General features: G+C 48.0%; 50 protein-coding genes (1 of these 50 running past the window's edge). 23 read left to right on the top strand and 27 right to left on the bottom strand.

What is annotated here, in order from left to right:
- From NDA03_RS23495 to NDA03_RS23485, 3 genes are all read right to left on the bottom strand, one after another.
- Positions 1-598, bottom strand: partial view of a glycosyltransferase family 2 protein gene (locus NDA03_RS23495; RefSeq protein ID WP_190414666.1) — the 5' portion only. It extends 302 nt beyond the left edge of the window; 598 of the gene's 900 nt are visible here — the first part of the coding sequence; its start codon is at positions 596-598; the stop codon falls past the left edge of the window.
- A 272-nt stretch (positions 599-870) separates the two neighbouring features.
- Positions 871-1,677 carry an HpsJ family protein gene (locus tag NDA03_RS23490; RefSeq protein WP_206753522.1) on the bottom strand — a complete coding sequence of 269 codons (807 nt, stop codon included), beginning with the start codon at positions 1,675-1,677 and terminating at the stop codon, positions 871-873.
- Positions 1,678-2,264: 587 nt separating this feature from the next.
- On the bottom strand, positions 2,265-3,371 hold the full coding sequence (locus NDA03_RS23485) for an adenylate/guanylate cyclase domain-containing protein (RefSeq protein WP_348239300.1): 1,107 nt from the start codon (positions 3,369-3,371) through the stop codon (positions 2,265-2,267).
- 227 nt (positions 3,372-3,598) lie between these two features.
- On the opposite strand from NDA03_RS23485, the gene dnaG reads away from it, so the two are divergent.
- Positions 3,599-5,608 carry a DNA primase gene (gene dnaG, locus NDA03_RS23480; protein ID WP_348239299.1) on the top strand — a complete coding sequence of 670 codons (2,010 nt, stop codon included), beginning with the start codon at positions 3,599-3,601 and terminating at the stop codon, positions 5,606-5,608.
- 68 nt (positions 5,609-5,676) lie between these two features.
- On the opposite strand, the gene NDA03_RS23475 is transcribed toward dnaG, so the two are convergent.
- A complete protein-coding gene (locus tag NDA03_RS23475; RefSeq protein ID WP_348239298.1) occupies positions 5,677-6,918 on the bottom strand; it encodes an FtsX-like permease family protein in 1,242 nt (413 codons plus the stop codon).
- Between the two features lie 147 nt (positions 6,919-7,065).
- On the opposite strand from NDA03_RS23475, the gene NDA03_RS23470 reads away from it, so the two are divergent.
- On the top strand, positions 7,066-7,740 hold the full coding sequence (locus tag NDA03_RS23470) for an ABC transporter ATP-binding protein (RefSeq protein WP_348239303.1): 675 nt from the start codon (positions 7,066-7,068) through the stop codon (positions 7,738-7,740).
- Between the two features lie 17 nt (positions 7,741-7,757).
- On the opposite strand, the gene NDA03_RS23465 is transcribed toward NDA03_RS23470, so the two are convergent.
- The 5 genes from NDA03_RS23465 to NDA03_RS23445 all read right to left on the bottom strand — a co-directional run bounded on the left by NDA03_RS23465 (position 7,758) and on the right by NDA03_RS23445 (position 14,243).
- Complete coding sequence (locus NDA03_RS23465) at positions 7,758-8,729, bottom strand: NAD-dependent epimerase/dehydratase family protein (RefSeq protein ID WP_348231684.1); 972 nt, start codon at positions 8,727-8,729, stop codon at positions 7,758-7,760.
- Positions 8,726-9,877: a hypothetical protein gene (locus tag NDA03_RS23460; protein WP_348239297.1), complete on the bottom strand. Its 1,152-nt coding sequence runs from the start codon at positions 9,875-9,877 to the stop codon at positions 8,726-8,728. The genes NDA03_RS23465 and NDA03_RS23460 overlap by 4 nt, the downstream gene beginning before the upstream one ends.
- 82 nt (positions 9,878-9,959) lie before the next feature.
- A complete protein-coding gene (locus tag NDA03_RS23455; protein ID WP_348239296.1) occupies positions 9,960-11,537 on the bottom strand; it encodes a B12-binding domain-containing radical SAM protein in 1,578 nt (525 codons plus the stop codon).
- A gap of 69 nt (positions 11,538-11,606) precedes the next feature.
- The gene (locus NDA03_RS23450; protein ID WP_190414659.1) at positions 11,607-12,887 is read right to left on the bottom strand and encodes an aminotransferase class I/II-fold pyridoxal phosphate-dependent enzyme; all 1,281 of its coding nucleotides are present in this window, start codon (positions 12,885-12,887) and stop codon (positions 11,607-11,609) included.
- A gap of 255 nt (positions 12,888-13,142) precedes the next feature.
- On the bottom strand, positions 13,143-14,243 hold the full coding sequence (locus NDA03_RS23445; RefSeq protein WP_190414692.1) for an aromatic ring-hydroxylating dioxygenase subunit alpha: 1,101 nt from the start codon (positions 14,241-14,243) through the stop codon (positions 13,143-13,145).
- Positions 14,244-14,431: 188 nt separating this feature from the next.
- Between NDA03_RS23445 and NDA03_RS23440 the strand changes: the two genes are divergently transcribed.
- Entirely contained in the window at positions 14,432-15,613 is a 1,182-nt protein-coding gene (locus NDA03_RS23440; protein ID WP_190414658.1) for an MFS transporter, read from the top strand.
- Here NDA03_RS23440 and NDA03_RS23435 read toward each other — a convergent pair.
- Entirely contained in the window at positions 15,588-17,273 is a 1,686-nt protein-coding gene (locus NDA03_RS23435; RefSeq protein WP_348239295.1) for a GH3 auxin-responsive promoter family protein, read from the bottom strand. The two genes, NDA03_RS23440 and NDA03_RS23435, sit on opposite strands and share 26 nt — an antisense overlap.
- A 356-nt stretch (positions 17,274-17,629) precedes the next feature.
- On the opposite strand from NDA03_RS23435, the gene NDA03_RS23430 reads away from it, so the two are divergent.
- The 4 genes from NDA03_RS23430 to NDA03_RS23415 all read left to right on the top strand — a co-directional run bounded on the left by NDA03_RS23430 (position 17,630) and on the right by NDA03_RS23415 (position 21,352).
- Positions 17,630-18,604 carry a cupin-like domain-containing protein gene (locus tag NDA03_RS23430; protein ID WP_190414656.1) on the top strand — a complete coding sequence of 325 codons (975 nt, stop codon included), beginning with the start codon at positions 17,630-17,632 and terminating at the stop codon, positions 18,602-18,604.
- Between the two features lie 78 nt (positions 18,605-18,682).
- Complete coding sequence (locus NDA03_RS23425) at positions 18,683-19,183, top strand: sterol desaturase family protein (protein ID WP_190414655.1); 501 nt, start codon at positions 18,683-18,685, stop codon at positions 19,181-19,183.
- A gap of 316 nt (positions 19,184-19,499) precedes the next feature.
- Positions 19,500-19,823 (top strand): Mpo1-like protein, encoded by a 324-nt coding sequence (locus NDA03_RS23420; RefSeq protein WP_190414654.1) that lies wholly within the window; start codon positions 19,500-19,502, stop codon positions 19,821-19,823.
- 128 nt (positions 19,824-19,951) lie between these two features.
- The gene (locus NDA03_RS23415; RefSeq protein WP_190414653.1) at positions 19,952-21,352 is read left to right on the top strand and encodes an amidohydrolase family protein; all 1,401 of its coding nucleotides are present in this window, start codon (positions 19,952-19,954) and stop codon (positions 21,350-21,352) included.
- Positions 21,353-21,572: 220 nt separating this feature from the next.
- Here NDA03_RS23415 and NDA03_RS23410 read toward each other — a convergent pair whose 3' ends face one another.
- Entirely contained in the window at positions 21,573-22,079 is a 507-nt protein-coding gene (locus tag NDA03_RS23410; RefSeq protein ID WP_190414652.1) for a pentapeptide repeat-containing protein, read from the bottom strand.
- A 14-nt stretch (positions 22,080-22,093) separates the two neighbouring features.
- On the opposite strand from NDA03_RS23410, the gene NDA03_RS23405 reads away from it, so the two are divergent.
- Positions 22,094-22,684 carry a YraN family protein gene (locus NDA03_RS23405; RefSeq protein WP_190414651.1) on the top strand — a complete coding sequence of 197 codons (591 nt, stop codon included), beginning with the start codon at positions 22,094-22,096 and terminating at the stop codon, positions 22,682-22,684.
- On the opposite strand, the gene NDA03_RS23400 is transcribed toward NDA03_RS23405, so the two are convergent.
- The gene (locus tag NDA03_RS23400; protein ID WP_190414650.1) at positions 22,685-23,074 is read right to left on the bottom strand and encodes a hypothetical protein; all 390 of its coding nucleotides are present in this window, start codon (positions 23,072-23,074) and stop codon (positions 22,685-22,687) included.
- A 157-nt stretch (positions 23,075-23,231) separates the two neighbouring features.
- Between NDA03_RS23400 and queA the strand changes: the two genes are divergently transcribed.
- Together queA and NDA03_RS23390 are read left to right on the top strand one after the other, a co-directional pair.
- The gene (gene queA, locus NDA03_RS23395) at positions 23,232-24,467 is read left to right on the top strand and encodes a tRNA preQ1(34) S-adenosylmethionine ribosyltransferase-isomerase QueA (RefSeq protein ID WP_348239294.1); all 1,236 of its coding nucleotides are present in this window, start codon (positions 23,232-23,234) and stop codon (positions 24,465-24,467) included.
- Between the two features lie 125 nt (positions 24,468-24,592).
- Positions 24,593-25,852 (top strand): tetratricopeptide repeat protein, encoded by a 1,260-nt coding sequence (locus NDA03_RS23390; protein ID WP_190414648.1) that lies wholly within the window; start codon positions 24,593-24,595, stop codon positions 25,850-25,852.
- 44 nt (positions 25,853-25,896) lie between these two features.
- Here NDA03_RS23390 and NDA03_RS23385 read toward each other — a convergent pair whose 3' ends face one another.
- Positions 25,897-26,595 carry an NAD-binding protein gene (locus tag NDA03_RS23385; RefSeq protein ID WP_190414647.1) on the bottom strand — a complete coding sequence of 233 codons (699 nt, stop codon included), beginning with the start codon at positions 26,593-26,595 and terminating at the stop codon, positions 25,897-25,899.
- 180 nt (positions 26,596-26,775) lie between these two features.
- Positions 26,776-28,110, bottom strand: coding sequence for a TrkH family potassium uptake protein (locus tag NDA03_RS23380; RefSeq protein WP_190414646.1), 1,335 nt, complete (start codon positions 28,108-28,110; stop codon positions 26,776-26,778).
- A gap of 92 nt (positions 28,111-28,202) precedes the next feature.
- Here NDA03_RS23380 and NDA03_RS23375 point away from each other — a divergent pair, with 92 nt between their 5' ends.
- The 5 genes from NDA03_RS23375 to NDA03_RS23355 all read left to right on the top strand — a co-directional run bounded on the left by NDA03_RS23375 (position 28,203) and on the right by NDA03_RS23355 (position 33,546).
- Positions 28,203-29,075, top strand: coding sequence for a methyltransferase domain-containing protein (locus NDA03_RS23375; RefSeq protein ID WP_190536554.1), 873 nt, complete (start codon positions 28,203-28,205; stop codon positions 29,073-29,075).
- A gap of 54 nt (positions 29,076-29,129) precedes the next feature.
- Complete coding sequence (locus tag NDA03_RS23370; RefSeq protein WP_348239293.1) at positions 29,130-30,101, top strand: homogentisate phytyltransferase; 972 nt, start codon at positions 29,130-29,132, stop codon at positions 30,099-30,101.
- A gap of 70 nt (positions 30,102-30,171) precedes the next feature.
- Positions 30,172-30,633, top strand: coding sequence for a tetratricopeptide repeat protein (locus NDA03_RS23365; protein ID WP_190676936.1), 462 nt, complete (start codon positions 30,172-30,174; stop codon positions 30,631-30,633).
- A 30-nt stretch (positions 30,634-30,663) separates the two neighbouring features.
- A complete protein-coding gene (cobA, locus tag NDA03_RS23360; protein WP_348239292.1) occupies positions 30,664-32,358 on the top strand; it encodes a uroporphyrinogen-III C-methyltransferase in 1,695 nt (564 codons plus the stop codon).
- Positions 32,359-33,006: 648 nt separating this feature from the next.
- Entirely contained in the window at positions 33,007-33,546 is a 540-nt protein-coding gene (locus tag NDA03_RS23355; protein WP_190427680.1) for a phycobiliprotein lyase, read from the top strand.
- Positions 33,547-33,548: 2 nt separating this feature from the next.
- Here the strand turns inward: NDA03_RS23355 and NDA03_RS23350 are convergent, their stop codons facing one another.
- The 5 genes from NDA03_RS23350 to NDA03_RS23330 all read right to left on the bottom strand — a co-directional run bounded on the left by NDA03_RS23350 (position 33,549) and on the right by NDA03_RS23330 (position 42,113).
- A complete protein-coding gene (locus tag NDA03_RS23350) occupies positions 33,549-35,726 on the bottom strand; it encodes a response regulator (RefSeq protein WP_348239291.1) in 2,178 nt (725 codons plus the stop codon).
- 71 nt (positions 35,727-35,797) lie between these two features.
- Complete coding sequence (locus NDA03_RS23345; protein WP_190414639.1) at positions 35,798-36,253, bottom strand: response regulator; 456 nt, start codon at positions 36,251-36,253, stop codon at positions 35,798-35,800.
- A complete protein-coding gene (locus NDA03_RS23340) occupies positions 36,247-38,283 on the bottom strand; it encodes a CHASE3 domain-containing protein (protein WP_348239290.1) in 2,037 nt (678 codons plus the stop codon). The genes NDA03_RS23345 and NDA03_RS23340 overlap by 7 nt, the downstream gene beginning before the upstream one ends.
- A gap of 232 nt (positions 38,284-38,515) precedes the next feature.
- The gene (locus NDA03_RS23335) at positions 38,516-40,285 is read right to left on the bottom strand and encodes a diflavin flavoprotein (protein WP_348239302.1); all 1,770 of its coding nucleotides are present in this window, start codon (positions 40,283-40,285) and stop codon (positions 38,516-38,518) included.
- Positions 40,286-40,394: 109 nt separating this feature from the next.
- Positions 40,395-42,113 (bottom strand): diflavin flavoprotein, encoded by a 1,719-nt coding sequence (locus NDA03_RS23330; RefSeq protein WP_348239289.1) that lies wholly within the window; start codon positions 42,111-42,113, stop codon positions 40,395-40,397.
- Between the two features lie 141 nt (positions 42,114-42,254).
- Here NDA03_RS23330 and NDA03_RS23325 point away from each other — a divergent pair, with 141 nt between their 5' ends.
- Positions 42,255-43,049 (top strand): pantothenate kinase, encoded by a 795-nt coding sequence (locus tag NDA03_RS23325; RefSeq protein ID WP_348239288.1) that lies wholly within the window; start codon positions 42,255-42,257, stop codon positions 43,047-43,049.
- Positions 43,050-43,211: 162 nt separating this feature from the next.
- On the opposite strand, the gene NDA03_RS23320 is transcribed toward NDA03_RS23325, so the two are convergent.
- On the bottom strand, positions 43,212-44,051 hold the full coding sequence (locus tag NDA03_RS23320; protein ID WP_348239287.1) for an alpha/beta hydrolase: 840 nt from the start codon (positions 44,049-44,051) through the stop codon (positions 43,212-43,214).
- Positions 44,052-44,124: 73 nt separating this feature from the next.
- Positions 44,125-44,580 (bottom strand): NUDIX hydrolase, encoded by a 456-nt coding sequence (locus NDA03_RS23315; protein WP_190426228.1) that lies wholly within the window; start codon positions 44,578-44,580, stop codon positions 44,125-44,127.
- Positions 44,581-44,726: 146 nt separating this feature from the next.
- Here NDA03_RS23315 and NDA03_RS23310 point away from each other — a divergent pair, with 146 nt between their 5' ends.
- The 3 genes from NDA03_RS23310 (at position 44,727) to NDA03_RS23300 (ending at position 45,895) form a co-directional block, all read left to right on the top strand.
- A complete protein-coding gene (locus tag NDA03_RS23310; protein ID WP_190414633.1) occupies positions 44,727-45,020 on the top strand; it encodes a hypothetical protein in 294 nt (97 codons plus the stop codon).
- Positions 45,021-45,302: 282 nt separating this feature from the next.
- On the top strand, positions 45,303-45,698 hold the full coding sequence (locus NDA03_RS23305) for a hypothetical protein (RefSeq protein ID WP_348239286.1): 396 nt from the start codon (positions 45,303-45,305) through the stop codon (positions 45,696-45,698).
- Positions 45,699-45,700: 2 nt separating this feature from the next.
- Positions 45,701-45,895: a hypothetical protein gene (locus NDA03_RS23300; RefSeq protein WP_190414631.1), complete on the top strand. Its 195-nt coding sequence runs from the start codon at positions 45,701-45,703 to the stop codon at positions 45,893-45,895.
- Between the two features lie 180 nt (positions 45,896-46,075).
- Here the strand turns inward: NDA03_RS23300 and argH are convergent, their stop codons facing one another.
- From argH to NDA03_RS23270, 6 genes are all read right to left on the bottom strand, one after another.
- On the bottom strand, positions 46,076-47,461 hold the full coding sequence (gene argH / locus NDA03_RS23295) for an argininosuccinate lyase (protein WP_190676925.1): 1,386 nt from the start codon (positions 47,459-47,461) through the stop codon (positions 46,076-46,078).
- Positions 47,462-47,667: 206 nt separating this feature from the next.
- Positions 47,668-47,898 (bottom strand): hypothetical protein, encoded by a 231-nt coding sequence (locus NDA03_RS23290; RefSeq protein ID WP_347276913.1) that lies wholly within the window; start codon positions 47,896-47,898, stop codon positions 47,668-47,670.
- A 172-nt stretch (positions 47,899-48,070) separates the two neighbouring features.
- Positions 48,071-49,489, bottom strand: a complete 1,419-nt coding sequence (locus tag NDA03_RS23285; RefSeq protein ID WP_190414629.1) for a PP2C family protein-serine/threonine phosphatase — start codon at positions 49,487-49,489, stop codon at positions 48,071-48,073.
- 464 nt (positions 49,490-49,953) lie between these two features.
- Positions 49,954-50,085: a hypothetical protein gene (locus tag NDA03_RS23280; protein WP_277877644.1), complete on the bottom strand. Its 132-nt coding sequence runs from the start codon at positions 50,083-50,085 to the stop codon at positions 49,954-49,956.
- 258 nt (positions 50,086-50,343) lie between these two features.
- Entirely contained in the window at positions 50,344-51,327 is a 984-nt protein-coding gene (locus NDA03_RS23275) for a GntR family transcriptional regulator (protein ID WP_190414628.1), read from the bottom strand.
- 233 nt (positions 51,328-51,560) lie between these two features.
- The gene (locus NDA03_RS23270; protein WP_348239301.1) at positions 51,561-52,496 is read right to left on the bottom strand and encodes a polysaccharide deacetylase family protein; all 936 of its coding nucleotides are present in this window, start codon (positions 52,494-52,496) and stop codon (positions 51,561-51,563) included.
- A 586-nt stretch (positions 52,497-53,082) separates the two neighbouring features.
- On the opposite strand from NDA03_RS23270, the gene NDA03_RS23265 reads away from it, so the two are divergent.
- From NDA03_RS23265 to NDA03_RS23250, 4 genes are all read left to right on the top strand, one after another.
- Positions 53,083-53,829 carry a dienelactone hydrolase family protein gene (locus NDA03_RS23265; protein WP_190683345.1) on the top strand — a complete coding sequence of 249 codons (747 nt, stop codon included), beginning with the start codon at positions 53,083-53,085 and terminating at the stop codon, positions 53,827-53,829.
- A 62-nt stretch (positions 53,830-53,891) separates the two neighbouring features.
- Positions 53,892-54,794 (top strand): S1 RNA-binding domain-containing protein, encoded by a 903-nt coding sequence (locus tag NDA03_RS23260; RefSeq protein ID WP_348239285.1) that lies wholly within the window; start codon positions 53,892-53,894, stop codon positions 54,792-54,794.
- Between the two features lie 414 nt (positions 54,795-55,208).
- Positions 55,209-55,814, top strand: coding sequence for a glutathione S-transferase family protein (locus tag NDA03_RS23255; RefSeq protein ID WP_348239284.1), 606 nt, complete (start codon positions 55,209-55,211; stop codon positions 55,812-55,814).
- 277 nt (positions 55,815-56,091) lie between these two features.
- Positions 56,092-57,375, top strand: a complete 1,284-nt coding sequence (locus tag NDA03_RS23250; RefSeq protein WP_348239282.1) for a S41 family peptidase — start codon at positions 56,092-56,094, stop codon at positions 57,373-57,375.
- The last annotated feature ends 296 nt before the right edge of the window (positions 57,376-57,671 follow it).

The raw sequence follows: 57,671 nt of genomic DNA, 5'->3' as shown, positions 1-57,671 counted from the left end.
GCCAGTTGACACTTCCTTTGTCTAACTGGCGCAGGGTTTCAACGGCTTCGTCTGTAGAGTAGCGGTTGTGCTTGTCGATCCAGCGACTCAATCCCTTACTACAGGTGTAGTGGGGATAGGTTTCTTTCAAGAAGCTGGTAGCTCCTTCGCAAACTTCCCGTTCGGTATGACCGTAGTCGCTAAACCAGACTTTGCCCGGTTTTAACAGACGCATCTGGTAGCGGGGATATTGGGTGCTGCGGCGAATCCAACTGCCCATGAACATGACGCGCTCTGCTGCATAGTAGCCGACATATTCAGTCGTTTTAATTGCTTCCAGGCATTCCTGAAACAGCTCTTTTGTCATCCGCTCATCAGCTTCGAGGATATAAATCCATTCGTGTTTGGCGGGGACTTCTTGAAGCATCCAGGTTCTTTGTCGTCCGTGACTTTCAAACCGATGCTTCACAATGCGCACATCGTAGCGACTGGCGATTTCGAGGGTGCGATCGCTACTGTACGAATCCACCACAATCACATCATCCGATAACATTGCCGACTCAATACAAGCGGCAATATCAATTTCTTCGTTATAGGTCAGGATGTAAATTGAAAACATGCGATGCCGTTCGTGAGAGGAAATAACCAATCCCTGCTTTAGGATGCACTTCAGAAAGGGAAATCCCAATCGCGTTGGGTTCCTTGGGGCGTTGTGACTTCAAAGAGTAGAAGTCTGTTCGTGGATGCTTTCTTCGCCGGATGAAGGATGAGAAATTGCAGCCTTCATCCTAGCCTACTCAACAGGCAGCAGCTTCGCCACCACTTCGCCGAGGGGAAAGCCTACAGCTTTTTCGGCAACTGAACCCCTAACCCCTCACAACTCGCGATTTCTTACCGCGCCTGAGCTTTCCGACGGCTTCCTCCCGAACCTGTCAACCCCAGTGCCGCAATGCTAAGGTAGCCAATCGCTAAGAGTAAACTGCTCAGACCATTCCGGATACTCGTCTTCAATAACTCGCCTTGAGCTTGTTTTTGGGCTTCTAGTTTGCCGCCTCGAACTTGGGTTTTAGCTGCATCGACTTGTGCGTTCAAAGCTTTTGGGTCTTGCTTTAACTTTTGTAGTTGATCTTTGAGTGCTTGCAATCTCGCCTGTTGCTCCCCTTGAACTTGACCGCTCTTGAGCGCCTGATCTAGTTCCGCAAGCTTCTTACTATCTTCAAGCAAGGCGGTAACTTGGGCTGACTGGCTGGCGATTTGAGTTTCAACTTGAGTGGCTCTTTGGTTAATTCGGGCGAGCGCTTCCTGGTTCAGCAGACGCAGGCTATTGATGTTCAGTAAGGGAACTGGCAGCAGGAAGCTCAAACCTAAAATAACAGAGAGTATCAACGCTCCGATTCTTACTATATCTTCCCACCCTTTTCGAGCTACTCCAGAGTTATTGTCAATCCAATATCCAGCGAACAGCAGCGCCAGACCTACCATTGGAATCACCCCTCTGTCAATTAGCTGCCCTGTAACGCCCTGTTGCCACTGTAGGAAGTTCAGCCGCCACTGTGGATCGTCCACGCCACTAGGTCTATTTGGCGGAATTAGAAAAACCGCATAGTCAACCAGTGAGGACACAATTAGGATCACTCCGACCAACTTGAGGATTTTGGAGGCAACGGAGGAAGGTTGACGGCTATTAGCTGCTTTCATGGTTTTCGTCGTGAGTTATGAATTTTTTACTTCAAACTTAACTGAATAACATACTGAGTGACCTATCTGCCCACCGGATAATTACGCATTTATCAAGGTTTAGAAGACTCAGTAAAGGAAGGGAAGTTTTCTTAGATTCACCCGTTGGCTTCAGGGAAGTTAACCCAGAGGACTTCTACTCAGTTGTCGGTACGCCGTGATTATCTTCAGTTTAAAGCTGCTGATTTTCCAGAGACTTTCTTAGCAAGTTCCACATCTTACATCAACTGGGTCTATCAGTGTTAAATAATCACAATTTGCAACTAAAAGTATAAAACTTTGTAAGCATCGCAATCTTTATGTTCATCGTCCAAAAAATTCGCGTCCAGAGCGTGAGGAACTGTTAAAAATCAGTTGTTTTGCTTTTGCTCTAATAAATCTTAGCCGTTTTTTTTAAAGATGGCTATCGAAGAATGCAAGGCTAAAAAAAATAATAATATTTCCGGAAAGCGAGTTAACAGAAAAATAAAATTTATAAGAAAAATACATTGACATCGTCAATGTAAAAATTGCTCCCGCTACTCCTTTGAGTTCGGAGAGAGAAAAGTTCAGACATCACTTGCTTTGCTGCAAATTGCCTTCATTAACTCAATCCGATAAACCAGAATCGGTGCATCCAATCCTTTAAGATTCATTGCGTTACCCCGCCGGGGGCAATCCTTGACAGCACTGGCAGCGTCAGTGTCCATGAGTACAGTTTCGGTACAAGCAATGTCGTTTCCTTGGCTTGTCGCCTGCACCCGTGCTGCTGTATTCACCGTCGTGCCGAAGTAGTCAAGCCGCTCGTTTAGGGTGACACTAATACAAGGGCCGACATCAATGCCAATTTTGAGGATGAGCCGATCTTCTGCTGTTAGTTGCAACTGTTGATTCAAAGCTTCCATCTGCTGGTGCATGGCGATCGCGCTTCTCGTCGCATCAGCAGGCGCAGTGAATGCTGCCATCACCGCATCCCCAATCGTCTTGACAACCACACCATTGTGGGAATCTACTACCTGAAACAGCAGATCGAAGTGTCGGCGTACCAGATGATAAGCCCGTGAATCTCCTCGCCTTGCGTAGAGTGCCGTCGAACCAGCCAGATCCGAAAATAAAATTGCTACCCGCCGAATCGTTAAACTCTCATTAGGCGGAATCGTCTCGCGGGGAAAAAAGTCGCGGAAAGTTTGCAGCGTCAGCATCTGGTGTCCGGAAACTACCCCATATTGAGCATCGACTTTAGCGCGGAAATTCGGATCGTCCGCGTCCCTTCCCAAGCGGCGCAATCGTTCATCAATACTAAACGTAATCCGCACCTGCTCATCAGCATCAGTGGCGTGGACAGTGTGACACTGTGGGCAGGTATGGTTTGTTCGCAGATCGTACAGACTTTTCGGATTGAAGTCGATGCCCCGACACATGGGACATTGAATGTCCCAGTTGAGAGATAGGATGCCTTCTTTCAGAGCAGTGACTAAAACTCGCAGCGCCTCCCGTTCGCTTAAGTGCAATCGTTCGGCAATTCGGCGGGGGTTAGCATGGTAGAGTTCTCGGCTGTCGCTTTCCTGCAAAAATGCTGTCAGATGCTGCCGTACTGCTGGTTTAACCCCATAAGCTTCCAATGTAGCGACAGCTTTGGCGATCGCGCTTTGGCGTCTAGGAAAAAAGTTAAGCACTGCCCGGTTTATCCTCTATATCGCTAGGTTGATTGAGAATTTTGGTAGCGTGCAACCCTGAGTGTAATCCCAATACAATGATGATTAGCGATTCAGTTTTAGCAAGATGAATGGGTGCCAAGAGTTATCTTAGTACCAGCTTAGAACATTACTAGGAAGACCCCTTTGTCTTTGTTTAGAAAAAAACACCAATCACAATTGGTTCTCTCAATACAAAAAACTAAGCTGTGCAAATTCCCCGGCTGCATCCAGACACGATTGAGGAAGTAAAGCAACGGGCTGACATTGTAGATGTCATCTCGGAATACGTCCTATTGCGGAAGCAGGGCAAAGATTTTGTGGGTTTGTGCCCTTTTCATGAGGAAAAAAGCCCTAGTTTTAGTGTCAGTTCCAGCAAGCAGATGTATTACTGCTTTGGCTGTCAAGCTGGGGGAAATGTAATTACCTTCCTGAAGGAACATTCTAAGCGTTCTCTGGGCGAAGTCGTGCTGGATTTGGCGCGGCGCTATCAAGTTCCGGTGCAGATGCTGGAACCAGAACAGCGACAGGAATTGCAGCGCCAAATTACGCTGCGAGAGCAGCTGCATGAGATTTTGGCAGTGACTGCAAGCTTTTATCAGCACGCCCTCCGGCAAGCTCAAGGAGAGGTGGCTTTAGAGTATTTACGCTCGAAGCGGCAACTCTCGGAAGAAACCATCCAACAATTTCATCTAGGCTATGCACCAGCGGGTTGGGAAACCCTCTATCGCTACTTGGTGGAACAGAAACACCACCCGGTGCAGTTGGTAGAACAAGCGGGGTTGATTGTTCCTCGGAAGACGGGCGGCGGTTATGTAGATCGATTCCGCGATCGCTTGATGATTCCGATCCACGACAGTCAAGGGCGCGTCATTGCCTTTGGCGGTAGAACCTTGGGGGATGAGCAACCCAAGTATCTTAATTCCCCCGAAACTGAGTTATTTCATAAAGGCAAAACTTTATTTGCTTTGGATAAAGCTCGTGACGCGATTGGCAAGCAGGATCAAGCCGTCGTGGTAGAGGGATATTTTGATGCGATCGCACTCCATGCAGCAGGCATTTCTAACGTCGTCGCTTCTCTTGGCACCGCCCTCAGCTTAGAACAAGTGCGGCTGCTGCTGCGATACACCGAATCTAAGCAGATTATCTTCAACTTCGACGCCGACGCCGCAGGGACAAAAGCAACTCAACGAGCGATTGGAGAAATTGCCAATCTCGCTTACCAAGGGCAAGTTAATCTCCGAATTCTCAACCTTCCAGATGGGAAAGATGCCGACGAATTTATCCGCAAAGGTGGCACTCAAACCTATCGGGAACTGCTGCTCAATGCCCCGCTGTGGCTTGATTGGCAGATTCAGCAAATCTTAGTCGGAAAAAGCCTCAAACAAGCAGATCAATTTCAGCAAGTTACAGGAGAATTGGTGAAGTTACTCAACAACCTCACCAACGACGATCAAATTACTTACTACATCAATCACTGTGCGGAAATCCTGAGTCAGGGCGATTCTCGGCGGGTGGGGTTGTTATCAGATAATCTTCTCAATAAAGTTGTTCGTCACTGGGAAGAACTCCTCAATCAAGATAATTCCCTACAAGTGCCGCTGCTAATTAACAATCTTCTTAAGCAGAGTCAGCCCAAACAGAATAAACGTTCCCAGTCGCGCCGTACTGGTAGCAATAATAAACGCCAACAAGCATCTGTACCGGGTTCTTCTGAACGCAGTCTTTTAGAACGATCAGAAGCTTTACTCCTGCGCTTTTACGTCCATTGCCCCGAATATCGGCAGGCAGTTATTGATGTGTTAGAAGAACGAGATTTGTTCTTTAGCCTTCCCCACTACCGATTTTTATGGCTAAAAATTTTAGATATACAAAGGCATTCTGAGGCATCTAGAATAGAAGCGCCAGAACTGATATCTTCCCTACAAAACTTGTTGATTGAGTTTCCTGACGATTTGGCTCAGGTATCTCCACTGTTTCATCTCGACGAGAATACACAGCAAGATATTCTTTCTCCTGAATTGATTAAATCAGCTGCCGCTTGTATGGAACGGGTAATGTGTGAAAACATCGCCCGCCGCTTTTTGGATTTATGGAAAAACCCCGACACCTCTATCGACCCTAAAAAAAGAGAATATTACTGCCAAGAATTTTATAAGGCTAAACAGCGGATCAAAGAGTTAGATGGGCAACTGCAATTTTCGTATTTTTATCGTTAATTAAGCGTGCGAAGCGAGGACGGCAACAGACGGCGTAGCTGCTATGGTCAGGTTAACGGTTCTAGGAATTACGCCTTGAAAACGATCGCGGGATCGACACGAGTGACTTTTTGAATGGCAAAGATGGCAGAACCGACGCACATGACAACCGTGATTCCCAAGGCAGCGATCGCAGTTGCCGGAGTGATTAAAATGATGATTCCCTGACTGGAAAATGTCCAGGCTACCACTCCTAAGCAAAGAACCATGCTGGGAATATAGCCTAGAATTGCCATCCACAGTGCCTGTTCGATGATTGCACAGTAGATAACCCAATCGGATGCGCCCATCGCTTTGAGGGTGCCAAATTCTTTGATGTGATCGGATACTGAAGAGTAGAGGATCTGACCAACAACGATCGCCCCGACAATTATCCCCACCGCTGCACCAAGACCCAGAAGGAACCCAATTCCAGTTCGCTTTTGCCAGTAAGTCTGAGTCATTTCAATCATTTCGGCGTGAGTGTACGCACGGGTATCGGGTAAGGTGGCTTCTAGTCTTTGTTTAAGTACCTCTAAATCCTGACCCGGCTTGGCTTGAATCAAGACATAAGTGATGGGGTCTGATGCGGCTAACGGTTTGGGTACAGAAGTAGCAGTGGGATCGAGCTTCTCATAAGTGTTGGTACATTGGATTCCCCTCGATCCCGATTGCAATCGGCAAGACAAATTAGAAGTCTGACCAGAATTTAAGTAAGCATTGGCACTCTCCAATGAGGTAAACATATAAGCATTCGATGCAATTGAACGATTTCTTTGGGTGAAGCCAACTAACCGAGCTGGTAAAGTACCTACTTCAGCGACATCACCTATCTTTCGTACCTTTAGGGAGTCCAAGTTAGTTACATCCACCATTACGGTGTAAGGTTCTTTTAGGGCACTCACACTTCCTTGTGTGATATTTGTTGGTACAAACAATTGTCCGTTTGGGTTAAATCCGATGACTCTCACTGGAGCAATCTCACCTGAGGGATGACGCCATACGGAACCCCTAGCAATGAGTGCTTCGGCTCGCTCTACGCCTGCCACCTCTTGAGCCAGAACGACGTGCGCCTGGGGGATTGGCAGCGTCAGATCAAGGTACACCATACTCTTTGATGCCACCCAAATATCGGCTTGGGAATTGTCAATTAATTTAGCAGCGGAGCGACTAAAGCCATTGAAAATCCCCGTTTGAATTGTTACCAGGCTAACGGCAAACATAATCCCTGCCTGAGCCACAAGTAAACGAGGAATGTCTTCGAGCAAGTGCTTCCGAGCTAGTGAAACCATAAGAAAAGATTTACGATTACTTGCAAGTTTGACCAAAAGTTAGGCTAAAGACTTAAACGGATAAGTGCTTCTCAAATTAACTCTACTGTGTTTAAAAAGAGCCGAATCCAGGATGATTCTACCGCAAGAGAATTTAATAATCGTCAAATGGGAGCGATTGTTGCCAAAGGGGTAGAGATGGCATTCCCTTCAGGGCGACAGTCTTATCAAGTTCTTAAAGGGATTGACTTAGAAATCTGTAGGGGCGATATCCAGCTCTTGATGGGGCCGTCTGGATCGGGAAAAACCACTCTGCTGTCAATCTTAGCTGGGCTGCTGACACCCTCTGCTGGAAAGGTGTACTTACTCGGAGACGAGATTACAGGAATGTCTAGGGCAAAGCTAGCACGGTTCCGACTACACAATATCGGCTTTATTTTTCAGGGTTTCAACCTGTTCGGGGCACTGACAGCATCTGAAAATATTGAAATCGTGCTGAATGTTAAAGGCATTTGGGATAGGGTCGCCCGACAGCAAGCAAAAGTTTTGTTGGAACAGGTGGGATTAGGGGATAAAGCGAACCAGAAGCCGGGTGATTTGTCTGGCGGACAAAAACAGCGGGTAGCGATCGCTCGTGCTTTAGCAGGCAATCCCCAATTGATTATGGCAGATGAGCCAACCGCTGCCTTAGACTCCCATAGCGGGCATACCGTAATTGAGTTACTGCGCCAGCTAGCGAAGGAAGGCGGCTGTACGGTGCTGATGGTGACGCACGATCCTCGGATTGTCGATGTCGCCGACCGAGTCGCTTATCTGGAAGATGGGGTTCTCAAGAAAGAATAGTGTAAATTGGGCAACATTCACGATGCTGCTTGCATGGTTTGGACAATCTCACGCAAGGTTTCTGATACTGAGCGGGGATGCCAACCGAGTTCCTGAAAGGCTTTGGTGGCATCTACCCGGACGCAGCGGTCGTAAATGTAGTGAACGCGCTCCCGACTGAGGGGTGGCTGCCATTTGAAAAGGCGTCCGACTGGATCGAGTAAATTTCCCAAAAATCTCACGACCGGCTTAGGAGCTTCGGCGGGGACAGGAATATTGGTTTCCTGACTGAAAATCTCGAACATTTCGCGGGTAGTCAGCTCACCAGCAGAAATAATGTAGTGTTCTCCAGGTTTGCTTTTTGCTGCTGCTAGAATCATCGCCGCAGCTAAGTCGTCCACATGGACAATGCCGGTAATGCGATCGCCTCCTGCCCACACCTTTAGCCGTCCTTTGAGAAATTGTTGCATCACGGGGCCAAAATGGGGATCGTCCGCCCCAAAAATCCCAGACGGCAGAAGACTCACAACCGGAAGCCCTTGCGTCGCAAATCGATCCACCCATTCTTGCGCTTGGTATTTGGTGCGATCGTAGGCAGAGGAAAAGTTAGTCTGTGTCCGCTTAAAAGTTTCATTTACAAGTTTGCCCCCCGTATCGCCAAACACGCCAATGGTGCTGCAATAGACGACTTTAGAAACGCCAGCGGCTTGAGCAGTTTCTAACACGCAGCGGGTTCCTTCCACATTCACCCGCTCCATTTCTGCCTCATCAACGATGCCCAGTTCTACATAGGCAGCCGTGTGAAAAACTATATCTACCCCAGTCATTGCCGAACGCATGGCATTCCGGTCGGTGATATCTCCGTAAACCAACTGCACGTTGCAATTAGAAAGACGCGCTAGATTGCTCGATTTTCGGACTAGCCCCACCACCAAGTCGCCCTGCTGCTCTAAAGCCCGCACTAAGTGAGAACCTGTAAATCCGCTGGCTCCAGTAACTAGCGCCTTCATAATGCTTTTTCGTAAATGCGGTAAGTTTTATAAATCTTGCCCCCCGCTGCTTCAATTAGCTTGCGGGAGGGAAAATTATCTTCATAGACCCAGGAAAGTTCCGCTTGCTTATAGGGTTTACCTTTTTGAATTCCCCCTTGCATTCCCAAATAAATCAAGGCGAGAGGCACCATTTTTCGGCGATATTCCGGCAGCGAACAAATGGCAATTACTCGTCCTCGATCAATTTGACGGCGATACCAAAAGAACTTAAGAATTCCCAGCCAATTTAACTTTCCATTGACGTGTTTTAGAGGAATATTGTAGTCGGGTAATCCCATCCAAAACCCAATCATTTCCCCGTTATATTCGGCAATTGGAAAGACATCCGGATCTACTAAAGTCTGTAGTTCTTTCGCTTCTTCTAAAAATTCTTCCTGGCTGCGCGGGGTTGAACTCCAGTTATTAGCGAAAGCGCGGTTAAAAAGATGATAAAGGCTGATGCAATCTTGCTCAAATCCTTCTCCTTTTGTTCTTAACGGACGAAAGGTAACACCTGATTTACAAGCAATCCGATAAGCTTTCTCAAATTCTGCTGATAAGGGTTTATCTAAAGAAAAATTATAGGCGTAAGCATCCTTAGCTTTATGCCAGCCATCTTTCTCTATAAATTCTGGATAGTAGGACGGATTATAGGGCATCATCACCATTGGTGGCGAGTCAAATCCGTCTACTAAAAATAAACAATTATTGTGAGTTGAGAGGTCGATGGGACCCCGAACAACCGTCATGCCTTGCTCCCGCAACCAGTTGCAGGCAGTCTCAAATAAGGATTGCGCGATCGCAAAATCTTGGACACACTCAAAAAAACCGAATAACCCAACATTTTGCCCTTCTCGTTCAATCAACCGATGATTGACTGCGGCAACAATACGTCCTACCGCCTGAGAACTATTTGCTCCCTCAGAGATAGCAATAAACTGTTGTAGTTTCCCGTACTGAAGGAACGGATTACTAGGAGTGAACTGCTTAGCAATACTGCTGCGAATTGGCGCTACCCAGTGAGGGTCATTCGCATAAACCCGCTCCGGAACATCCAGAAACATTTTGGTTTCTTCCGGAGTTGTTACCGCTTGAATTTTAACCTTTGTTGTTTGCTCTCCCACCATTTTTATAGTTGTAAAAGTGTCTAATGAAACAACTTTTATTTAGCTTTCCGAATTCCTTGATAAAGTCAATTCATTAAATAACTTAGCTTGCCAGAACCTTTTCTTGAGGAGTTTCTGTTCCTTTGTTCGCTAGATATTCGGTAAGCTGAGCTTCGATTTCGTCGCGCACAATTTGACGGTACTCGATGAAATGCTCAATATGGGCGCAATTAATCAAATAAGACTCAAATACACCCGGATTGTGTTGAATGATGGAGAACATCTGACGCCAGAACTGGAAGCGGGTATTGCGCTTCAGTCCCTGTCGCCAACAAATAATAAATAATGCCTTGATATCACTGAATCCCGGCATTCGGAACTTCTTCTTGTGAGGAGTCGGCTTCATCTGTATAAAGTGCCGATAGACTCGCGCTAGATAGCGAGATGGTTCATACAGTTCCCAGAAGCAACTGACGTATTCACGAGCCAATTCTTCTAAAGGACGACTGGGGATAAAATTGGTCAGCGTTGTCTGATGGATATTCGCCTCTTCACTCCCCTCCAGCAAACGACCCTCTTTTTGAAGTCGATGCCACAGTGCCGTATTCGGCAAAGCCTGAAGCATACTGAACAGTGCTTGAGGAATTGCCGTCGCTTCCACAAAATCAATGATCCGACGACCTGCCCCAGGCTTTTCACCATCAAAGCCAATGATGAAACCAGCCATCACGCGCAAACCCACTCGATTGATTTTTTGAACCGATTCCATCAGGGAATTGCGCGTATTTTGGAATTTCTGAGTCATAGCCAGACTATCTGTGTCCGGTGTTTCAATGCCCAAAAATACTGCACTGAAGTTAGCAGCGACCATCAAATCGAGCAATTCCTCATCCTGTGCTAAGTCCACCGAGGCTTCCGTCGAAAGGCGGAAGGGGTAGCCGCGAGCTGCCATCCAGGGGCCGAGTTCGCGCAGCAAGAGCTTGACGTTGCGCTTGTTGCCGATGAAGTTGTCATCAACGACAAAAATGGAGCGCCGCCAGCCTAAATCATACAGAGCTTGTAACTCAGCAAGCAGTTGTGCAGGTGTTTTCGTGCGTGGCTTGCGCCCATAGAGGACAATGATGTCGCAGAACTCGCACTGAAAGGGGCAACCCCGCGAAAACTGCACCGACATATCGTTGTAGGCGCTTAAATCCAGCAGGTCAAATCTGGGAATCGGTGTGTTCGTGACATCGGGCTTTTCGCCATTGGAACGAAATACCCCTTCTGTTTCACCCCGCTCTAGCGCCTCGACTAAGAGCGGCAGGGTGATCTCGCCTTCGTCTAAAACCAGAAAGTCTACTCCGGCTTCCTGTGCCGCAGTTGGAACTGAGGTAACGTAAGGACCACCGACTGCCACCAATTTGCCGCGCTGCTTCGCTTCGCGGATCAGGTGTAGCATATCGGGTTTCTGGACAATCATCCCTGAGATGATGACGAGGTCTGCCCAAGCCCAGTCTGCTTCAGTCTCACATCGAACATTGCGGTCTATTAAGCGGAACTCCCAAGTTTGGGGCAGAATCGCTGCGACTGTAATCATTCCCAGCGGAGGAAGCGATACCTTCCGTCCAATTAGTTCTAGCGCTTTGTCAAAAGACCAGAACGATTTGGGAAATTGTGGATAGAGGAGCAGTACACGCATCACGCACTCCAAAAAAGGGGTTAAGCAAACAGCTAGCCATACGGCAATCTCAGGTTAAGCCTGGTATTGCTATGCACTAATCGTTGGTTTATACAACAAGTCCCGAACGGCTACCATTCCTGCCACCAAACGATCCATTTCCTCGTGAGTGTGGAGAGCGTTGACGGTAATGCGGAGGCGGGGTTTGGCAATAAACCAAATCGGAGAGACCCAAAGACCGCGCTCTTGCAAAAGTTGTCTGCCAAAGACCTTGGGATTAATCTCTGACGGTAAAATGACTGGGACAACGTTGGTCTCGCCAATTGCGGCAAAATCATTTTCAGCTAAGCGCGATCGCAAGTATCGGGTATTTTCCTGTAGCTTTTGGACTCGTTCTGGCTGTTGGCGAACGATACGGATGCTTTCTAAGGCAGCAGCCGTGGTTGGGGGCGGTAAAGAAATGGTTCCAATTGAGGTGGGAGAAACATTCAACAGAGGTTTTAACTCTGCGACGTGGCTGCTAATGGCGGCTCCGGCTGAGGCGGCAAACTTAGAGAAAGTCGTCATAATCAGCGGCACGACGCCCCGCTCAATCGCATAACTGGGCAAAATGCCAAAATGCTCGTAGATCCCTCTTCCCGTGGCTCCAATGGCACCGCTGGCATGAGCTTCATCCATTACCAGCACGCTGCCCTCGTATTTTTGCAGGACACCGATCATGTCGAGCAGCGGCGCGATATCCCCATCCATTGAGAATACGGCATCGGATACAACCAGAATGCGATCGCCAGGTCGGGCATATCGATGGAGTTTCCGCGCTAAATCCTCCACATTACAATGGCGGTAAGCTTTTACACGGGTGCGGGGGCTATTGCCAAACACTTTTCCGGAACGAGTCCCGGCATTGACCACGGCTGAGACAATGCAGCCATGATTGAGGACATCGGTGAGAATTAAAGTTTCGCGAGTGTTCTGAAATCCCGGCACGGGAATTGCCAAGTGGCAGAAGGCATCCATTAAGGCTTGCATCGCCATCCAAGCATTCAGAAATAGCTGGGTATGGGGCAGATGCTTAAAGGCTGAAATCTCGTCCTCTAGCTGTCGATGCAGATCGATTCGACCGCTCAAGACGGAGCAGGAGCTGTTTGACGTTCCGTATTTCAGGATGGCATCAATGGCACCTTGCTTAACGGCTTCTTCGTGAACTAACCCTAAAACATCATTGGTGCAGAAGCTGAGAACGGTTTGACGCTCACCCGTCGCCGCGTCTTCAATCTCGACTGTATTCCCCTGCTTCTGATGACAGATATATTCATCGGGGTCAAGTCCACTCTCGTACCAATGCTGGACATATTCTTTTACAATTTGCACAAGTTGACTCCTCTCAGCTTTTACCAGATCGGCGATCGCCTCTGGCTCAACAGTAATATTTGCCAGACTCGGTTTCTGCTATCCAGGTCTGACGAAACGCCCAAAGGAATAAGACCTCATAGTGTTTATGAATATATTGCTCCAGCTCACTTGACCGCAGGACTGAGAAAGGGCTAGAGGATACGCCGCTGCTAAGATTGCCTTCATCCGAGTGAATTTTCTTGGGTTAGTTCAGATGGCTCTCTTGCAATCGCCTCACGAGAGAGAAATAGACTTTTCTGAATTCCCCTGATGATTTTGCGATTGACTAGATTTTTGCACAAATTTCTCATGTTGCCGGACAATTAGCCGCTGGATAGCAATAATCGCTGGATTTATTTCTACATAACGTCGCTGGGGATTGGCTAAATAGGTTCGCTGCTCGCTTTCGATCATCTCGATGTCTTGAGCGAGAAATTTCAACAACACAAAGCGCGGGAGCAGGATTTGCAACAAAGGCTTGAGCGGGTTGAGTACCCATTTTGGCAGGCGGACTTTGAAAAAGAAAAAGGCAAAAGAGCGGCTCTCAGTTAAGCCAACGGGCAATCGCATCAAGTATAGGGCGGAAACTCCTTGGAGAACGGTATAAAAATGAGGGTATCGATACTGAATCGAGATCGGTAAGGTGGTTACTTCGTCAGCGCGATCGCTCAATCCGAGAAACTGAGCCATGCGACCTTTGTAGGAAACATTGTATTCGGCGCAGACTGCGGCGTCCGTCTCTCGCAGACTTGTTAGCACCGGATCGAACCAACCCTGCAATTTTTGGTGCAGGAAACCATGAAAAACATCCATCGTGTTCTCATTGCAGATGGAAAAATGTGCCTGGAAGTGGGCACTCACTGGCACCATTAACCAATCTGGCTCGTCAAATTCAGGGATATCCGGCGGCTGACAGGTGGTGGCGAGAGCGCGATCGCCAGGGAAGATCCAGATAAGATTATATTTTTCTTGCACTGGATAACTGCGGGCTTGGGCGCGGGGAAGTTTTTGGGTGTCGGGAAGATAGGGAATGCTGACACAATGACCTTCACCGTCAAATTCCCAGCCATGATAAGCACACGCCAAGTTACACCCTTGGACGGTGCCCTTGTGCAGTGCGATGCCTTTGTGAGGGCAAGCATCCTCTAAGGCATGGAGATTCCCTTGAGTATCGCGAAAAATTGCGATCGCTTGCTGCCAAATGACGACAGGCATGATATCACCGGGCTTCAGTTGGTCTGCCCAACCCACCGGATACCAGTGATTCCCATTGATGCCCACCTCTCGAACAGCATTCTGAACGGTCTGGCTGGTTAGCGTCGTAGCCAGTTCCATGAATTGTGCCTCTGTTGCCTGTTTCTGTGACAATATTTAGCTTCCTAGCTGCCGATAAGTCAATATCAATTTGTTTTGTCTTTTGTGATTTTTCAAATGATGAATCACCCATCACCCAGAACAGCCCAAAATAAGTTGATTTCCACCTATCTAGGTTATGATGACCAAAAATTGCAGGTTTCTGGCTTATGTTGGGCGATCGCAGACTGTTAGTGCTGCTGGCAGCAGGCTCCCTGACTACCATGACGGGGGGAGTCATTGCGCCAATTTTGCCAGAAATGGTACAACAACTTCACCTCGATCCTGCATTTGCCGGTAATTTGGTGAGCCTTCATTGCCTGACGATTGCCCTATTCAGCCCACTGCTAGGGATTTTGGCAGATCGAGTTGGTCGGTTACGGGTGCTAATTCCTTCCCTAATTCTCTACGCAGTGTTAGGCACGGCAGGAGCTTTCATGCAAACGCTGACGCCGCTGTTAGTGATGCGGGGGTTGCTGGGTATCGCGAGTGGGGGGATTGCCGCGGCGAGTCTGGGCTTGCTGGGGAATCTGTATGAAGGCGAAGCGCGATCGCAAGCTTTAGGTTACGCAACCAGTACCCTAACTCTGACTGGTATTGCTTTTCCGCTTTTAGGGGGCTGGGTTGGTGCCACTCACTGGCAATATGCTTTTTATCTGTATGGGCTAGGGTTGCCGCTAGCGTTTTTGGTTGCTTTAATTTTGAAAGAAAAGCCACCGAAGCTTCGGGTTAAAGAACGCGCCACCGATTCCAACCAAAAGCTGGGTAAAATCATCGGACAGCCCCACGCCTTGCAGTTGTTACTGACCCTTTGCTTAGCCTCAGTGGCAATGTATGCCGTCGTTATTTACGCACCCCTTTACCTCAAGGCAACGATAGGGGCAGGAGCATCTCTCAATGGGATTGTCCTGGCATCGCGGGCAGTTGGGGCAGCGGCTGTCTCCGCTTTTGCTGCGAAGGGACTCGCCAAGCGACTCGGTTTAAATCGAGCCACCGCAACCGGATTTGCCCTGATGGCATTAACCTTGGCAACCATCCCACTGCTGTCCCAACTCCTCTGGATTTTGATAACAGCGGTACTCTTCGGGGTGGGATTTGGGATTGTACTACCCAACCTCTATAGCGCTTTAGCCGATCTCGCCCCCTCACAACTCCGGTCTAGCGTGCTGGCAATCGGAACGGGTGCCGGTTTCCTCGGACAGTTCCTCTCCCCGATTCTCCTAGGGCCAGCGATCAATTATGGCGGCTTGCCAGGGGTCTTTTATGGGGCAGCGAGTGTCTCGATGGTGGCAGGATTGCTGCTTTTCTTTGGTAGCAAAGACAAATTTAATCGCGATCCTCTGGAAGTCTAACCTCTTGCTCCACTTCCAGTCCAGCTAGAAAATTCCGATCTTCGCTAATATGGGGAAATTTTAGTTGAGAATCCGGAATTCCCCTTTCTACTTGACGTTGGCGAACTTTGGCAAAGCTGCCAGGAGCCAGAATTCGCAGTCGGGGAGGAGGCACCTGATCCTTGCGTTTGGATTGATAGTAAACGTTAGTTTCTTTGAGTTTACGGTCAAAGCTGGCTAAAAAAGCAAGGCGATCGCTCAAAATATGACCATTAACGAGTTCAATATTCACGAGATAATGGGCGGGGAACTCATTTTCGGACAAAGTGATACAAAAATCCTCTAATGGCAAGCCAAATTCTTGTTGCAGGCTTTGCATCACTTGAGTGGCATGAAATTCAGTCGTTTTCTCCGTCGTGGAAGACAAGATCCCGCCTCGACGGTGACGGAATACAATCAGAGGAGCCTGCTCGTAAAAGCCTAGAACTTCGACAACATCACCAATATCGTAACGGTAGAAGCCGCTATAGTTGGTCATCAGAATCCGGTAAAGTTCTCCCGCCTTCACTTCCGTGGCAAGTAAGGTTTTGGGATGCTCTACTTCCCACTGGTCTTGCGGGATAAATTCAAAAAAGCCTGCTTCAATGGCTAAGATGCTGCCATCGTTGTTGAGGTCGTGGTAAATACTAAAGGTGCCTTCAGCGGAGGCGAAAACAGCCCCAAAGCTAGGGATGTCGTCAAAGTAGCTGGGAAATCGCTCAAAGTAAAAATCTGAGGTTCCTCCCCGCGCGGTGGCGGTAAAAGATAGCTCAGGCCATGCTAGTTTCGGGGTAAGCCGTCCCTCTGATTTTAAGATTTCCCGCAATTGAGCGGCGCGACTTGGATTTGCTGACCATTGCCGTTCCAATTTGGCTCGAAGTTCTGGTTCGAGTGTTAACCAACTGGCAATGGTTCCGGTTTCGATGTCTCGGATCAAATCTTCCGCGTAGCGCTCTAAATAGTTGCAGATTCGCAGGATGAGCATGGGAAAATTGGCTCCGATTCCGCGCATCGAGCGATCGCGCAGGGCAAATAAAAAGCAAAGATAGTGGCGTGTTAGACTATCCGCAGCTTGTAGGGTTTCGTAAGGATGAGCAAAGAGTTGTTCGTAGAGAAACTTGCCCATGCGGAGGACGCCTGTACCTCCCGGCCCATACTCAATCCCGCCACTGGTGCGTCCCGTGATTTGGGCGGTGTTGGTGACTAACAGTTTGCCAAATTTTCGATCTTGCGAACGCAGCGCCTCACTTAAAAAGCCGATGCAAGTCAGATTCGCCCATCCCAACGAGTTCTGAAATCTCTGAGTCACGGGGATTAATTTCTGATTTCCTGTCGAGCCACTGGTCGTATTGAGATAAACGACCGGATCTGGCGTTAAAATATTTTTTTCACCTTGGGCAATGCGTTCAGTATAGGGTTCGTAGCTGCTGTAAGGCAGAATCGGAATCCGTTGTTGAAATTGCTCGATTGTTTTGATATCTCTCAGCCCATATTTGCGACCTAATTCGGTATCTTTATGAGCCTGCAATAGCTCCTTTAATAACTGCTCCTGTACAGCAGAAGTCCGGCGAGTTTTTTTCACAAAATTCGCCCTGGCACGTTCAGCAATCGTTGTCAAAACTGGTAGCAATAGATTTGCCATTAGTGCATTAGATCCATTAGCAAGAATAACTAGATGTCGATTAAAGCAGATTTTTTCTTTTTCTTCAAACTAAATGCTAAACTTCGCTAGTAGTTATTATTCATAATGTCTTTATTAATGACTAATGAGCGATGAAAACGAAGCTTTTTGGGGACAGTTATAGCAGTTCTATAGGAGTTGTAAATTTTATGAACCGCGTTGGCGAAGCCTGCGCGTTGGCGTTAGCCTCGCGTTAGCGATAGCGCTTAGACGCCAAGAGCGATAAGGAAGAGAGAAAAGAGATATCTAAGCTTTCATAAATGAATTATGATTATATATCCAATTATTATTGACTCAAAATAGGTGAGGAGATAGGTATGGAAACCAAATCGGAAAATGTCATAAAATTAGGCTTGGAAAAGCAGGTCAAGCCAATCGAACGAGTGGATATTTCATCGGTAACACCAGAAATATTTTTTGAAAAATATCAAAAAACCGGAACTCCTATTATCATTACGGGCTTATTGGAAAGTGAAGGTGACTGGAATTTAGACTATTTATGTGAAAAGTTTGGCAGCCAAGAGTTAATCTTCCGAAATCCAGGGCGGGAAAGGGAAAAGCAGGAAAAGCGCAAATGGAAAAGCATCGGCAGTGGCGTAAATCTGCAAAGTATGCCATTCACAGAATATGCAGAGATGTTGCGTAACCATAAGGCTCATGAAAATGACATTAACCTAGGAAAATGTCCCCTCAAAAATACCCCGCTTGCTAATACCCAGTCTTTAAAAATCATTGGCTCTCGGCTAGGTTTAACGAAACCTGCGAGCGAACTGAACATTTATGTAGCTCCGGGAGGTCATCGCTCAGGCTTACATTATGACTCAGTGGACGGCACGCTGATGCAACTGCATGGTGCTAAAAAAATAGTGTTTTTTCCACCCTCAGAGACATACAATCTCTATCCATTTCCGGTGTATATTCATTTGCGCCACGGATTGAAATTGCGTTCTTGGTTTAGTCAGGTGGATCTGGAAAACCCTGACTTTAAAACAATGCCAAAATTCAAGCAGGCACTCCAGCATAAATGCGAAGTAATCCTTGAGCAAGGTGAAACACTTTATATTCCTGCCGGTTGGTGGCATGAAGTCATCGGATTGGGCGATGAAATGGTGTGTGCAGTCAATCGTTTCTGGAGGATATATCCTACATCACGAGCCGTGTTCTCTTGGAGTCGATGGCGTGCAGCTTGTGGAATTATATTTGCCTTACCCTATACTTTTTTGAATTTCGCGATCGCTCTCGGCAGCAGCAATAGAAAACAAAAAATTAGTAAGATTTCCCATAGGATATAACCGTCCTAGCTAATCAAATCGAATAAACAAGGCTTCAGGTGTGTTGATATACAGAAAAAGTGTGAGGAATGGGAGTTTATGACCTTATTAGCAAAACTTTCTGTAGGAATGGCTTTTTTTTGTGTGGCGTTTGTCTTGGCAAGTCTGGTGGAATATTGGCTACATCGCTTGATGCACGTCTCGCCTCGGATTGGCGAACGTCATCGAGATCATCACCGTCGTAACGAAGGACAGGGGGTGTTGTGGGAGTTTCGAGACTATGTTAGAGGCAGTTTGCTAGTAATGTGTTTGATGTTTTTCTACTCGTGGGAGGCTGGAATCGGTTGGTTCCTTGGTGGCTTATTCTATGCTGCATTTTCAGCCTATGCCCATCAGCTACAGCACGAAAACCCAACCAAGTGCTTCTGGATGAAGATGCCAGTTCACTACGTGCATCACAAATATGGAATGTGGCATCACAATTTTGGTTTGGGGGTGGATTGGTGGGATCGGGTTTTTGGCACTTACAAGCCTGTAGAATGGCTGGGCGAAGAGGAACTGAGTCAATCACGGGGTTATTTGCAACTCCGGTGGCGGTAGGCGTGTCCTAGAGGGAATGGGACTGACGCAAGAAGCCGGGAAATTTATTTCCCGCTTAAAGCTAAAGTAAGCTAAAGCTTACTGGGGTAAGCGATTGAACCCGTTTGAACGGGTTTTAGCTTTAAGCCCAAACTTTAGTTTAGGGCTGACTTAATGACATTCTCCTCGCTGCCATCCCAAGGGTAAAATTTCCAAACTGGGTTAAAGCAACCTAAAAAAATTCTAATTTCTCTCCCTTTCGCAAGAGACTTAGTGATATCGTTCCTACAACGCTTTGAGTTTGACAAATTCGGGTTTCAAGCGCAGGAGAATTACTTTGAGCTACTTCCAGGAGGCTAAAGCCCACTTTGTTGCGAGTCATCAGCATCCCATCAACCAGTTTCTGCACCACTTGACTAATGTGCTAGCGATCGCCGCTGTGGTCTTTCTGTTTTATGATTGGCGGTTAACGCTCGTGTGTTTAGTCCTCACCCAAGTATTCGCTTTGGGCGGTCATGCTGTCTTCGAGAAGAATCACCCGGCTTTTGTCAAGTACCCCGGCATTACCATCCTGGTTTCCCTCATGTGGTCTTTTGAGAACTGGTTTGGACTGCGCCAAGTTTGGACATACTTGCATCGCAAGCAGAAAGCGTTGAATTAAATTTCAGCCGCAAGGCGAGTATTCAATTAAAAACATTGTGTCTTCATCGGGGCAGGCTTCTATCCGACGCCCTGAAAACCTGGAATTTATTTGCAGGTAACGATTGAGCAAATTATTAAGGAGTGTTCATGTATCAAGGTCTACTGGTAATTGATGCAGATGCCCATAAAATAGAAAATCCTTTAGTAATGCGGGATTATCTAGAGCCAGAGTATCGCGATCGCATCGGTTTAGCGATTGATAGTCTGGGCGACCAACGGGCGAGAATCGTAGACTTTAATCCGGCAACGGGTAAAAACGACTTTATGCGGATGTTCCCGCAGCCTCAGGGACTGGGGAAAGGTGGCTTTCGCAACCTGCATCCAGATACAACCTTGGGGGCAATGTTCAATCGCGTGCGGATTGAACACATGGATAAAGAAGGCATTGATATCCAGGTAATTTACGGCACGCTCAACTTAGTTTTTTCCAGCTTATTGGATAAGGACTTTGCGATCGCGCTGTGCCGTGCCTACAACAACTACATTGCCGACGACTGTCGGGGTTACGATAACCGGCTCAAACCGATTGGTGTATTGCCTCTACAGGATGTAGATGCTGCGGTTGCGGAAATGCACCGTTGCGTCAACGAACTGGGCATGATTAGCGTCGCCGTTGCCCCAAACCTCCCGATTCCCCATCCGAAAGCGCCCCAAGCTTTCCCCGATATCCGTACCTGTAAAGCGATTAGCCATCCTGACTTCCGCCCGATCTTGCAAGCAGCCGCCGATTTGGATATTGGTCTGGGCATTCACGGAGGGCCGGGATCTTACATGGTGGGGGGGATTTCCGATCATGTGGAAACCTTTGTCTTGACGCACATTTTTGTGCAGCGGAACCAGCAACAATTGGCTTTAGCCAGAATGGTTTTTGATGGGGCGTTTGAGCAATTCCCCTCCCTGCGGGTTGGCTTTTTAGAAGGCGGTTGTGGTTGGGTGCCGGATCTTGCCCATGCTTTCCACGAGCATTGGGAAAAACGCATCCGTGACTTTGACCCCAAGCATCCCTATCGTCCTTCCCTGATGGAATTCACCAAGCTGATGATTCAGGAAAGAGGCACTCACAACAATATCAATCTGATTAGTCAGGCAAAAAATCTCTTCGATCTCCTGTGGAATGCTCAGCATGACCCATCTCAGATTGAGGATGCAAGTCTTTATGAGCATTACGATCTCCGCCATCGAGATCCGTTGGAATACTTTGAGCGGGGTCAAATCTTTACTTCCTTTGAATCAGACGATCCAGGCCCTGCTTATCTTCACATTGCGATGGGAGAAATTGGCAAACATCTGGCTTGCTTCTCTGGAGATTATGGGCACTGGGATGGGGTACTCCATGACTGTGTCAAGGATGCTGCAACTGTTGCCGATTATGACCGGGAGCATTTAGAACTATTGCTTAGCGGCAATGCACTGGCTCTGTATGGCGATCGCTTACGCCAATCTGCGGCTACAATCGCTGATGCACCCATCAACACTACGGTTAATTAGCCCTTTTGGTTAGAGGCAAATCTGGAAACCTCACCAGATAAGGATTCTGTTTTTTCTGGCAGTTAAGACAGAATCCTTATATTGCCGTTCTCAATTCATTGAGAAATATCGCAATTCTCAGTTGTATAGATAACACTCTCCGGGGCATGGTAATGCCGTGTCCCGGAGAGGATTTGTATTGCACGCTCATCGAGAACCTCCTCAGAGCGCTCAAAAAGGATTAGGGGCAAAACAAAGTTTCGCGGGTTTCGCGCCCAGTAGTGGGATTGGTACCGGACGCTATTTTACACAACTGTTGTTGCACATCCCGACGAAGCAGCACATCTGTAAAATCAGCTCCATCAATAATCGCACCTTCAAACTTAGTGTTAAAGGCAAACGCCCCTTCCAAAACCGCGTTCTTTAAGTTCGCTTTGGTCAAGCGGGCTGTGTCCAGAGTTGCGTTTCTGAGATCGGCTCCTTCTAAATTGACGCTTTCCAGATTAGCCCCAAAAAAACTGACACCCCGCAAATTCGTATGACTCAGGTTACTACTGCGGAGATTGGCTTTAGTAAAGCTGGAGTCGGTCAGCTCTTTGCCGGAGAAATCTACACCAATCAAAAATTCTTTGTTGTAGTCGTTCGCCCAGGCGGGAGATGCGATCGCGCCAAAAGAGGCAATGGCGATCGCCACAAGCAATAAACCGAGTAAAATTGTCGAAATCCGATTATCTAGCCTACACTTCATGCTGGTTCCATTTGATGGAAAACCGTCGTCTATCTCATTATCCCGATATCGGTGTTTTAGGAGAAGACCTAGTTGCTCAATGGTTGATTTCCCAAGCCTGGGAAATTCTTGAGCGCCGGTGGCGTTGCCGCTGGGGAGAAATTGATATAATTGCGCGACAACGCCCAGATGAAGGTAAGGGAGGGGGAGACAGAAAGACAGGAAGACAGCGGGAGGAAGAGTTTCCCACTACCCATTACCCATCACCCGTTCCCCATTGCCCCATTACCCTGTCCTCTTGCTTAATCTTTGTCGAGGTCAAAACTCGCAGCCGGGGAAATTGGGATGCGGATGGAATGCTAGCGATTACACCGCAAAAGCAAGCTAAACTCTGGCGCACAGCAGAGATTTTTTTGGCAGAGCGCCCAGATTTAGTAAATCTTCCTTGCCGGTTTGATGTCGCTTTGGTCAGATGTCAACGTCCTAAGACCAATACTGTTCTGCTACCAGAACCTGAAAAGCTCCCTTTGATTTCTTTACCAGAACCTAGAAATTTAGCTGTGGGAGAATATCAGTTGAGTCTACAAGACTATATTCAGTCCGCTTTCGATGAGCCGTTAAGTTAATTAAGCTAGAGTTTCCGGGCAATATCCCAGCCCTTTTGTGAACTGCTGGCGAAAGGCTTCAATATCGCTCCGATCGGGACTACCATGAGAAACCACAGCGACTTGGTAGCGACGCATCACATCGATGGGGGACTGTCCAGTTTCCAGACTCCAAAGCGCCATCTGGAGGCGAATAGCCGGTTCGTAGGGAATACCCAGTTCGTTCATGAACGCCCGGAAGTCACCATCTTGCTGCGCGTTTAGATGGTTACTCATTTTGACCTTGATCACCCAGCCATCAATCTGATGAATCACCGTCATTAAACGAACGGGCAACTGGGGCATTGTGTGTAAATACTCAACCACCCGTAGTGTCAGGCTGGCATTGGCCAGAAAGTAGACGTATTCCATGAGAAGTTCTTAGTGTCTAGGTCGTGCTGGTTCTATAACTCTCATTCTCCATGAGTAAGATAGTCTGCGATAGGGGAGAAGCCCCCGTTCTTATCTGGGGGTATTTACCCAATCTGCAAAGTTAAATTGATCGATTCCTTATCAGTAAACTAACGGCATGACAGAATTTAACGAAGACAGTCACATCAGCGATCCCCGGTTGGGAGAGTCAAAAGCCGTTAGTGGGGCAAGAAGATTAAAGATAGACAGCCCCGAATCCTTACGGTTTCAAGCTGAAGCACCCAGCCGGGATGATATAGATATCGATCGGTTAATCGCCAGTTATGACTATGAACTCCCGGCAGAACTGATTGCCCAGAATCCATCTGTGCCAAGGGATAGTGCGCGTTTGCTGGTGGTATCCCCAGATCATCCCAGCCACGCCATTTTTCGGGATTTACCCGACTTCCTCCAGTCCGGAGATTTACTGGTATTAAATAATACTCGTGTCATCCCTGCCCGCCTCCGGGGTCGTAAATCTACGGGTGCCCCCGTGGAGGTGTTGCTGCTGGAGGAACAGCAGAACAACTGCTGGCTAGCTTTGGTGAAACCAGGGCGACGTCTGCAACCGGGGGCACAGATATTCTTTGAACCACAGAAACTAGGGGCTGAGGAAAAATTGAACCCAGCCTCAAGCCCGAATCAATTGAGTGCGACGATTTTGTCTAGGGATGAGGCGACGGGGGGGCGGGTGTTGCAGTTTGATGTTCCAGCGGGGAGTCGGTTTGAAGATTTGTTGGAGGAATACGGTCAAGTGCCGCTACCTCCTTACATTACAGATTCCCAATCCCAGGCGGAACAGTACCAAACTGTGTATGCCCAGGCTCAAGGAGCGATCGCTGCTCCCACGGCTGGGCTACACTTTACCCCAGAGTTACTCCAGCGCTTGCAAGAACGAGGAATTCAGCAGGCTTCGGTGACGCTGCACGTCGGGGTCGGGACGTTTCGCCCGGTGGAAGTAGAAGATATTACCACCCACAAAATGCATGGGGAGTGGGTAGAAGTCCCCAAGTCTACGGTGGAACAAATTCGGGAAACCAAGGCGAGGGGGGGTCGGATTATTGCCGTGGGGACAACGGTGGTGCGATCGCTTGAGTCAGCTGCTATGAATGGGGAATTACACCCCTTTAGGGGCAAGACGGAGTTATTTATCTATCCCGGCTACCAGTGGCGGGTAGTGGAGGGGTTAATTACCAATTTCCACTTACCCCGTTCGAGTTTGCTGATGTTAGTGGGTGCTTTAATCGGGCGTCAGCGGTTGCTGGAATTGTACCAAGTGGCAACAAAGCATCGGTATCGCTTCTATTCTTTTGGGGACGCGATGCTAATCTTGCCGGAAGCCACAATCAGATGACGATGGGACAAGTTAAGGTAATGAGGAATGTCAATCATCGCTGGTCAGTGGTAAATTGCAACTGACAACTAATTACCTTCCCAATTACCTTTTTCCTAAATAGCGAGTGGTGCGGGGTTCTAGATATGCTTAAAAACCACAAACGAATTTATCTCCTTGCGGCTGCTTTGATCGGTCTTGGTTTGACGACTGCCAGCACTGCCTTTGCCGGTGAATCGCGGGCTGGGCGACAAAAGACAACTTCTTTTGAGTCGCCCGTACTCACTAAGCAGATGGTCGAAGGTCTATACACTCAAGATTTTGAGGCAGCGACTTACTTCCAACAAGGAGTGACGCGGTATAATCGCGGAGACTATCGGGGGGCAGAGCTAGCTCTTCGCAAAGCGCTTGAATTCGATTCCAGCATTGCGATGGCTTATTATCTGTTGGGGAATTCTCTAGCCGAGCAAGGACAGCTTGAGAAGGCAACGAATGAGTACCTGCAAGCGCTTCGTCTCGACCCCAATTTGGGAGAAGCTTACTACAATTTGGGAGTTGCTTTATATAAGCAAGGGCAACCCGACGCCGCACTGACTGCGTATGAACGAGCGCTAAGTTTAAATCCCAAGTTGGCAGATGCTTACTATAATGTGGGCTTGGCGATGGAGGCAAAAGGTCAAACACAAGAAGCGATCGCTGCCTATCAGCAGGCGATTCAGAATGACCCGAAATATGCAGTCGCTTACTATAATCTGGGACTGCTGTTAGTCAACCAAAATCAAAATGAAGCCGCGATGGCTCAGTTTCAAAAAGCAGTTGAACTTGACCCAACGCTTGCCGATGCTCAATATCAACTGGGGTTACTTTACGCGCAGCAAAATCAGCCGACACAAGCAATTAACGCCCTGAATGCAGCGGCTTCTAAGAATCCGAACTTGGCAGAGGCTCAGTACCAGATGGGTTTAATTTTTGTTCAGCAAGGCAACTCCAAAGCGGCAGCTAATCGATTCAAGCAGGCGGTGCGTCTCAATCCCAATGATGGCGACGCTTATCAACAATTGGGAGCAATGCTGTTAAAGGAGAACCAGGTCAAAGATGCAGCTGCGGCATTGAGGGAAGCCAAGCGCCTCAACCCAAATGATGCCGTGACTCTCTATAATCTGGGCGTAGCTTTGCAACGGCAAGGTCTGCTAGCGGAAGCGATCGCCAATTACCAAGAAGCGATTGTCCTCAATTCCACCCTAGCAGATGCCTTTTTTAACTTGGGAGTAACGCTGCAACAAACTGGACGACGCGAAGAGGCAATCCCCTTTCTTTTCCAAGCTAAAACGCTATTCAATCAGCAGGGGAATGCAGACAAAATTGACCAGATCAACCAGTATCTACAGCAGTTAGGGGCTTCGTGAATGAAAATTCAAAATTCAAAAACGAGCTTTTGAATTTTGAATTTTTAAATGGGTAGGCGATTAATGTCCTTGTTTGAACCAATCACAACCATTGCGGCTCCCTTATAGAGTCGATGGTTGGGATTGGGATTAATTTCAAACTTGCCATTGTGACTGACTGCTAGCAGATTTAAACCATAGCGGCTGCGAAGTTGTAGTTCAGAGATGGTTTTGCCGTGAAAATCGTCTGGAATAATAATTTCTACAATACTGTTATCAACGTCCAGATCGAATCGATCTAAAATAGCTGGTTTAGTCAGCGATCGCGCTAACGTACACCCCATTTCATGCTCTGGAAATACCACATGATCTGCCCCGACTTTTGTCAGGAGTTTCATATGGATTTCCGAGGATGCTTTTGCTACCACATGAGTCACCCCGCCTTCCTTCAGATTCAGGGTCGTTACCACGCTAGCTTCGAGATAATTCCCAATCGCCACAATGACCGTATCAAAATCAAAAATTCCTCCCTCTTTAAGCGCAGCGGGTTCAGTCGAGTCCAGCTGCAAGGCATGGGAAGCGATTTGATCGGTCAAAACTTGGGCGACTCTCTTTTCCTCGGCGTCAATACCCAGCACTTCGTAGCCCAGATGGTGTAAGGTCGAGCAGACGCCACGACCAAAACGACCTAACCCAATGACTGCGAATTGATTCTTGGTATTAGTGCTGAGACTGCGAAAAAAGTTTAAAGATGATAAGTTCACAAATAAACTCCGAACTGACTCATTGAGTTAGGGATCATTCGTCGAAAACAATTGTCGGTTTAAACCGACCTTTTAACTTTCAACCTTTTAATCTACAAGCTGCAATTGGGTCACAAACAACTGACAAAAAGCTTAAAGATTACTCAGGTTCTAGCTTATCAAGCATCGGGAATGCGATCGCTATCCGACCAACAAATTCTCCTCCGGATAGCGGATAATGCTGGGACTGGGATTTCCCAGAATCGCTGACATCAGGAGCAAAACTCCCACCCGACCGATGTACATGGTGGCAATCAATACCAGTTTGGCGAAAACTGAAATGCTCGCTGTAATCCCAGTAGAAAGTCCAACAGTAGCGAAGGCTGAAACAACCTCCAATAAAATTTGGATAAACGCCAATTGTGGATCGCTTATCGCAATTAAAGTGGTGGAACCAATGACCACCAGAAGCGAACCAACTGTCACCCCAGTCGCTTTCACAATTAGCGCCTTCGGGATTTGGCGCTGGTAAGAAACTACTTCTTCCTTCCCTTGTAATGCTGAAAAAGTAGAACTCAGTAAGACCCTTGTTGTCGTGGTTTTAATTCCGCCGCCGGTACTGCCAGGATTTGTCCCAATAAACATTAAGGCAACGGTAATAAAAAGAGACGCTTCGGTCAATTTCCCGATATCAATGGTATTAAAACCAGCCGTTCGAGGTGTTACCGATTGAAACCAAGCCGCCATAAGCTTCTCGGGGAAACTAAGTGGGCCAAAGGTTTGTGGATTGTTGAATTCTGTAAACAAAAAGAGAATTGTTCCCAGGATGAGGAGAAAGAGAGTGGTCGTGGTAGCAATCTTAAAATTGAGAGAAAAGACTACACAAGCTTGACTTTTGGATAAGCGATCGCGCGTCCATAAATACGCTTCCATAATCACTTCATAGCCAATCCCACCCAAAATAATCAAGGCAGTGACAATCAGGTTGAGCAAAGGCGATCGCACATATTGCATCAAATTATCTGAAAACAAGCCAAAGCCTGCATTATTAAAAGCATTCACACTATGAAAAATCGATAGCCAAAGACCGCGATCCAACCCGTAGTCGGGTACAAACACCAGCATCAGTAAAAAGATGCCAGTAATTTCAATAATCAGCGTTGTGGCAATGATTGAGCGTACCAAGTCCACCACACCAGCTAATCCTGGCTTGTCGAGCGATTGTTGAATCGCTATCTTGTCTCGTAGTCCAAACTTGCGTCCTAGCAACAGCAACAGGCACGTCGTTGCCGTCATGTAGCCCAATCCGCCTACCTGAACCAGCAAGACAAGGAACAATTGTCCCCAAAACGAATAAAATTTCCCCACATCGACCACCGATAAACCAGTTACGCAGACCGCAGACGTGGCAGTAAATAGCGCGATTATCGGATTGCTCCAACTGCCGTCACTGGTTGAAAACGGCAGCATCAGTAAAATCGTTCCCAAAGTGACGAGGGCAAGAAATCCCAAGCAAATAGTTCGGGCAACAGTCATGGTCTAGGGGTCTATCAGGAAAAGTCTTTTTAGAGCTTACTGCTTTCCGAGTTCTGGTAGGCTAATTTTCAGCAACACCGCCTGAAAATTTCATGACTTCAACTCTTTATCAGCAAATTCAGCAGTTCTACGACGCTTCATCCGGTCTGTGGGAACGGATTTGGGGCGAACATATGCATCACGGATACTATGGTGCTGATGGTACTCTGAAAAAAGACCGGCGGCAAGCGCAAATTGACTTAATTGAAGAATTGCTCAAGTGGGCTGAAGTGCCGCTAGAGGGGGGTTTAAAACCCTCCCCCGCCAATATCCTCGATGTCGGCTGCGGGATTGGCGGCAGTTCTCTTTACTTGGCGCAAAAATTTAACGCAGCAGCAACGGGAATCACCCTGAGTCCCGTCCAGGCGACTAGAGCCAAAGAACGGGCAGCCATTGCTGGATTAAGCGATCGCACATCGTTCCAGGTGGCAGACGCCCTGAATATGCCCTTCGCTGACGATTCCTTTGACTTTGTATGGTCGCTCGAAAGTGGCGAACATATGCCCAATAAGCAGAAGTTCTTGCAGGAGTGCTACCGGGTGCTAAAGCCGGGGGGAACTTTTCTCATGGCAACGTGGTGTCATCGTCCTGTCGGGGGCGCAGATGGACAGCTGACAGATGATGAGCGGAAACATCTGGCGGAAATCTACCGCGTGTATGCTTTGCCTTACGTGATTTCGCTGCCAGAATATGAAACGCTGGCTCGTAAAGTTTCCTTCGAGAATATTCGCACGGCAGATTGGTCAAAAGCTGTTGCACCATTTTGGGATATTGTGATTGATTCGACGCTCGATCCCAGAGCCGTTCTGGGTTTGCTTTTCTCCGGCTGGACAACGATTCAAGCGGCGCTTTCACTCGGATTAATGAGCCGGGGCTATGAGCAAGGACTGATTCGATTCGGATTGCTCTGTGCGACTAAGAAATAACGTTTGGGAACAAAAATTGCTTAAAATCAAGCCTGAGTATTCATTCAGGCACGCATGAGCCAGATTTCTCCTGAAAAGTCTTCCCTTCCCAAAACCAGTCCTTCTGAGTCCCACCCGGTGCGGCGTACTGGTTCCTGGCTCTACGCCTTATGGAAGTTCTCCCGCCCTCATACGATTATTGGCACCAGCCTGAGCGTGATGGCGTTGTACGCGATCGCGCTTGCAACAGCTTCCGGGGGCGTCACCAGCGTCGAACAGTTTTTGGGTGCATGGATTGCCTGTCTGGGCGGAAATCTCTACATTGTCGGGCTAAATCAGCTCGAAGATGTGGAAATTGACAAAATTAACAAACCCCATTTGCCCATCGCTGCTGGTGAATTTTCTAGAGCGCAAGCTCAAATTATTGTCGCCATTAGTGGAAGTGTGGCGCTGCTGTTGGCGCTGCTTCTGGGACGATATTTACTGTTCACGGTGGGGGTTAGTTTAGCCATTGGTACAGCCTATTCTCTGCCACCGATTCGGTTAAAACGATTTCCTTTTTGGGCAGCGCTGTGCATTTTCACCGTGCGCGGAGTCATTGTCAATTTAGGGCTGTTTTTGCACTTCAATTGGGTATTGCAAAAAAGTCAAGCGATTCCGGCATCAGTCTGGGCGCTGACGATGTTTGTGTTGGTATTTACGTTTGCGATCGCTATCTTTAAAGACATCCCCGACATGGAGGGCGATAAGCAATACAACATCAACACGTTTACGATTCAACTCGGTAAGCCAGCCGTCTTTAATCTCTCTCTTTGGGTGATTACGGTCTGTTACCTGGGCATGATTGTAGCTGGGGCGTTATCGCTAAGTGCGGTTAATTCCACATTTGTAATAATTACTCATGTATTCGCACTCTTGTTGCTATGGTGGCGAAGTAGAAGTGTAGATTTGCAGGATAAGAGCGCGATCGCATCTTTTTACCAATTTATTTGGAAACTCTTTTTCTTAGAATATCTGATTTTCCCCGCTGCCTGTCTTTTAGCATAAGAAAGGTTAAAACCCTCGTCAGGGTAAGCTTAAGTAAAGGGGTGCCACAAGTGCCGGAGGGCTACCAAGGGTGGAAACAGAAACATCTCAACTAACTTATTTTCTGGCTGTCGCTGTTGTCGGGATTAGTCTGACTCTCCTGGGTTTTTTCTTGGGGAAGACATTCGTCGCTTCAAACTTTTTTAAAAAAGGGGTGACACTTTATAAACAAAAAGATTACGCGGGTGCAGAGGCAGCTTTCCGCCAAGTGATTGAGCGGCACCGCACCAATGACATGGCTCGATTGCTGTTGGGAAATGCGCTAATGGCGCAAGATAAGATTGACGAGGCGACACCCATATTCCGGGAATTGATTGAGCGATCGCCCAAAAATGTTGATGCTTATTTGAGGTTGGGAGACACGCTGATTAAACAAGACAAAATCGAGGAAGCGATCGCAATTCTTCAAAAAGCTAGAAACTTATATAAAGCGGGTACTACAGAGCAACAACAACTCGATCAACTCATCCAGGAAATGGACACCCCGAAATAAGCTTCAAATTCATTTGAGCGCAGCCAAATCATGACTGAGCGTACCGGAAAAGTATATCTGGTGGGGGCAGGGCCGGGAGATGTTGCTTACCTCACCGTCAGGGCGCAACATCTACTCGTTGAGGTACAGGTGTTAGTCTACGATGCCCTCGTAGATGCCCAGTTGTTGGAGTTGGTGCCAGACAGTTGCCTGAAGTTGGATGTGGGCAAACGCGGTGGACAACCCAGCACACCGCAAGCTGAAATTAACCAACTGCTGGTAGAACACTGTCAGCAGGGAAAGCAAGTTGTGCGGCTAAAAAGTGGCGATCCGTTCATTTTCGGGCGTTCTACTTCAGAAATTCAGGCATTAATTGCCGCTGGGTGTCCTTTTGAAGTTGTACCGGGGATTTCTTCAGCACTAGCAGCACCGTTGCTGGCGGGGATTCCGCTAACAGATCCGGTGATGAGCCGAGGTTTTACGGTGATTACTGCCCATGAGCCAGAGGTTTTGGACTGGGAGGCGCTGGCGCGGATGGAAACGCTGGTAATCTTGATGGGTGGGCGCAATCTCGGTGAAATTGTCTATCAGTTGCATCGATATGGGCGATCGCTTTCTACTCCCGTCGCCGCGATTCGTTGGGCGGGAACGCCTCAACAACAAGTCTGGACAGCTACGCTGGGCACTATCGTTGAGCAAACTACGGGCGAATCTCTTTCTCCCGCCATCATTACCATTGGGGAAGTCGTTGGTTTGAGAGAATACTTGCGATCGCCAGATGCACCAGTCGTCTCAGATCGACGCCTAAATCCGCCCGTACAATCATCAGCATCTTCAACCCAATCCGCAGGGGTGAGTTTATCAGACATACCTATGGGAAGCCACAGTTCTCAGAAAACCTCGTCTCTAACGACTCAAAACTCTTCCCAACCGCTAGCTGGGAAAACTATCCTGGTGACACGCGCAGCTGGACAATCGGGTGAGTTTTGCGTGCGTCTCCAAGAAGAAGGCGCGACGGTGATTGAGATGCCGACGCTGGAAATTACTCCGCCTTCCAGTTGGGAAGAATTGGATCGTGCGATCGCGCACTTATCGGATTTCGACTGGTTAATTCTCACTTCCAGCAACGGGGTTGATTACTTTTTTGAACGGCTGGAAGCGGGAAATCAAGATGCCCGTGCCTTAGCCGGGGTCAAAATTGCCGTCGTCGGGAAGAAAACCGCCCAAAGTCTCAAGCAGCATGGCTTACAACCTGATTTTATTCCCCCAGATTTTGTTGCAGATTCGCTAGTTGAATACTTTCCAGAATCGTTAGGAGGCAAGAAAATTCTCTTTCCTAGAGTGGAAACGGGTGGAAGAGAAGTCTTGGTGAAGGAATTAACCGCCCAGGGTGCGGAAGTAATCGAAGTGGCGGCTTATCAATCTCAGTGCCCGAAAGCGATCGCACCCGCCGCCTTAGATGCCCTCCAGCGACAAGCAGTAGATGTGATTACTTTTGCAAGTTCTAAAACCGTGCAATTTTTTGGTCAATTAGTCGGTGAAATCGACAAATTACCCTTACAAGGTGTCTGTATCGCCTCGATTGGCCCTCAAACTTCTAAAACCTGTCTTTCTCTGCTGGGGCGAGTGGATGTCGAAGCCCCAGAATACACTCTAGACGGCTTAACCCAAGCGATCGTCCAGTGGGCGACATCTGAGGCGAATGTCCGCGATCGCTTGGCTCACAACTCAAATATAGATTGCTAGATAGCTATTCTCGATTGGATGCCGTACATTTTAACCCCACCCCTGCCCCTCCCCGTAAACGAGGAGGGGTTTAATATTCCCGATTCTCCTCGCTGCCTGCCCCGCCTTGCTGCCGCTAGTGTCGCGCCGTCAACGAAGAGGGGTTTAATATTCTCCCCTCTCCGTGAACGGAGAGGGGTTGGGGGTGAGGTTCCATATTCTCCTCTCTGTGAACGAGGAGGGGCTGGGGGTGAAGTTCCAAATATCGCACTCAACTGAAAACCGCGATAATCTCTCTCGAACGCTTTTCCACCTTTCGTCGCGCCCTTAGGGGATAGACGGTTCTAAGATTCTTCCGGATGACAGAGCCGCTAGTAAGTATTTTTAGCTATCATCTATTATTATTAAGATTGTTAACAGTAACTTGCATTTTGGCAGGCTTACCACTCTAGCCAAGGTGGTACGTCAGCTAAGTGCCAGATAGCTGACCCGATATAGTGGCGCTCAACTGTACCCAGATCGGGTGTCACTAGAAACCGTGACTTGCACAACCGTTCATCAGATTGCTTGCATAAAGGTCAAATAAAAGGGTGATAAGTCCCATAGCTACCAAGCAAAAATTGACGCTTGCAAGAACTTTATTTTCAATTCATATGAGGACTGGTACTGGTGACAACACTAAGACAACTTGCCCAAACCAATGAAGAATCTTTAATTGCAGCGTTTTTTCAGGAATCAGAGGGCAAATGGCACTCTGAAAGACGCTACTATACGCTGCCGGATGGAGAAACCAAGGAGATGGTGAGTCTGATTACCGTCCGGTTTCTGGAACAGGGAAGCTCGGAATTGCTACATTTGGCAGAGTTACACCAGCTGGAAGATCCAGCAGCGCTGATTTGTGGTTCCTATGTAGAATGGAACAGCACAAATTCAGTCACAAACCGCAAAGAGTCCAAAGGTTCAACACTGTTTGGCGCATTAGGAACCACACTCTATCGCGATCGCGGCTTTGCCACTCCGAAACCCGTCACGGCTGAGTATTATTTCCCCAATCCCAAAACTTTGTGCTTGCGGACAGAGTACAGAGACTCTTCATTTGAAGAAGAATTAAAACTGATTGGTCGAAGCTACCGCACCCGGCAAACGATCATCTCCCGTGCCGGAGAACAGCAAATGATCGGTCAATATCTAGAAAAGCGCCTTAGCTAGACTTAGCCTGCACACCCAGCCAGAAGTGCCACCGCCGCCACTAAATCATCAGGCTCGACGGGCTTAGACTGGTACATTTGAAAACCTGCCTTCAGGGCGCGGTTTTTGTCTTCCTCCCTAGCGTATGCGGTCAGCGCTAGGGCTGGAATTTGTTTTCCGGTTTTTTCTTCCAGAGTTCTCACCTTGCCGACGAGGGCGTAGCCATCTTCCTCTGGCATTCCAATATCACTCACCAGCAAATCGGGCTGCCAGCTACGAAGGACTTCTAACGCCTCGGCTACGGATGCGATCGCTTTCACTTTCGCCCCAGACTCTTCAAGCACGAGGGCGATCAATTCGCGTGTATCCGTATCATCATCCACAACTAGAACCTGCAATCCGCTCAGGAGTTGAGGTGCTTGTGCTACCTTCTCCTTAGCTTCCCCGCTCCCCGGCTCCTCTGCCCCCTGGCGCTCCTGCCCCTCGGTTTCTCGACTTTTATCAAAAAGTGGTAGAAGCACTGTAAACGTTGCTCCCTGCCCGATTCCGAGACTGGCAGCACGAACGGTGCCACCGTGCAATTCCACCAAGTGACGCACAATCGCTAATCCGAGTCCTAATCCTCCATGCGATCGCGTGGTACTCGCGTCAGCTTGACGAAAGCGGTCAAACGCATAGGGCAGAAAGTCGGGGCTAATGCCCATGCCTGTGTCGCTAATTTGGATTTGGGCAAAGAAAGTTGAAGGTTGCGGGTTATTAGGTGGAGAGTTCGTGGGTTGCACTTCAACTTTTTCTTCAAGTTTTCCTTCAACCCTCTCCAGCCGCACCTCAATTTGCCCGCCTTCTGATGTGAACTTGATGGCGTTGGAGAGTAGATTCCAAACGACTTGCTGCAAGCGATCTGGATCGGCAGCGACCAAGCCAACTGAGCGGTCTAGTACCGCCTTGACTCGAATCCCCTTGGCATCCGCTGCCGGACGCAAGATATTAATCGCTTCATCAATGATAGGTCTCAGCTCGATCGAGCGAATATTCAGGTGTAGCTTGCCCCGAATAATCCGCGAGACATCTAGAATTTCATCGGTGAGTTTTACCTGCGCCTTGGCGTTGCGCTCAATACTCTCAAGGGCACGACTGATAACAGTGGGAGTTAGCTTCTGATTGCGGAGTAGCGTTGCCCATCCGAGGATAGAGTTCAGGGGGGTGCGGAGTTCGTGAGACAGGGTTGCCAGGAACTCGTCCTTGAGGTGGTTGGCTTCCTGAGCTTCCCGGTAGAGTCGGGCATTGTCAATTGCCAAAGCAGCCCGATCCGCGAGGTCTTGCAGAAAGAATTGGTCATCACGAGTATAGGAATATCCGGGGCGATCGCGCGAAACGAATAAAGTCCCAATCCGCCGACCTCGTACCTCTAAGGGTGCGATCAAAATGCTGTATATCCCAAAGCGCTGCAAGTAGGGCAAATACTTGGACTCGCTCAAAGGTTGTATCTCCTCTGGCGACACGACTGGAATCAGTAGCGTCTCGCCCGTTTTAAAGACCCGACCCGTCAAACCCTCATCAACGCGGTGTGCCTCGGTGGCGAGGGTTTCTTGCAAGCAGGCGAGGGCTTCTGGGTTTGGATGATAAATTGCTACCGGGTTGAGGTACTTTCCATCATCTGATAGGATGCGAACTACGCACAGATTTCCCAGTCGCTGCGCTATTTGCTGACTGACCAGTTCTAGAACTGCTTGAAATTCCGGAATTTTCTCAGCAAAAGCTCGCGATACCTCACTCAAAGCTTGCCGATGCGCTTCCAGACGAGCGGCTCTTCGCTGAGTTTCGGCTCGTTCTAGGGCTAACTGCACCGCAGCCGGCAGACGGTTGTAATATTTGGGCAACTTCAGAACGTAGTCGGACAGCCCCGCCTTCATCGCTTCTACAGCAATCTCTTCGCTGCCTGTATTAGTAAACATCACCACGGGGCAGTCGGGATACCGATCTTTAACGGCACGCAGAACCGTCAGACCATCACTCCAGCGCAGTTGATAGTCAGTGACAACGGCATCGAAGCCATCTGCCGCAAGTGCCTGGTTCAAGGCATTGATTTCTGCAATCTCCTGAATTTGGAGATCGGAAAAGGCTCGGCTGAGCTGACGAGCTGCTAGGAGGCGATCATCAGGGTTGTCATCGATCAGTAAAATACGTAAGGTCTGGCTCATATCCGCTATTTAGTTGGAAGGTTGAAAGGGTTGAAGATTTAAGCTTTCAGCTTTCAAAGTCTTTCCAACTTTCAACTCTCCTCTAATTTTGGCTTCTGGTTGAAAATGAGCCAATATGAATTCAGTGTTTTCACCATATCCAGCAACGCTTCAAAAGCAACTGGTTTAACCAAGTAAGAGTTGGCTCCCAGGTCATAGGCTTGGTTGATGTCACGATTTTCCTCGGAGGAAGTTAGAACAACAACCGGCAGGCGCTTCAGGTCTGGCTGCTGCCGTAACCATTCCAGCACCTCAAGACCCGACTTGCGAGGGAGTTTCAGGTCTAGCAGGATCAAAACGGGTAGGGGGTAGCGATCGCGATCGGTGTAAGGCGGTTCGCCCGCAAGGTAAAACACGGCTGCCTCCCCATTTTCCACCACTTGCAATGGGTTAAGCAGGTTAGCTTTCCGAAAAGCTCGCTGGATCAGGAAAATGTCATTGGAGTCGTCTTCCACCAGCAAAATAGTATAGTTAGACGCGTTCAACATTCGTCTCTAGCCTTGGGCAGGTCTATCCAAAATCTGCTTCCCTCACCAGCTTGCGACTCGACTCCGGCATGACCTCCCATGCGTTCTAACCCTTTCCGCACAATTGCCAACCCAATGCCAGTGCCGGGGTAACTTTCAATTCCGTGTAGGCGCTCGAAGACGCGAAAAATGCGTTGTTGATGTTCTGGAGCAATGCCGATGCCGTTGTCTTCTATCCACAAGCGTACCCAAAATTGGGAACTTGCTGAAGGTTGATTACTCTCTGGCTCTTCGGCTCTAGATGCGATCGCTCTTGTCTCTACAATACCCTGTTCCTCAGCTTCCCCTCTCTCCCTAACTTCTGCCCACACTCGCACCTGCGGTTGGACTCCAGGAGCAACAAATTTTATGGCATTATTTAGCAAATTTGTCAATACTTGAAACAAGGTGGTGCGATGCCCGACGACTTGAGGCAGCGGTGGTTCTACTGTCACCTGGACTTGTTTTTGCCGCAGTTCTGGCTCTAGTTGAGACAGTACCTCCACCACAACCGCTTCTAGGTGAATCGGCTGGAGACGAATCTCCGTGCGGCTGAGGCGACTATAGTCGAGCAGATCCTGGATTAAGGTATCCATGCGCTGGGAAGCCGTAATGATGCGCTGGGCATAATCTTGCCCGATGGGATCTAAGGAGTCGCCATAATCCTCTAATAAAGCGTGACTGAAACCCTGCATGGCACGCAATGGCGCACGGAGGTCGTGAGAAACGGAATAGGCAAACGCCTCCAATTCAGCATTGGCTTCCTGCAATTGGACAGTGCGATCGCTGACGCGCTGCTCCAGTTGTGCATTGTACTGTTCGAGTTGTTCTCGTAACTCAGCTTGCTGCATCGCGATCGCAAGTTGGTTGGCAACCTCGCTGGCAATCTCTTGGTGTTCCGGATTAAACGTTGCTGGTTCCGTGGCACTTAGAATCAGTTCGCCGATCAGATTTTCTTCGACCCGCAGGGGTAAAGTAATGCAGATACTTTGCCCTTCCCCTATTCGCTTCATGGCAGGCGGACAACGATTGAGTGCCGCGTTCTCTAGAGAAGGGGGTCTCTGTTGCCCTAAGACAAATTCAGGCAGAAACTCGTCAATTTGGAGCGTAGCGCCTTCTCGGAACGGCAAATCTGCGTTGACACTTCCGGCTATCACTTGGGCAACGCCAGTTTCAAAGTTAAACAACACCACAAAAGCCTGCTGGCAAGGCACCAAAAGCTGCATCCGCGACAATGCGGCGCGGACAAGTTCTGCCGATGAATGGGCTTCCAGAATCGCCCGGTCGATCTGATGCAAAGCTTCCAATCGCTGGGCAGCTCGACGCAGCGCGTTTGTTTGCTCTTGGGCGATCGCCAGGGCGTGTTTGTAGGTTTTTGCTACTGCCATCAACTGACGGCTGGTGAACAATGCCAGCAGGCTTCCCAACCCAACCGTTAAGCCGAGAGTACTGCCAATCGTCAGATAGGTTGTTTTTTGAGCGGTGTCAGTGCGAACGTCCCGCAGCACCTCCTCGGTTTCGATGAACGAGGCAAGCTGAAGCCGCATTGCGTCCATCAGTTGTTTACGAGTGTTAAGCACAGAGAATTCATAATCGCCGTTGCGCTGCTTGCGAGCGATCTGGGAGGGGGCATATCGATTCCACTGCTCATAAATTGCTCGCAACTCTTTGAGACGCTGAGTTTGTCGCGGGTTGTCCGAAATTAAAGAACGCAAGTCATTAAAAGCCGGATTGATTAACAAACTTGACTGTCGGTAAGGCGCTAAAAAAGCCGGATTGCCGGTGATAAGATACCCGCGAATCCCGCTTTCCATATCTAACAGCAGTCTCTGAGTATAGTTCGCTTGGGCAATGACTTGGTCGGTGTGGTCAACCCACCGCGTCACCGAAAGTAAGCGGTTGAGCTGCAAAAATAAGATGCCGGAGAGCGCCAGCATCAAAATCAACGGCAACGCGATCGCACGAGTTAGCCTGCGGCGAAAGTTGGTTTGGGCAGTCTCAAATAGCGCCATTTCAACCCTTCGAGCCTTTCGGCTCTAGCAGTAAGCTTTAGCGATCGCTAGGATGCAAGTTGTCAACACCAGCGATGATGTCTCCTTGAAAAAATACTGAGTTAGCAGATCCAAACAGAGCGATCGCCTACTTTCCAAGCTAACAACTTATATAGAAATGGAGCATCTTCAATTAGTTATTAGTTACGGGGGATTGCGAAAAGACGAATCCCCTTTTCACCTACTTCCCTCTCTAATAATGGCTACCCGATTTTCGATGATGAACAGCGGTGACGCCTTCTTGCTGTAACACCTTGCCATTTTCCACCACAGCGTAGACCAACCAGTGATCGCCACATTCCATCCGGGTGCGGGCAGTGCATTCGAGATAAGCAAGGGCGTCGGAAAGAATCGGACAACCATTTTGGGCGTCTTGTGTCGCGACACCCGCAAATCGGTCTTCAGCAGGGCCAAAAGGTTTGAGAAAATGCTTCATCAAGCCAATGTGCTTGCCTTCTCCCAAAATATTTAAAACAAATTTTCCGCCAGAATGCATCAGCGATTCAATCGCTCGATCCTTGGCGACAGCAATGGTTAAACCGGGGGGATTAAAAGTTGCCTGAGACACCCAAGAAGCCAACATCGCCCCGCTGAGTTCGCCTTGTTTCGTTGTTACAACGGAAAGAGAGCCAACCAGATGCCCCACCGCTTGTTCGATCCTGGCAGATTGCGAAGGTGAAATCGGTTGCACGCTTAACTGTTGTCGAGCCATTTTGGCTTTTTTAGCTTTTTTCAACGCTTGGGCGAAGTCTGTCCCGGCTTCTTCGCAATATTTCAGCGTCACCTCGGTGGGTTTAAATTTGACTCGAATCGGATCGAAGCCAAAGCGATATCCAGCATCTTTTAACTTGCCTTCTAGTAGATCGATCGCTTCCCCACTCCAGCCATAAGAACCAAAAACACCCGCCAGCTTGCCTTTGCTCGCGTTGGATAGGACAATGCCCAAGGCAGTTTGAATCGGCGTGGGAGCATGACCGCCGAGGGTAGGAGAACCCATGATAAACCCATCTGATTTTTCTACAGCTTCTTGAATTTCCGAGGGTTCGGCAAATTCGCAGTTAATTGATTCGACAGCAACGCCTGCTTTGGTAATACCACTAGCGATCGCTTGCGCCAAGGTTGCCGTATTTCCATAAGCTGAAGCATAGAGCAGCGCCACGCTCGTTTCAGTTGCCCTTTGCTGCTGGTTCCATTGACGGTAAGCTTGCGTCAGCGGGATCAGACTGTAGCGCACCAAGGGGCCATGACCCGTCCCATAGAGTCTGGCTGGCAAATCCTGTGTCAGTTTGTCTAGCGCTGTTTCGACTTGCCGAGCGTGGGGAGCCATCAGACAATCGTAATAGTAGCGCCGATCTTCGCTAAACACCGTCCATCCTTCATCAAACACCTGATCGCCGCAAACGTGCGCCCCGAAAAGCTTATCCGTATACAAAATTTCGGTTAGGGAGTCGTGGGTGCAAAGGGCGTCAGGCCAACGGGGACTGGGCGTGGGGATAAATTGTAAGTGATGACCTTTGCCTAAATCGAGGGTTTCTTCCCCCCGCATTATGGCAATTTGTAGATTGTGTTCTTGTAAAGTTTCCGGAAAAGTGTTTTCAAAAAGATTTCGCAGCAGAATTGACCCTGGATTTGAGCAAACAAAAGTAATTTGAGGGGCCAGTTTTAGTAAAGCATTCAGCGTAAAAACTCGGTTGGGGTTGACGTGTCCTAAAATCACGTAATCCAGCTTTTTTAAGTCAAACCGCTGCTGTAAAGCGGACAGAAAAATGCCTGTAAATGATTCTCCCGGCGGATCGATGAGCGCTGTTTTATCCGCTTGAATCACATAAGAATTCGCCGTTGTGCCCCGTTGTAGAGCATATTCGATTTCAAACTTAAGTCTGTCCCAAGTGCGCGATCGCAACACAGTTGTATCTGCACCAATCGGGAGAACCTGAACATCGCGGGGTTTTGTGGCTGTCATCATAAGTTAAAACGGTAATTTTTTTAAACGCAAAGGTACACTCTCGTAGCGCAAAGTTAAAGCTGCTTCTTTGCGTACCGAGAGCGCTAACCTTGGCGCATCAAGAGCGTTAATAATAATTTCCGATCTTGCGATGGTGAACCGCTGTGAGGGCGTCGGGTTTGGAGACGCGACCGGATTGAACGGTGCTGTAAACTATCCAATGATCGCTGCATTCCATGCGGCTAGAGACTTCACACTCCATGTATGCGAGGGCTTCCGTCAGAATCGGGGAACCATTCTCCGCAGGCTGAGATTTGATCCCGGCAAATCGATCCGCGCCAGGGGGGAATCGTTTTAAAAAGTGCCGCATCAAATTTTGATAATTTCCTTCTTCTAAGACGTTGAGGACAAAGCGATCGCCTACTTGCATCATCGACTCAATAGCCCGGTCTTTTGCGACAGCGATTGTGAATCCTAGGGGTTGGAAGCTGGCTTGTGCCACCCAGGAAGCTAACATGGCACCTTTGACTTCGCCTTTTTTGGCAGTGATGATGTACAATCCACCGCTGATGCGTCCCAGGGCTTTTTCTAATTCGGCATCAAGAGATTTAATCTGTTTGATGTTGCGATCGCGGGTAAGCAATTGTCCCAAGTCAGTTCCCGCTTCTTCACACAGCTGATAGGTGGCTTCTCCGGGTGTGTCTTTAATCCGAATTGCTGGAAATGCGACTGTCAGCCCTAACTCTCTAAATTTACTCACCAGCGGATCGACGGGTTCATCATCTCCTCCATAGGACTCCAGAATCCCGACCACTTGTTTTTCCTTGGCAGCAGCTAAAACGGTGCCAATCGCCGCTTGGGCGGTAGCAGAGGCGGCTGGGGGTGTGGCAATGACTAACCCAGATGAACGCCCCACGAGTTCTTGCACTTCCTGAGGATCGGCGGATTTTAGGTCGAGTGTCTCGACGGCGACGCCAGTTTTGGTAATCCCTTTGGCAAGAGATTGAGAAAGGCGATCGCTATATCCGTAATCGGAGACATAAAAGACCGCTACGGTCGTCTCTCCCTTGGTTTGAGCTTGGCTCCACTGACGATAACGTCCCGTCAGTTCAACTACATGGTGGCGCAGCAGAGGACCGTGTCCGGTAGCGATGGTGCTGACTTCTGGCAGTTCTCCCATCCGTTTTAGTGCAGATAGCACGGAACGGGCATTCGGAGCCATCAGGCATTCGTAGTAAAACCGATAATCGGCTTCGATGGCGGCTAAATCTTCGTCAAAGGTGCTATCCGAGCAATAGTGCAAGCCAAAAGCGTCGCAGGTATACAGGATTTGGGTTTTGTGGTCGAATGTGAAAATCGTATCGGGCCAGTGCAAGTTGGGGGCAATCACGAATTCCAATTCGTGTCCGTTGCCTAAATCCAACTTGTCGCCATTTTTGACGATTCGCCGCTCAAACGGCTGATGCACAAAATCTTCGATAAACTGAATTGCGACTTTTGACCCAACCACCGTTACCTGGGGAGCCAGTTTCAAGATGTCTTTGACTAATCCGCTGTGGTCTGGCTCGGTGTGGCTGATAATCAGGTAATCAATTTCTTTGGGGTCAATCAGTCCATGTAATGCATCCAGATATAGCTGGCGAAACTTTTCGTGGGAGGTATCCACTAAAGCCGTCTGCTCACCCCGAATGATGAAGGAATTATAGGTGGTGCCGTTTTGCAGTCCAAATTCAATGTCGAAGCGATCGCGATCCCAGTCAAGCGAGCGAATCGTTGTCGTGTCAGGGGCGATTTCGCCGGTCTGCATGGTGAGGCGTTTTTGGGTTCGGTCGGTGAGCGCTACCATCTCTGGTCTCCTTCTGTTGCAACCCATTAGGTATTTTTTCTTCTTTCATTCTGCCACGAGTCTCTTGTAAAGATTTATTAAAAAACCTATGAGTGAGTTAAGAGTTTTAAAAGTGCCGAACGGCTCCAGGCTCAGAGAACGATGAATTGGCTAGCTTTAACGATTGGGAATTCGCGGCTGCACTGGGCGTACTTTGTGGGAGAAATTCTTCAGGATGCCTGGGATAGCAACTATCTGCCAGCGGCAACTGTGAATCGTCTGGCGCAGCGCTTAGCAGCGGGTAAATTTCCACTGGAAATTTTGCCACCCAGTCCGACCAATTCATTATCCAAAATCCACAATCAGCAATCAAAGTTGCCGATTTATCTGGCTTCGGTGGTTCCAGAGCAAACAGCACTTTGGCAAAGTTACCCAGATATCCGTGTCATGACTTTAGACCAATTGCCCCTTGAAGGACTTTATCCCACTCTTGGTATTGACCGGGCTTTAGCGGTGTTGGGTGCTGGCGAAGTTTGGGGCTTGCCTTCTTTAGTGATTGACGCTGGAACTGCTTTGACATTTACGAGTGCAGATGTCAACCATCGGCTAGTGGGTGGGGCGATTTTGCCTGGGTTAAGGTTACAGCTACAGTCTCTAACCCAAAGAACTGCTGCGTTACCACCGATAGAATTGCCCCAGGAAATGCCGCCGCGTTTTGCTGTAAACACACCGGAGGCGATTCAGAGTGGCGTTATCTACACTGTCTTGGCTGGAATCAAAGACTTTATCCAGGCTTGGTGGCAGAAATTTCCAGGTAGTCGGGTGATTTTGACGGGAGGCGATCGCGCTACTTTATTTGCTTATCTCCAAATCCAGTTTCCTGAAATAGCCAGTCAGATAATTAGCGACCCGAATCTGATATTTATGGGAATGCGGTCAGTCGTCCTTAGTTCTTAGTCCTTAATAAAGCGATTCACATCAAATCCGCTTGATTCTCCACAATTGAGAAAAACCTTACCCCGCCTCCACCTGCGGCTCCGGCTCCTCTCCGCAAGCGGAGAGGGGTTGGGGGTGAGGTTCTTTTATTAACTCCACTACAAGCGCACAGCCTATGCGCCCCTAATGCTTACTAACGAAATCTCGAATATACTGAGCCACGACATCTGGCAACGCTTCGGGTAGATCGTTTCCCGCAAAGCTAATAATTTCCAACTGAGCTGATGGAGTTAAGTCCGCGTAGGCTTGACTTTCGGCAATTCTAGAACGACTGTCGCGATCGCCTTGCAAAATCAAAACGGGGACTTTCAGCCACTCCAGTCTTTCTTTCAATAATTCTGCTTGAATTTCGGCGCGGCGGCGTTGAAATAATAGCTTGTCGGTAATGGGAAACTGCACCGGCTGTTCTTGTCGCCGCTTCTTTTGCCCAGTCTGCTTGCGGGGAAACAGGCGATTGTTGGAGACACGAGCGATCGCATCTATGAGCGATTGCCACCCGGAGGATACCACCTTAGACAGCCGCTTAAATAGAGATGTAAATAGAGAGGGGCGCGATCGCTCTGTTCTTAATCCCTCCGCTTCCACCCCAATTGGAGCTATCAGCACTAATCCGCGCACCTGTTCCAAATATTTCAGCGCAAAGCTTGCCCCAATCCACCCTCCCAGCGAGTGACCAATTAAATAAACTTCCCGCTGGTTTAATGCTTCCAACAACTCAGCGAGACATTCCATCTCTAACTCAATCGAGTAGTGAACATTCGGGCGTTCAGAGTCACCAAAGCCGAGTAAATCTGGGGCAAAGCAGTGGTAATCTCGACTCAAACAATCGATGACAGGTAGCCATTGACTACTATCGTGAGCCGATCCGTGTAAAAAAACCAAAACTGGCCCTTGACCGACTTCGCGCCAGAAGATTTGTCCTTGGGACAGCTTTATTCGAGAATTGCGTAGCGGTAGAGTCATCCTAGATTTTAGATTTTAGATTTTAGATTCTAGATTGACGATGGATTGACTCATCCAAAATCGAAAATCCTGCTTATGCGAGGGTTGTCAAGCCGTTCAAGTAGTCCTGCAACTGCTGGTCGTGGTCATGGCAGAGTTTCCCTTGAGGCAAGGATGTCACAGAGAAAGCTTTGACTTCCATAATTTCCAGCGTATCCCGAACCTGCATTTCTCCCTGCACTTCTGCTTCTAGCGCTACACAAATCGAATGAATTCTGGGATCGCGGTCTGGCGAAGAATAAACTCCCACTAACCGGCGAATTTTTACTAACTCCAGTCCAGTTTCTTCCGCCAACTCCCGCCGCGCTGATGTCGGAATGTCCTCACCCCAATCAACAATACCGCCAGGAAAACCCCATTCACCTGTGTCTCCGCGTCGAATGAACACAATTCGACCATCTGGCAAAATCGGGATGATAGTTGTGCCGATAATGGGATGGCGGAAAATAATCCCTAGCACTGTTTGTATAAATCGCCATGACCGACGCATAGGCAAAAGAAGCTTTACTTCAACGCAGAAAGGAACTTTTACTTTTAGAGTCAATTTATGAGCAGGAAGTTCTCCGATTCCAGATAAAATTTAAAACTTTGCAAAAGGAGGGTTTCCCCAAGGGCTGAATCCGCATAGTTCTGGGGATGCCAGAATTGCTTATTCATCCACCTCTACAAATTAAAATTTTAAATCAGCGAGAATTTCCGCTTTTTGAGATTCAGTCACCTGAAGATAAATCTTCTCAATGTTACCATCCGAGCCGATCGCATTCATGTGCAGCGCTGAAAGCGTATCAACTGCTTGGTGCGGAATTTTTTAGCTTTTTGCTGCGGTTACGGCTGACAATTTTACCCAGCCAAGAAGCAGTATCGCTGAGTTTTAGGGACATGGGGATGTTTTCAACCGCAGCAAGTCAGCGCTTTTTAGTAGGCTGCTGACAGGCTGTTATGATATACGTTACAGATGCAAGTTCGGTCACGTCAGTCTGCGACCCGCCGTTTTTAGGCTAGCCTGTTTCGATGTTTCTTCCACAGGTTTGAAGGCAGAGGCTTCCAGAGCCAAAAAAATGCTCTGGGAGAGCAACACACTCTCTGTCTAGATTCACTTGGACAAGAGTAGGTTCTGAGAAGTTGCTAGAGACGCTTTAATTTTGCGCTTCTAGGTCGCTCTTCTCTCTCTCGGCTTTCATCTGAATCAACTGTTCGGATGGATATTGTTGGATGACTATTTACATCGAAAGTCTGTCTTCGCAGGTTACTCCAGAAGACCTTAAACAAGTCTCTGCATCTGGTTCAGCCAAAAGTGTGGCGATACCAAGCGACCGGAAGACAGGCAAAGTGCGGGGCTTTGCTTTCGTAGAGAGGGTGGAAGCTCCGCAAAAAAAGACAGCTATTTCGGTGCTGGATGGTGCAAAATGGATGGGGCGTCAGATGCAGATCAACCAAGCCAGACCGAAGGAGAACCCTCGAAAAGAGGGCGATCGCGGTAGACTGCCAGATTGGCAGATTCTAGCACCTGCTTTTCCAAGCCTTGGGCGTGACTGGCAACACCAACAAGCATCAGGTGCGGGGGAAAACCCAAAGGCACCATTTTTTAGTCGTATATCAAAGAGGTGAACATGGCGAAGCGCCGTAACCCTAAGAAAGAAAAGGCGCAGCGTAATCAAGCATACGCCCGCAAGTTTCGTAAACGTCAAACTACGGGTCGGTTCTCTAAATTCCGGCGTCAAAGATCGCCCGGAGAGAGAACCAATGAGGAGGATGAAGACAAGATGGGAGGAGGAATGGGAGCAATGGGCGGCGCGATGGGTTAGCCATTGCTCGGTTCTGAGGATTGAGGGTTGAGGACTGAGGACTGAGGATTGAGGGCTGAGGAAGAAAAATATTTTTCCTCAGCTACTAACTCTTTTGCGAAATTGAGAAATCCCCTATTCAGCCCTCAGTCTTGATTACTCAGTCCTAATTACTCAGTCCTCAGTCCTGATTACTTAGTCCTAACTACTCAGCCGAGACTGGGCAGCTTGAATCGCTTGTCTCACTTGCTCAAATCCGGTACCGCCGTAGCTGTTACGAGCGGCAACTACTTGTCTTGGAGAGATGGCTTCATAGATGTCTGGCTCAAAAGCTGGGTGCAATTCCTTCCATTCTTCCAAGCTCAAATCCTTGAGAAGTTTACCGGCAGCGAGGGAAGTTTTTACAACCTTGCCCACGAGATTGTAAGCTTCCCGGAAGGGGACACCCCGCGCTGCTAGGTAATCAGCAACATCGGTCGCGTTGGAGAAATCTTCCGCGACGGCTTCTGCAAGGCGAGCGGTACGAAATTCTAGCCCCTCGCGAAACAAAATGGTCATTGCTTCTAGGCAGCCTTTAACGGTCTTTACACTGTCAAATAGGCTTTCTTTGTCGTCTTGTAAGTCTTTGTTGTAAGCCAAAGGTAGCCCTTTCATCAGCACTAGCATTCCTTGCAGATGCCCAAAAACACGACCTGTTTTACCCCGCACGAGTTCAGGCACGTCGGGGTTTTTCTTTTGGGGCATGATGCTGGAGCCGGTGGCGCAGCTATCTTTGAGGGTGACAAAGCCGAATTCGTGAGATGACCAAAGGATGACTTCCTCCGATAAACGGCTGAGGTGAACCATGATCAGGCTGGCGCTAGAGAGAAATTCAATCGCAAAATCGCGATCGCTCACGCCATCCATACTGTTGGCATAGACCCCATCAAAGTTGAGCAGTTTGGCGGTGTAGTGTCGATCGATGGGGAAAGTGGTTCCGGCAAGTGCGCCACTCCCCAAAGGCGAGATATTGACGCGCCCATAGACTTCTCCTAGCCGCTCCCAGTCCCGTTCTAGCATTTGAAAGTAGGCGAGGAGGTGGTGAGCTAAAGAGACTGGTTGGGCGCGTTGTAGGTGCGTATAGCCGGGAATTAGGGTTTCGACGTAATTTTGGGCAAGGTCGAGGAGAACTCCCTGAAATTCGCGCAACTGGCTGCGAATTTGGGAAATTTGATCTCGCAAGTAGAGGCGGGTGTCAGTGCCTACTTGATCGTTGCGAGATCGCGCCGTGTGCAGTTTTTTGCCGACATCTCCGGTAATTTCTGTCAGCCTACGCTCCACCGCAAAATGAACGTCTTCTGCATCTATCCCTGGATTGAAGTTTCCTTCTCGGTATTCTTGGCGGATTTGTTCTAAGCCTGCGACTAGCTGTTGTGCCTCCGACTCTGAAATAATGCCGGTGTGAGCGAGCATTTTGGCATGGGCAATCGAGCCGGTGAGGTCGTATTCGATGAGTTCGATGTCGAAGCCGATACTAGCGTTGAAGCGAGCGATCGCAGGATGCAACGCCGATTCAAACCGTTGGCTCCAAGTTTTTTGTTGAGTCACGAGCTTCTTGGTAACGTTGGATTAACAGATTCAAAGGCGAGCAGCTTGAAAGGCGAGCAGGTTGAAAGTTGGCTCGTCGAGAAGGTTGTAGCTTGCAAAGGCAAGCATCTTACTCTTTAGCAAATTTCAGGACGAGCAAGCTGTATCCAAACATTCAACTTTCAACCTTCAACCTTTAACTTTATTAAACCTTCAAACGCTATCCACTAAGCCGTAATCCCTCGAATCAGGTAGCCAAAAAACAGCCCGATTAACAGCGCCCAGACTTGCCCTGATTTAATGAAGTAGTTAAAGGCATTCTGCATCTGGTCTAACACTTTTGGGTCTCTGATTTCTTGCGCCAAGACGGGCCAATTGACCGGCGAGTGCGAAAACCAAAGCGATACCGTATCGTAACCGTGGGTCAAGTTGGGCAACCAACCGATTATTTCGTGCATTTCATTAAGCACCATGACTCTGATTTCCTCACAACAAAGAGAGATGTTGGCAAAGGTTGCTCGCGCATCCGTTCAGATTGTATTAACACAAAGCTGATGTCTTTGCTAGTGGGGGAGTCAGTGATGGGTAATGAGTCATGGGTATAGGAAATGACCAATGACTCATTACCGATTAACTTTTGACCTGCATCACCACTAGCGTCATATCATCTCCGTTCCGGCTGGATGGACCGATAAACTGCTGTACTTGCTCAAATAGGTAATCTAAAATCGCTTGGGTGCTGTTGCAATGCTGGCAAGCCCACTGGAAGGTGCGGCTCAGCTTTTCTTCGTCAAAGCGATCGCCATTTTGATTTGCCGCATCGGTAAAACCATCGGTGTAATAAATAATCGTGTCCCCAGGATACAGCTGGACTTGGGCATCTTCATACTGGGAATCGGCATCCAGACCAATCAGCATTCCCCAGGTATCCAAGCGCTTGATGGAACGGGTTGATGCCTGCCATAACAAGGGAGGATGGTGGGCGGCATTACTGTAAGACAGAATCCGGGTTTGCGGATCGTATTCGGAATAAAACAGGGTGACAAACCGATGGGAGTTTTCCAAATCGGCATACATTACCCGGTTTAAATGTTGCAGGATCTTCGCCGGTGAGTGCCTGTTTAGCACTTCGGCTCGCAGCATCCCGCGCGTCATCGTCATGATTAGACCGGCGGGGACGCCTTTGCCCATGACATCCCCGATTACCAGGCTCCACGGAACCGATCCTCTTCGGGCAGTTTCCACTTCCGAATCACTGTCTGTTTGGGGGCGCAGCTGGTCATAATTGGCGGGAATAAAATCATAGTAATCTCCGCCGACGCGACTAGCCGTTTGGCACTTTGCCGCTAGTTCGACTCCATAAATATTCGGACATTGTCGCGGTAGTAGGCGCAGCTGGATATCGGCACCAATTTCTAATTCTTTATCTAGGCGTTCTTTTTGGCGTAGTTCGACGGTGAGTTCATCGTTCGCGATCGCAACTGCTGTTTGATCGGCAACTAAGCGCACCAACTTCTGCCGGGTGTCTGTCCAAATATATTTGGGATCGCGGCTGAACACATAAAGACGTCCCCGCTCTGTATTTTTCACCAGAATCGGAGTGCCAAATACCTGAATGTCTGGCCCCAAAAACCGGCTCAGTTGAGAATCCAATGATGGCGGTGTGGCGACCCCCTCTGCTGTTGTCGAGGGATTACTCGCCTGACGGGTTGCGGCGTTAAGCGCCTTGCGAATATCCTGACAAGATTGACCTTCCTGACAGTGCAGGCGTTCTAGCCGCACCTGACCATTCGGCAAAAACCGGATGAGAATGCCGCCATCGGCATCTGTGACCCGCGTTGCCATCAACGGAATCAACTCCAAAAACTGATTCAAGTTATTGAAGCTACGCAGGGCAAACCCTAACGACGAGAGCAAGTCTTGAATCTTGCGCTGTTCTCGATGCAAACGCGCCACCAGTTCTTTGAGCGCGAAAACAGGCGTCGTTTCGGCGGTGGTACCGCCGTCAGGTAAGGGAGATGGCTGGCGAGGAAGGGGCACAGCAGTCATAGCATCAGGAGTTAGAGTTCCGCACAAAAGTTTGTTTTAGCTGTCAGGATATCTTTACAGATTCTGGCTTAAGAATTGCCAGTTTTGGCAACGGTTTGGGGAAAACGCCTTTGATTTAAAAAAAATTAAGAAGGCGTTAGAGCAAAATTGTTCCCGATTACTATCGCAACAGTTGCCAGTTGCAGCTAGCGGTCCGGACGCGATCGCTAAGCAAAAGGAGCCGGCTGTTCTTGAGGTGTAAATATACCCTTAATTGCAGGTTATGCCAATCACCCGGAGGGGCTTTTTGAAAACTTCTGCATAAGTCTATAGACGGAAATCACCATAACTGTCGCTATAGTAAACCCGATCTATACCAAAGCGCCCCTTATTATGTTTGATTGGTTCATCGGCGGCATCGCCTAAGAGTAGCAGACAGCAAACATATACGTGTGGAGTGATTTTACAAGCCAAGACTGTAAATTTTAACCGGATGGCGCGTGTATCCCTAAAGTAAAGATTTCTTCCAAACGAAAGTCTGGAATGGGATCGGGTTGGAAAGCTTTAGCAGCACGGTGTTTCTCAATGGCATCTTTTAAACCCATCGAAGGTTTCATCTAAATCGTCATCTTTGCTCCGATTGCTTCTTGCCGATGTTTCAACAAGGAATTGCCAATTTTAGAAGGGGTTTCTGAGTGAAAAACTTGAATCTCTGATGAAGACCCTAGAGCATCTGGATCGTCCAAAAGTTCAGCCTGAACCGAAGGGTGCAGGTGGGTAATCCCACCTGAATCGGCACTTTAGGCTGCCAAATGGGATGAGCTAGACTGTCTGAGCGTCGAAATCCGATCGTTGAAATCTAAGATCCAAAATTGTTAACCTAAACCGAGTTCGCGCTTGAGCAAGTTAATTGACTTGGTGCCAATATAGTTTTCGCTACATAATAGCTCCGGAGGACGAATAATGTCTTCACGGGCGGCGGCGACTGCGGCTTTGACGGTGGCAAAACTGGCGCGATCGCTAACAATCGTTTGGGCACTGCGAACGATCGCGTTGAGTTTGTAGGTGTCTTTTACCTGGGCTGTCATCACCAGCAAATCATCCCCGCGCAGGCTGTGGATAAGAATTTCTGCAACTCCGAGAATGCCTGAGCTGAGACTCACCAGACCCATACAGCTGTCTTTAGGCAGGCGTTGAACCAGCTGGAGTTCTTGAGCGTAGTCGTAAATATCGACGGGGATGACGCGCACCGCTCGTGGGGCAGCGATCGCTTCCGCATCCCCAATAAAATAGCGGCTAGTCACCACGGTGCCGGAGTGGGTTTGATCGAGTATTTTACTGAGTTCCTCCATCGGCACCAACTGTACGGGTATCCCTAAAGATTTTTCCAGTTCCTGAACCATCAATTCCCCAGCACCGATGTCTCGTGACGGAACCGTGACCAGCACTCGCGCACTACAGCGTAAGCGCCAGTCAACTTCTGCTAGAAATAGTTCTCTGGCTTGGTTGAGGGTGCAACCTTGGTTGAGCAGTTCATCCAGGCTGTGCTGCACCAGCTTGTAGGCATGGGGATATTGTTCGTGTATGGGGCCGCTATGTCCAGTGCCGCCCTCGTTTCCTTGGGCTTTGACATAAATTCCCGATCCGGCTTGGGATTCTACTAATCCAGTGTCTTCTAGCTGCCGGTACACCTTGCTAATGGTATTCCGGTGCAGACCTGTCTGCATTGCTAGCTGCCGAGTGCTGGGCAATCGATGACCTGGGGGAAACTGTCGCGAGGCGATCGCAAACTGCATTTGGTCAAATAGCTGTTTTGACGCTGGAATTTCACTGTCTGGTTGAATATGAAACTGAACCATTTACGAGCCTCCAAGGACTCTGATTCTCATGAAGCCGTGAGAAGGGCAATTCTTTAATAGCATAATGCGCTACAGAAGCTGAGTTATCGCCCTGGTTTTTCAAGATTCTGCCTCCTTCTCACTTGATCTATCTAGTAGAGACGCGATCGCATCAGCACATACGCTCTTAGCACTACTTGCTGCAAGTCTTCTACAAGCCAGCATCTAAACTCCAAAAAAAGTCTAAAACACTCTCAGCCAGGGAAATAATTTTCGGGTTGTTCTCCGGGTGAATGCGGAATTTCCTGCAATCCAAGGGGAATCTGTGTTTCTGCTTCCCCGCTAGAGACGGAATCAGTAGCGTCTGTTGTCTCTTGCCTCTTTAGTAGTTCCGGCAAGGTGACAAACTGATATCCCTGCTTTTTGAGTTTTTCAACGATCTGGGGTAAAGCTTGAACCGTTGTCGAATGGTTGCCGCCACCATCATGCATCAGCACAATAGAACCGGGGAAGGCACTCTTGAGAATGTTTTTGACCAATTTGGGCGCGGTGAGGCGGTGGCGGCGACTGTCCGCTGAGTTAATCGACCACATCATCACGGCGTAGTTGTTCTTTTGGGCGTAAGCCGCTAACCCATTTTGCAAGTTGCCGCCGGGAGGGCGGAAGTAAGCGGTTGTGACTCCGGTTGTCTTGTAGATGAGTGCGGCTGTATCATCTATTTCCTTTGCCGCCGTAGCCTCGTCCATCTGACGATAGGAGTGATGCCAGGTATGGTTGCCAATGGCGTGACCTTCAGCAACCACTCGTCGCGCTACGGCTGGATAACTTTGCAGTTGCTCTCCTACCCAAAAAAATGTGGCTTTGATGCCGTTTTTCTTGAGGATGTCCAGCACTTGCAATGTCGTTTCCCCCCAAGGGCCATCATCAAAGGTGAGGGCGATGACTTTTTTCTGATTCTTCGGCTTTACCTGATAAATGGTTTTTCCCCGATACTCGGTAGGCACTGGGAAGGTTTTTTCGGCTGCGGGTGAGAGAGCGATCGCCCAAGGCGTTGTTTCACTGGGCGAATTTTCGGGTGTGACAATGGGGAGTTGCTGATGAACTGGGTTTGATGGTGCGATCGCCCATACACTTGGCGATGGAGAAGCCTCTGCCGTGTCAGCGATCGCGCTACTCGCTGGCGGTATTATTTCCCTCGGTGGCGAATTTTTGGGTCTGACACTGGGGAGTTGTTGAGCTTCCGGCTTGTCCTGACGAACCTCTATCGCAAACTGATGCTGAGGGGAAGTTTGAGGTGACGGTTCGATGATTTTATTGACGATGAGCGCCGTTAAGGTAACGATAGCGATGAAGGTAAGTTGCCGAGTGAATAATCCGGTCGGTTTTTCTTTTTCTCTCCAGTCTGCCAAGGTCGAACTCCTTCCCTTAGTCCTTGATAATTTTTGAGTTCTTAATGATTACAAAAAACAGCTATCGTTCTTGACTCATTTAACCAAAAATCCCTTTTCTCGACAGTCAGCAACTCTTCAATAACCGCACAAAACTACACAATAAAACTAGCCAGCATTACAAATTATTTAAAAATTGGAATATTTTAAACAAAAAAGTTATGGTTTGATTTATATAAATTTTCTTTATAAAAAAATGCGATAATTTGTGCAGCACTGTCATGAAATTTTAAATACTTTATTCCTGTAAAAAATAGGGTAATTTGCTAGTAGACAAAATAGTAGCACTATCTGCTAAAAAAACGGCAGAGGACACAGAAGAATTATCATGACAGAGAGCAAGATTCGGACAAAACACCTCAAAATTGCCAATGGCGATCTAGAAATTGCGGCTTACCTGGCAATGCCGGAAGGGGAGGGGCCTTTTCCAGGCATTGTGGTGTTGCAGGAAATTTTTGGAGTGAATGCTCACATCCGGGAGGTAACAGAACGAATTGCCAAAGAAGGCTATGTAGCGATCGCGCCTGCAATCTTTCAACGCCAAGCACCGGGTTTTGAAACCGGCTACACTCCGGAAGACATTCAAATTGGCAGACAGTATAAGGATCAAACTCAAGCCTCAGAATTACTGGGCGATATCCAGGCGGCAATTAATTACCTCAAAACCCTGCCCGAAGTCAAACCTGTCTTTGGCTGCATCGGCTTCTGCTTTGGAGGTCACGTTGCTTACCTCGCCGCGACTTTACCCGATATTAAAGCCACAGCGTCATTCTACGGTGCTGGCGTTGCTACTAACACTCCTGGCGGCGGCGAACCAACGATCGCACGCACAAAAGACATCAAAGGCACGCTTTACGCCTTTTTCGGCATGGAGGACGCCAGTATACCCGCCGAACAGGTAGATCAAATTGAAGCGGAGCTAGAGAAACACCACATTCCCCATCGTGTCTTCCGCTACGATGGAGCTGACCACGGGTTTTTCTGTGACCATCGCGCCAGTTACAATGACACCACAGCCGCCGATGCCTGGAAGCAGGTAAAACAGCTGTTTGAACAAGAACTTCAAGCGGCATAATTTTTTCCCACACTAGCAATCAGCGAGTTGGGAATTACTTTTTTTCAATCAACTAAGTTGTCATGAATTCCAAATCGACCTCTTCTCAAGATGCAAAATCGTCATTTTCTATGGACGATTTTGCCAAAGCTCTCGAACAACACGACTACCAATTTCACAAGGGGCAAGTCGTGCGCGGTAAAGTGGAAACCCACGAAAGTGATGGTGCCTATGTAGACATTGGCGGCAAGTCTTTGGCTTTTTTACCTGTCGATGAGGCGTCGTTGAGACGGGTAACAGATTTATCCATTGTGCTGCCGTTGCAGGAAGAACGGGATTTCCTGATTATCCGAGAGCAAGATGCAGATGGTCAGGTGACGCTTTCAGTGCGGCAGATGGAGATCAAGCAGGCGTGGGATAACCTGGCTGATATGCAGGAAGCAAATCAAACGGTACAAGCCCGTGTTACTGGTATCAATAAGGGGGGCGTTACGGTAGAAGTGCAAGGGTTGCGGGGGTTTATTCCGCGATCGCACTTGGTGGAACGCGATAACCTGGAATCACTGGTTGGTGAGAAGCTAACTGCTAGCTTTTTGGAAGTTTCTGCTGACACTAACAAACTAGTGCTTTCTCAACGGCAAGCGACTCGTTCTGTTGCCATCACTCAGCTAGAAGTCGGGCAGTTAGTCGAGGGGAAAATTACTGGCGTGAAGCCCTTCGGTGTGTTTGTTGATTTGGACGGTATCACTGGTTTACTGCATATTAAACAAGTCAGCCAAACCTACATCGAATCTCTAGCATCATTGTTTCAGGTGGGTCAAGTAATCAAAGCGCTGATTGTTGATATCGATGAAGGTAAAGGTCGGGTTTCTTTGTCTACCAGAGTTTTAGAAAATCATCCAGGAGAAGTGCTGGAAAATATGGCTGAGGTAATGGAATCAGCTGAGTCACGTTCTGAACGGGCGAGGAAAAATCTCACCCGATAGGTGTTAGGAAGAGAGTTTGCGATCGCACTTGGTAATAAAGAGTGCGATCGCTTTTGATGTGAAGGGTGCGATCGCCGCCCTGCGCCTAGACGCATCTCCGCGTACCCGATTTATTCCCTAAGTGTTTCCTCACCTTAATCTTGATTTGATGAAGACGAAAATCTTCAGCAACCGTCTTTCTTGCCTTGATTTTATCGAAAAAGAGCTTCGACTCCCTCAACAGTCAGCAACTGAACCCTTAGTTATCGATTTATTTGCTGGGTGTGGAGGGCTGGCTCTCGGTTTTACTGATAAAAGCGATATGTGCTAGCTTATGCTTCGGGCAAGCTTCGCCTGTGACAATACTTATTGCTAACGCTCGCGCACTTGCGATCGCGTCCTGAAATCTACTATTGAAGTAGTTTAGGTATAAATATGCTCAAATTGTATCAATTTTTCTCTTCTGGTAATTGTTACAAAATTCGTCTTTTACTGACACAACTGCAAATTCCCTTTGAGAGCATAGAACTGAATATTCTCAAAGGTGAAACTCGGACTCCTGAATTTTTAAGCAAGAATCCCAACGGGCGAATTCCAGTATTAGAAACAGAATCAGGTCAATTCCTGGCGGAATCCAACGCAATTCTTTTTTATCTGAGCGAAGGAACTGATTTTTTGCCAAACGACCGTTTTGAACGCGCAAAAGTATTGCAATGGTTATTCTTTGAACAGTATAGCCATGAGCCTTATATTGCTACTTCCCGCTTTTGGATTTCTATCCTTGGCAAGGCGGAGGAATATAAGGAGGCACTGAATCAAAAGCGCGAACCCGGTTATGCAGCGCTAACGGTTATGGAAAAATATTTAACAAATTGTAATTTTTTTGTGGGAGAACGCTATACGATTGCTGACATTGGGTTGTTTGCTTACACCCATGTAGCGGATGAAGGTGGATTTGATTTAACAAGATTTCCAGCAATCCAAGCTTGGCTGGAACGAGTTAAAGCTCAGCCTCGGCACATTAGTATCGCGCAATTATAATAGAGTTTGGTATGGGGATGTATGATAAGCGATCGCTTCATTCGCATCCCGTATTTTAGGTAACTGTACCTAAACAAACCTATCTGTAAAACTATTGATTAGCAGCGCCTACTCTAGAACATCTAGTGATGAGTTTGAAACCCGCCTACGCGGGTTTTGTCTGTGTAGGCGCGGTTTCTAACCGCCAGCATATTTTTGTAAAAATGGGAAGATTTGTACCCAAATTTAACTAAATGATGAGCTATACTGACTGAGGTTAGATTTAAATAATAAAATAATGATAAAAATTAAAAAAGTCAACCGCTTTTTGGCTAATTTAAGCCTTAGCGTTTTAGTTATTCTTGGTTTAACTTTTTTTCTTTTGCCAGTTAGTTCAAAACTTCAAGAATCACCGACATTAGCTGTATTTGAAGAAGTTTGGCAAACAGTCAATGACAACTTTTTTGACCCAAAGTTTAATGGGGTTGACTGGAAAGCCATGCGAGAGAAGTATAAACCTTCAGTCAAACAGGCAAAATCTATTGATGAAGCATCCGTTGTCATCAATCAAATGCTAGCTGAGTTGCGTACTTCTCATATAGGCTTTTATCCGAAGTCACAACCCGCTTACTACCAACTTTTGGGTATATTTAATCAAGGTCATTTCTTAGAAAAAATACAAAAGTTATTTCCCAAAGGCTTAGAGTACACCGGAATTGGAGCTTTCACTAAAGAGATCGATGGGAAGACCTTTATCACTGGTATTCTTGATAACAGTTCTGCTGCTCAAGCGGGACTCAAAGTAGGCGACCAAATATTAGCAGTTGATGGCAGTCAGTATCAGCCAATCGAATCTTTTGTTAACAAAGCAGGGAAACAAGTTAGTATATCGATTCAACGAACTCCCGATTCAAGCAGCAAGAAGAATGTAACTGTAGTTCCAAAAATAATAAAACCTAATACAGTTTTCTTGGACGCGATGCGGTCGAGTATTGAAATAATCGAAAGCAATGGTAGAAAACTAGGCTATGTACATATTTGGTCGTATGCTGGCGATCAATATCAGGAATTACTGGAAGAAGAAATTGCTTATGGACGGCTTAAAGACGCGGATGGGTTGATTTTAGACTTAAGAGATGGCTGGGGTGGAGCTACTCCGAATTATCTAAGTATTTTTTCCGAAAAAGTTCCAGTATTAACCCAAATTCCTAGAGATGGAATAAAAACTACCTTGGATTATCAATGGAGAAAACCCGTTGTGATGCTGGTGAATAAGGGAACCAGAAGCGGAAAGGAAATTTTAGCTTACGGTTTTGAGCAGTATGGAATTGGAAAAGTCGTTGGGAGTCAAACAGCAGGCGCAGTTGTTGCGGCTCGTCCTTTCTTGCTCAAAGATGGAAACCTTCTTTATCTTGCGGTTGTTGATATCTACGTGAATGGAGAACGCTTAGAAGGTAAGGGAGTGAAACCCGATATTGAAGTGCCGTTTCAGTTAGAATATGCTCAAGGAAAAGACCCTCAAAAAGCGAAAGCTGTAGAGGTTCTGGCTGAAGCTGTTAAGAATCAGAATCGAGGGGCATAATTGCATTGATAACCTCTAGTAGAGACGCGATTAATCGCGTTTCTACTATACCAATCCTATTTGATTTGCGAACATATTTTTTTAAACGAACCGCAAAGACGCCCTAGCGGAGCCATGCGCGTTAGCGCTATAGAGCGCGAAGAAAAGATAGAAAGAGAGAGTTTACAACTTATTTAGGATTGCTATAGCAGTCCTAAATGAGTTGTGAGAAACCGCCATAGGAAAAAAGCTTTGGAAAGTCAAAGGTTTGACGGTGAGTTACTAATTCAAATAGGAACTTAACGACACCAAATGAT

The organism is Trichocoleus sp. Lan (assembly GCF_039961855.1).
In the GTDB taxonomy this organism is placed as follows: domain Bacteria; phylum Cyanobacteriota; class Cyanobacteriia; order Cyanobacteriales; family FACHB-T130; genus FACHB-T130.
This window is presented reverse-complemented; position numbering and strand designations above follow the sequence as displayed.

Excerpts from the sequence above, each read along its gene's own strand:
- NDA03_RS23490 (WP_206753522.1), bottom strand. The coding sequence starts at position 1,677 with ATGAAAGCAGCTAATAGCCGTCAACCTTCCTCCGTTGCCTCCAAAATC.
- NDA03_RS23475 (WP_348239298.1), bottom strand. The coding sequence starts at position 6,918 with ATGGTTTCACTAGCTCGGAAGCACTTGCTCGAAGACATTCCTCGTTTA.
- NDA03_RS23470 (WP_348239303.1), top strand. The coding sequence starts at position 7,066 with ATGGGAGCGATTGTTGCCAAAGGGGTAGAGATGGCATTCCCTTCAGGG.
- NDA03_RS23465 (WP_348231684.1), bottom strand. The coding sequence starts at position 8,729 with ATGAAGGCGCTAGTTACTGGAGCCAGCGGATTTACAGGTTCTCACTTA.
- NDA03_RS23460 (WP_348239297.1), bottom strand. The coding sequence starts at position 9,877 with ATGGTGGGAGAGCAAACAACAAAGGTTAAAATTCAAGCGGTAACAACT.
- NDA03_RS23455 (WP_348239296.1), bottom strand. The coding sequence starts at position 11,537 with ATGCGTGTACTGCTCCTCTATCCACAATTTCCCAAATCGTTCTGGTCT.
- NDA03_RS23445 (WP_190414692.1), bottom strand. The coding sequence starts at position 14,243 with ATGGAACTGGCTACGACGCTAACCAGCCAGACCGTTCAGAATGCTGTT.
- NDA03_RS23440 (WP_190414658.1), top strand. The coding sequence starts at position 14,432 with ATGTTGGGCGATCGCAGACTGTTAGTGCTGCTGGCAGCAGGCTCCCTG.
- NDA03_RS23435 (WP_348239295.1), bottom strand. The coding sequence starts at position 17,273 with ATGGCAAATCTATTGCTACCAGTTTTGACAACGATTGCTGAACGTGCC.
- NDA03_RS23430 (WP_190414656.1), top strand. The coding sequence starts at position 17,630 with ATGGAAACCAAATCGGAAAATGTCATAAAATTAGGCTTGGAAAAGCAG.
- NDA03_RS23425 (WP_190414655.1), top strand. The coding sequence starts at position 18,683 with ATGACCTTATTAGCAAAACTTTCTGTAGGAATGGCTTTTTTTTGTGTG.
- NDA03_RS23415 (WP_190414653.1), top strand. The coding sequence starts at position 19,952 with ATGTATCAAGGTCTACTGGTAATTGATGCAGATGCCCATAAAATAGAA.
- NDA03_RS23410 (WP_190414652.1), bottom strand. The coding sequence starts at position 22,079 with ATGAAGTGTAGGCTAGATAATCGGATTTCGACAATTTTACTCGGTTTA.
- NDA03_RS23405 (WP_190414651.1), top strand. The coding sequence starts at position 22,094 with ATGGAAAACCGTCGTCTATCTCATTATCCCGATATCGGTGTTTTAGGA.
- NDA03_RS23400 (WP_190414650.1), bottom strand. The coding sequence starts at position 23,074 with ATGGAATACGTCTACTTTCTGGCCAATGCCAGCCTGACACTACGGGTG.
- queA (WP_348239294.1), top strand. The coding sequence starts at position 23,232 with ATGACAGAATTTAACGAAGACAGTCACATCAGCGATCCCCGGTTGGGA.
- NDA03_RS23390 (WP_190414648.1), top strand. The coding sequence starts at position 24,593 with ATGCTTAAAAACCACAAACGAATTTATCTCCTTGCGGCTGCTTTGATC.
- NDA03_RS23380 (WP_190414646.1), bottom strand. The coding sequence starts at position 28,110 with ATGACTGTTGCCCGAACTATTTGCTTGGGATTTCTTGCCCTCGTCACT.
- NDA03_RS23375 (WP_190536554.1), top strand. The coding sequence starts at position 28,203 with ATGACTTCAACTCTTTATCAGCAAATTCAGCAGTTCTACGACGCTTCA.
- NDA03_RS23370 (WP_348239293.1), top strand. The coding sequence starts at position 29,130 with ATGAGCCAGATTTCTCCTGAAAAGTCTTCCCTTCCCAAAACCAGTCCT.
- cobA (WP_348239292.1), top strand. The coding sequence starts at position 30,664 with ATGACTGAGCGTACCGGAAAAGTATATCTGGTGGGGGCAGGGCCGGGA.
- NDA03_RS23350 (WP_348239291.1), bottom strand. The coding sequence starts at position 35,726 with ATGAGCCAGACCTTACGTATTTTACTGATCGATGACAACCCTGATGAT.
- NDA03_RS23345 (WP_190414639.1), bottom strand. The coding sequence starts at position 36,253 with ATGTTGAACGCGTCTAACTATACTATTTTGCTGGTGGAAGACGACTCC.
- NDA03_RS23340 (WP_348239290.1), bottom strand. The coding sequence starts at position 38,283 with ATGGCGCTATTTGAGACTGCCCAAACCAACTTTCGCCGCAGGCTAACT.
- NDA03_RS23335 (WP_348239302.1), bottom strand. The coding sequence starts at position 40,285 with ATGACAGCCACAAAACCCCGCGATGTTCAGGTTCTCCCGATTGGTGCA.
- NDA03_RS23330 (WP_348239289.1), bottom strand. The coding sequence starts at position 42,113 with ATGGTAGCGCTCACCGACCGAACCCAAAAACGCCTCACCATGCAGACC.
- NDA03_RS23325 (WP_348239288.1), top strand. The coding sequence starts at position 42,255 with ATGAATTGGCTAGCTTTAACGATTGGGAATTCGCGGCTGCACTGGGCG.
- NDA03_RS23320 (WP_348239287.1), bottom strand. The coding sequence starts at position 44,051 with ATGACTCTACCGCTACGCAATTCTCGAATAAAGCTGTCCCAAGGACAA.
- NDA03_RS23315 (WP_190426228.1), bottom strand. The coding sequence starts at position 44,580 with ATGCGTCGGTCATGGCGATTTATACAAACAGTGCTAGGGATTATTTTC.
- NDA03_RS23310 (WP_190414633.1), top strand. The coding sequence starts at position 44,727 with ATGCCAGAATTGCTTATTCATCCACCTCTACAAATTAAAATTTTAAAT.
- NDA03_RS23305 (WP_348239286.1), top strand. The coding sequence starts at position 45,303 with ATGACTATTTACATCGAAAGTCTGTCTTCGCAGGTTACTCCAGAAGAC.
- NDA03_RS23300 (WP_190414631.1), top strand. The coding sequence starts at position 45,701 with ATGGCGAAGCGCCGTAACCCTAAGAAAGAAAAGGCGCAGCGTAATCAA.
- NDA03_RS23290 (WP_347276913.1), bottom strand. The coding sequence starts at position 47,898 with ATGCACGAAATAATCGGTTGGTTGCCCAACTTGACCCACGGTTACGAT.
- NDA03_RS23285 (WP_190414629.1), bottom strand. The coding sequence starts at position 49,489 with ATGACTGCTGTGCCCCTTCCTCGCCAGCCATCTCCCTTACCTGACGGC.
- NDA03_RS23280 (WP_277877644.1), bottom strand. The coding sequence starts at position 50,085 with ATGAAACCTTCGATGGGTTTAAAAGATGCCATTGAGAAACACCGTGCT.
- NDA03_RS23275 (WP_190414628.1), bottom strand. The coding sequence starts at position 51,327 with ATGGTTCAGTTTCATATTCAACCAGACAGTGAAATTCCAGCGTCAAAA.
- NDA03_RS23265 (WP_190683345.1), top strand. The coding sequence starts at position 53,083 with ATGACAGAGAGCAAGATTCGGACAAAACACCTCAAAATTGCCAATGGC.
- NDA03_RS23260 (WP_348239285.1), top strand. The coding sequence starts at position 53,892 with ATGAATTCCAAATCGACCTCTTCTCAAGATGCAAAATCGTCATTTTCT.
- NDA03_RS23255 (WP_348239284.1), top strand. The coding sequence starts at position 55,209 with ATGCTCAAATTGTATCAATTTTTCTCTTCTGGTAATTGTTACAAAATT.
- NDA03_RS23250 (WP_348239282.1), top strand. The coding sequence starts at position 56,092 with ATGATAAAAATTAAAAAAGTCAACCGCTTTTTGGCTAATTTAAGCCTT.